This window comes from Streptomyces sp. NPDC000404 (assembly GCF_040300365.1).
Taxonomy (GTDB): domain Bacteria; phylum Actinomycetota; class Actinomycetes; order Streptomycetales; family Streptomycetaceae; genus Streptomyces; species Streptomyces ramulosus.
Genome location: NZ_JBEPDN010000003.1, coordinates 224,964 through 282,634, shown reverse-complemented (window position 1 = coordinate 282,634; position 57,671 = coordinate 224,964). Strand labels below are relative to the sequence as shown.

General features: G+C 74.3%; 48 protein-coding genes (1 of these 48 only partly in view). 18 read left to right on the top strand and 30 right to left on the bottom strand.

Annotated elements, in window-relative coordinates:
• Positions 1-146 precede the first annotated feature (146 nt).
• The 7 genes from ABT345_RS07170 to ABT345_RS07140 all read right to left on the bottom strand — a co-directional run bounded on the left by ABT345_RS07170 (position 147) and on the right by ABT345_RS07140 (position 9,272).
• Positions 147-1,724 (bottom strand): APC family permease, encoded by a 1,578-nt coding sequence (locus ABT345_RS07170; protein WP_345090161.1) that lies wholly within the window; start codon positions 1,722-1,724, stop codon positions 147-149.
• Between the two features lie 359 nt (positions 1,725-2,083).
• Positions 2,084-3,589, bottom strand: coding sequence for an aldehyde dehydrogenase family protein (locus ABT345_RS07165; RefSeq protein ID WP_345090158.1), 1,506 nt, complete (start codon positions 3,587-3,589; stop codon positions 2,084-2,086).
• The gene (locus tag ABT345_RS07160) at positions 3,586-5,325 is read right to left on the bottom strand and encodes an N-acyl-D-amino-acid deacylase family protein (protein WP_345090155.1); all 1,740 of its coding nucleotides are present in this window, start codon (positions 5,323-5,325) and stop codon (positions 3,586-3,588) included. Before ABT345_RS07160 ends, ABT345_RS07165 begins: the two co-directional genes overlap by 4 nt.
• A 137-nt stretch (positions 5,326-5,462) precedes the next feature.
• Complete coding sequence (locus ABT345_RS07155) at positions 5,463-6,590, bottom strand: LLM class flavin-dependent oxidoreductase (RefSeq protein ID WP_345090152.1); 1,128 nt, start codon at positions 6,588-6,590, stop codon at positions 5,463-5,465.
• A 227-nt stretch (positions 6,591-6,817) separates the two neighbouring features.
• On the bottom strand, positions 6,818-7,603 hold the full coding sequence (locus ABT345_RS07150; RefSeq protein WP_345090149.1) for an SDR family NAD(P)-dependent oxidoreductase: 786 nt from the start codon (positions 7,601-7,603) through the stop codon (positions 6,818-6,820).
• Positions 7,604-7,894: 291 nt separating this feature from the next.
• Positions 7,895-8,845, bottom strand: a complete 951-nt coding sequence (locus ABT345_RS07145) for a TIGR03619 family F420-dependent LLM class oxidoreductase (RefSeq protein ID WP_345090146.1) — start codon at positions 8,843-8,845, stop codon at positions 7,895-7,897.
• 100 nt (positions 8,846-8,945) lie between these two features.
• Positions 8,946-9,272, bottom strand: coding sequence for a hypothetical protein (locus tag ABT345_RS07140; protein WP_345090143.1), 327 nt, complete (start codon positions 9,270-9,272; stop codon positions 8,946-8,948).
• A gap of 375 nt (positions 9,273-9,647) precedes the next feature.
• On the opposite strand from ABT345_RS07140, the gene ABT345_RS07135 reads away from it, so the two are divergent.
• Positions 9,648-10,190, top strand: a complete 543-nt coding sequence (locus tag ABT345_RS07135; protein WP_345090140.1) for a GntR family transcriptional regulator — start codon at positions 9,648-9,650, stop codon at positions 10,188-10,190.
• Positions 10,187-10,966, top strand: coding sequence for a GntR family transcriptional regulator (locus tag ABT345_RS07130; RefSeq protein ID WP_345090138.1), 780 nt, complete (start codon positions 10,187-10,189; stop codon positions 10,964-10,966). The genes ABT345_RS07135 and ABT345_RS07130 overlap by 4 nt, the downstream gene beginning before the upstream one ends.
• Before the next feature lie 24 nt (positions 10,967-10,990).
• Here ABT345_RS07130 and ABT345_RS07125 read toward each other — a convergent pair whose 3' ends face one another.
• Complete coding sequence (locus ABT345_RS07125) at positions 10,991-12,232, bottom strand: amidohydrolase family protein (protein WP_345090135.1); 1,242 nt, start codon at positions 12,230-12,232, stop codon at positions 10,991-10,993.
• 444 nt (positions 12,233-12,676) lie between these two features.
• On the opposite strand from ABT345_RS07125, the gene afsR reads away from it, so the two are divergent.
• The 5 genes from afsR to ABT345_RS07100 all read left to right on the top strand — a co-directional run bounded on the left by afsR (position 12,677) and on the right by ABT345_RS07100 (position 20,559).
• On the top strand, positions 12,677-15,685 hold the full coding sequence (afsR, locus tag ABT345_RS07120; protein WP_465270458.1) for an SARP-family global regulator AfsR: 3,009 nt from the start codon (positions 12,677-12,679) through the stop codon (positions 15,683-15,685).
• A 214-nt stretch (positions 15,686-15,899) separates the two neighbouring features.
• Positions 15,900-16,208 carry a laminin G gene (locus ABT345_RS07115; RefSeq protein ID WP_345090129.1) on the top strand — a complete coding sequence of 103 codons (309 nt, stop codon included), beginning with the start codon at positions 15,900-15,902 and terminating at the stop codon, positions 16,206-16,208.
• 1,109 nt (positions 16,209-17,317) lie between these two features.
• Positions 17,318-17,581 (top strand): hypothetical protein, encoded by a 264-nt coding sequence (locus tag ABT345_RS07110; protein WP_345090126.1) that lies wholly within the window; start codon positions 17,318-17,320, stop codon positions 17,579-17,581.
• Positions 17,582-17,755: 174 nt separating this feature from the next.
• Positions 17,756-19,408 (top strand): class I adenylate-forming enzyme family protein, encoded by a 1,653-nt coding sequence (locus ABT345_RS07105; RefSeq protein WP_345090123.1) that lies wholly within the window; start codon positions 17,756-17,758, stop codon positions 19,406-19,408.
• Between the two features lie 560 nt (positions 19,409-19,968).
• Positions 19,969-20,559, top strand: coding sequence for a TIGR03086 family metal-binding protein (locus tag ABT345_RS07100; protein WP_345090120.1), 591 nt, complete (start codon positions 19,969-19,971; stop codon positions 20,557-20,559).
• Between the two features lie 240 nt (positions 20,560-20,799).
• Here ABT345_RS07100 and ABT345_RS07095 read toward each other — a convergent pair whose 3' ends face one another.
• Positions 20,800-22,428 (bottom strand): FadD3 family acyl-CoA ligase, encoded by a 1,629-nt coding sequence (locus tag ABT345_RS07095; protein WP_345090117.1) that lies wholly within the window; start codon positions 22,426-22,428, stop codon positions 20,800-20,802.
• Positions 22,429-22,521: 93 nt separating this feature from the next.
• Between ABT345_RS07095 and ABT345_RS07090 the strand changes: the two genes are divergently transcribed.
• The 3 genes from ABT345_RS07090 to ABT345_RS07080 are packed head-to-tail and all read left to right on the top strand — an operon-like array spanning position 22,522 to position 24,981.
• Positions 22,522-23,673 carry a lipid-transfer protein gene (locus ABT345_RS07090; protein ID WP_345090114.1) on the top strand — a complete coding sequence of 384 codons (1,152 nt, stop codon included), beginning with the start codon at positions 22,522-22,524 and terminating at the stop codon, positions 23,671-23,673.
• 25 nt (positions 23,674-23,698) lie between these two features.
• On the top strand, positions 23,699-24,181 hold the full coding sequence (locus ABT345_RS07085) for a Zn-ribbon domain-containing OB-fold protein (protein WP_345090771.1): 483 nt from the start codon (positions 23,699-23,701) through the stop codon (positions 24,179-24,181).
• Positions 24,178-24,981: an enoyl-CoA hydratase/isomerase family protein gene (locus ABT345_RS07080; RefSeq protein ID WP_345090112.1), complete on the top strand. Its 804-nt coding sequence runs from the start codon at positions 24,178-24,180 to the stop codon at positions 24,979-24,981. Before ABT345_RS07085 ends, ABT345_RS07080 begins: the two co-directional genes overlap by 4 nt.
• Here the strand turns inward: ABT345_RS07080 and ABT345_RS07075 are convergent.
• Positions 24,941-25,471: a hypothetical protein gene (locus ABT345_RS07075; RefSeq protein ID WP_345090109.1), complete on the bottom strand. Its 531-nt coding sequence runs from the start codon at positions 25,469-25,471 to the stop codon at positions 24,941-24,943. The genes ABT345_RS07080 and ABT345_RS07075 overlap by 41 nt on opposite strands.
• A gap of 232 nt (positions 25,472-25,703) precedes the next feature.
• Here ABT345_RS07075 and ABT345_RS07070 point away from each other — a divergent pair, with 232 nt between their 5' ends.
• Complete coding sequence (locus tag ABT345_RS07070) at positions 25,704-26,765, top strand: hypothetical protein (protein ID WP_345090106.1); 1,062 nt, start codon at positions 25,704-25,706, stop codon at positions 26,763-26,765.
• Between the two features lie 88 nt (positions 26,766-26,853).
• Here ABT345_RS07070 and afsK read toward each other — a convergent pair whose 3' ends face one another.
• Positions 26,854-29,397 (bottom strand): protein serine/threonine kinase AfsK, encoded by a 2,544-nt coding sequence (gene afsK, locus ABT345_RS07065; protein ID WP_351321130.1) that lies wholly within the window; start codon positions 29,395-29,397, stop codon positions 26,854-26,856.
• Between the two features lie 726 nt (positions 29,398-30,123).
• Positions 30,124-30,924 (bottom strand): VOC family protein, encoded by an 801-nt coding sequence (locus ABT345_RS07060; protein ID WP_345088180.1) that lies wholly within the window; start codon positions 30,922-30,924, stop codon positions 30,124-30,126.
• Positions 30,925-31,289: 365 nt separating this feature from the next.
• Here ABT345_RS07060 and ABT345_RS07055 point away from each other — a divergent pair, with 365 nt between their 5' ends.
• Positions 31,290-31,937 (top strand): TetR family transcriptional regulator, encoded by a 648-nt coding sequence (locus ABT345_RS07055; RefSeq protein ID WP_345088182.1) that lies wholly within the window; start codon positions 31,290-31,292, stop codon positions 31,935-31,937.
• Positions 31,938-32,181: 244 nt separating this feature from the next.
• Here the strand turns inward: ABT345_RS07055 and ABT345_RS07050 are convergent, their stop codons facing one another.
• Together ABT345_RS07050 and ABT345_RS07045 are read right to left on the bottom strand one after the other, a co-directional pair.
• Entirely contained in the window at positions 32,182-32,634 is a 453-nt protein-coding gene (locus ABT345_RS07050; protein WP_351321320.1) for a nitroreductase/quinone reductase family protein, read from the bottom strand.
• 20 nt (positions 32,635-32,654) lie between these two features.
• A complete protein-coding gene (locus ABT345_RS07045; protein WP_345088186.1) occupies positions 32,655-33,863 on the bottom strand; it encodes an acyl-CoA dehydrogenase family protein in 1,209 nt (402 codons plus the stop codon).
• A 270-nt stretch (positions 33,864-34,133) separates the two neighbouring features.
• Between ABT345_RS07045 and ABT345_RS07040 the strand changes: the two genes are divergently transcribed.
• Entirely contained in the window at positions 34,134-35,333 is a 1,200-nt protein-coding gene (locus ABT345_RS07040) for a thiolase C-terminal domain-containing protein (protein ID WP_345088188.1), read from the top strand.
• A 40-nt stretch (positions 35,334-35,373) separates the two neighbouring features.
• On the opposite strand, the gene ABT345_RS07035 is transcribed toward ABT345_RS07040, so the two are convergent.
• Positions 35,374-36,543: a macrolide family glycosyltransferase gene (locus ABT345_RS07035; RefSeq protein ID WP_345088615.1), complete on the bottom strand. Its 1,170-nt coding sequence runs from the start codon at positions 36,541-36,543 to the stop codon at positions 35,374-35,376.
• Positions 36,544-37,271: 728 nt separating this feature from the next.
• Between ABT345_RS07035 and ABT345_RS07030 the strand changes: the two genes are divergently transcribed.
• Positions 37,272-38,003 (top strand): pyridoxine/pyridoxamine 5'-phosphate oxidase, encoded by a 732-nt coding sequence (locus ABT345_RS07030; protein ID WP_345088191.1) that lies wholly within the window; start codon positions 37,272-37,274, stop codon positions 38,001-38,003.
• Positions 38,004-38,131: 128 nt separating this feature from the next.
• Here the strand turns inward: ABT345_RS07030 and ABT345_RS07025 are convergent, their stop codons facing one another.
• From ABT345_RS07025 to ABT345_RS07010, 4 genes are all read right to left on the bottom strand, one after another.
• Positions 38,132-39,013 carry an alpha/beta fold hydrolase gene (locus ABT345_RS07025; RefSeq protein WP_345088193.1) on the bottom strand — a complete coding sequence of 294 codons (882 nt, stop codon included), beginning with the start codon at positions 39,011-39,013 and terminating at the stop codon, positions 38,132-38,134.
• A 349-nt stretch (positions 39,014-39,362) separates the two neighbouring features.
• The gene (locus tag ABT345_RS07020) at positions 39,363-39,851 is read right to left on the bottom strand and encodes a GNAT family N-acetyltransferase (RefSeq protein WP_345088617.1); all 489 of its coding nucleotides are present in this window, start codon (positions 39,849-39,851) and stop codon (positions 39,363-39,365) included.
• A gap of 145 nt (positions 39,852-39,996) precedes the next feature.
• The gene (locus tag ABT345_RS07015) at positions 39,997-40,464 is read right to left on the bottom strand and encodes a Zn-ribbon domain-containing OB-fold protein (protein ID WP_345088196.1); all 468 of its coding nucleotides are present in this window, start codon (positions 40,462-40,464) and stop codon (positions 39,997-39,999) included.
• A complete protein-coding gene (locus ABT345_RS07010) occupies positions 40,461-40,913 on the bottom strand; it encodes a DoxX family protein (RefSeq protein WP_345088198.1) in 453 nt (150 codons plus the stop codon). Before ABT345_RS07010 ends, ABT345_RS07015 begins: the two co-directional genes overlap by 4 nt.
• A 478-nt stretch (positions 40,914-41,391) precedes the next feature.
• Here ABT345_RS07010 and ABT345_RS07005 point away from each other — a divergent pair, with 478 nt between their 5' ends.
• A complete protein-coding gene (locus ABT345_RS07005) occupies positions 41,392-43,638 on the top strand; it encodes an acetate--CoA ligase family protein (protein ID WP_345088200.1) in 2,247 nt (748 codons plus the stop codon).
• A 163-nt stretch (positions 43,639-43,801) separates the two neighbouring features.
• The gene (locus ABT345_RS07000) at positions 43,802-44,665 is read left to right on the top strand and encodes an enoyl-CoA hydratase/isomerase family protein (RefSeq protein ID WP_345088202.1); all 864 of its coding nucleotides are present in this window, start codon (positions 43,802-43,804) and stop codon (positions 44,663-44,665) included.
• 64 nt (positions 44,666-44,729) lie between these two features.
• Here the strand turns inward: ABT345_RS07000 and ABT345_RS06995 are convergent, their stop codons facing one another.
• The 3 genes from ABT345_RS06995 to ABT345_RS06985 form a co-directional block, all read right to left on the bottom strand.
• Positions 44,730-44,930: a hypothetical protein gene (locus tag ABT345_RS06995; protein ID WP_345088205.1), complete on the bottom strand. Its 201-nt coding sequence runs from the start codon at positions 44,928-44,930 to the stop codon at positions 44,730-44,732.
• A gap of 101 nt (positions 44,931-45,031) precedes the next feature.
• Entirely contained in the window at positions 45,032-45,712 is a 681-nt protein-coding gene (locus ABT345_RS06990) for a hypothetical protein (protein WP_345088208.1), read from the bottom strand.
• Positions 45,709-46,269, bottom strand: a complete 561-nt coding sequence (locus tag ABT345_RS06985) for an RNA polymerase sigma factor (RefSeq protein WP_345088210.1) — start codon at positions 46,267-46,269, stop codon at positions 45,709-45,711. The genes ABT345_RS06990 and ABT345_RS06985 overlap by 4 nt, the downstream gene beginning before the upstream one ends.
• Positions 46,270-46,493: 224 nt before the next feature.
• Here ABT345_RS06985 and ABT345_RS06980 point away from each other — a divergent pair, with 224 nt between their 5' ends.
• The gene (locus tag ABT345_RS06980) at positions 46,494-47,126 is read left to right on the top strand and encodes a flavin reductase family protein (protein WP_345088212.1); all 633 of its coding nucleotides are present in this window, start codon (positions 46,494-46,496) and stop codon (positions 47,124-47,126) included.
• A gap of 44 nt (positions 47,127-47,170) precedes the next feature.
• On the opposite strand, the gene ABT345_RS06975 is transcribed toward ABT345_RS06980, so the two are convergent.
• Positions 47,171-48,244, bottom strand: coding sequence for a Zn-dependent alcohol dehydrogenase (locus ABT345_RS06975; RefSeq protein WP_345088214.1), 1,074 nt, complete (start codon positions 48,242-48,244; stop codon positions 47,171-47,173).
• Positions 48,245-48,404: 160 nt separating this feature from the next.
• Entirely contained in the window at positions 48,405-49,316 is a 912-nt protein-coding gene (locus tag ABT345_RS06970) for an SDR family NAD(P)-dependent oxidoreductase (RefSeq protein WP_345088216.1), read from the bottom strand.
• A 98-nt stretch (positions 49,317-49,414) separates the two neighbouring features.
• Here ABT345_RS06970 and ABT345_RS06965 point away from each other — a divergent pair, with 98 nt between their 5' ends.
• Positions 49,415-50,341, top strand: a complete 927-nt coding sequence (locus ABT345_RS06965) for a cyclase family protein (RefSeq protein ID WP_345088217.1) — start codon at positions 49,415-49,417, stop codon at positions 50,339-50,341.
• 68 nt (positions 50,342-50,409) lie between these two features.
• On the opposite strand, the gene ABT345_RS06960 is transcribed toward ABT345_RS06965, so the two are convergent.
• The 6 genes from ABT345_RS06960 to ABT345_RS06935 form a co-directional block, all read right to left on the bottom strand.
• A complete protein-coding gene (locus ABT345_RS06960; protein WP_345088219.1) occupies positions 50,410-50,904 on the bottom strand; it encodes an ATP-binding protein in 495 nt (164 codons plus the stop codon).
• A 449-nt stretch (positions 50,905-51,353) separates the two neighbouring features.
• The gene (locus ABT345_RS06955; protein WP_345088619.1) at positions 51,354-52,313 is read right to left on the bottom strand and encodes an acyl-CoA dehydrogenase family protein; all 960 of its coding nucleotides are present in this window, start codon (positions 52,311-52,313) and stop codon (positions 51,354-51,356) included.
• An 8-nt stretch (positions 52,314-52,321) separates the two neighbouring features.
• On the bottom strand, positions 52,322-53,476 hold the full coding sequence (locus ABT345_RS06950) for an acyl-CoA dehydrogenase family protein (protein WP_345088221.1): 1,155 nt from the start codon (positions 53,474-53,476) through the stop codon (positions 52,322-52,324).
• An 8-nt stretch (positions 53,477-53,484) separates the two neighbouring features.
• The gene (locus ABT345_RS06945) at positions 53,485-54,675 is read right to left on the bottom strand and encodes an amidohydrolase family protein (protein ID WP_345088223.1); all 1,191 of its coding nucleotides are present in this window, start codon (positions 54,673-54,675) and stop codon (positions 53,485-53,487) included.
• 182 nt (positions 54,676-54,857) lie between these two features.
• On the bottom strand, positions 54,858-57,038 hold the full coding sequence (locus ABT345_RS06940; protein WP_345088225.1) for a serine/threonine kinase C-terminal domain-containing protein: 2,181 nt from the start codon (positions 57,036-57,038) through the stop codon (positions 54,858-54,860).
• A gap of 201 nt (positions 57,039-57,239) precedes the next feature.
• Positions 57,240-57,671, bottom strand: partial view of a serine/threonine-protein kinase gene (locus ABT345_RS06935; protein WP_345088227.1) — the end only. 1,614 nt of this gene lie beyond the right edge of the window; only the last 432 of its 2,046 coding nucleotides appear in the window; the start codon falls outside the window, past its right edge — the gene reads right to left on this strand; the stop codon is at positions 57,240-57,242.

Sequence of the window (57,671 nt, the reverse complement as noted above, 5' to 3'; positions counted from 1 at the left end):
TGCGTGACAAGCCTTGCCGGGCGGCCCGGCAGGGCGGCGGTGCGAGGGCGCGGGCAGGCGGGTGGGCGGCAGCCGATGCTGTCCGGGGGCGGGTGGTGGGGCGGGGTGGGTGGGGCGGGAGGGGAGGGGGAGGGGCCCCCGCCCCCCTACTCCCCCACCACCAACGCCGGCGTCCCCCGAGTGAGCACGTCCCCCCGGAAGAACGCCGGGCTGCGCCGCTGCATGACGAGCATCAGCACGAAGCCGAGGACCAGCAGCCCCACTCCGATGACGAACACCGATCCCACGCCGAACACCGCGCTGCCCGATCCGTAGGCCGGGTTCCACATGTCGACGAGGGTCTTGGTGAAGACGGCGGTCAGCAGGATGCCGCCGAGGACGGGGAAGACGCCCTTGAAGAACAGGTCGCGGGCGCCGGTGCGCAGGTCGCGGCGGAAGTACCAGGCGCAGGCGAAGGCCGTGATCGCGTAGTAGAAGCAGATCATGAGGCCGAGGGCGTAGATGGTGTCGATGAGGACGTTCTCGCTGAGGAGGCTCATCACGGCGTAGAAGAGGCCGGTGGCGATGCCCGCGGCGACGGTGGCGCGGCCCGGTGACCGAAAGCGCGGGTGGATGCGGGCGAAGGACGGCGGCAGCGCCTCGTACGCGCTCATCGCGAGGACGGTGCGGGCCACGGGGATGAACGTGGTCTGGAGGCTGGCGGCGGCCGAGGCCAGGACCGCGACGAACAGCAGCACGCCGAGGGCGGTGCCCATGACGGGGTCGGCGAGGGCGGCGAAGACGTTGTCGGCGGTGTGCGGGTTGCCGAGGCCGGGGCCCTTGTCGCCGACGCCGGAGTACATCTGCGCGGCGATGGCGGTCAGCAGGTACGAGCCGATGAGGACGAGCATCGCGAGGAGGGCGGCGCGGCCGGGGGTCTTGGCGCTGCCGGCGGTCTCCTCGTTGACGGTCAGGCAGGCGTCCCAGCCCCAGAACATGAAGATCGAGAGGGACAGTCCGGCGGTGAAGGCGGAGAAGGACTGGACAGCGAAGGGGTCGAGCCAGGTCCAGGAGAAGTGCAGGGATCCGGCGAATTCACCGGAGCGTGCCTTGACGACGGCCATGACGACGAAGACGGCGAGCACGGCGAGTTGCAGGCCGACGAGGGCGTACTGCACGCCTTTGGTGGCGGTCATGCCGCGGTAGCTGATCGCGGTGGCGACGGCGATGAAGGCGAGGCAGGTGAGGATGTGGGCGGCTTTGTTGCCGTCGAGATCGGCGACGGCCTGGCTGCCGGTGAGTTCGCCGAGGAGCAGGTAGAAGAACGAGGTGGCGACGCCGGCGAGGTTGGAGAGCACGATGATCGTCGCGATCACCAGGCCCCAGCCGCACATCCAGCCGATGCGGGGGCCGAAGGCCTTGACGGTCCAGGTGAAGGAGGTGCCGCAGTCGGGGACCGCCTTGTTCAGCTCCCGGTAGGCGAAGGCGACCAGCAGCATCGGCAGGAACCCGGCCAGGAAGATGGCCGGCATCTGCAGGCCGACCTCTCCGGCGGTGGGGCCGAGGGTGGAGGTGAGGCAGTAGACGGGGGCGACGGTGGAGACGCCGATGACCGCACTGCCGAGCAGGCCGACGGAGTTGCCGCTCAATCCCTTGCCGCGGGTGTCCTTGCGGGCTTCTCCGCCGGTGGCGGGGACGCTCGTTACCGTGTCTCCGGTCTGGGGCCGGGGGTCTACCTGAACCATGAACAGGACGTTAAGTGCTGCTGTTTCCGCATCCGGATGGCTGAAATCCGCTCATCGGAGACCCGGCGACACCTTCATTACGCAACTGCACCCCACGCTTCGCTCGCGCAATGAAATGACGAATCCCACTTGAACCTTCAAGTCAATGCCTTGTGGGTCGTCCGGGCCGCCGTGCGGTAACCGCAGCGGCGCCCGTTTTACCCCTTCCAAAAATTTCCCGTCCGACTTCCGGACGCCTCCCGGCCACCACCCGTACTCCGCCGGGCCACCGCCGCCCGGGCCGCCCGGAAAGCCCTCCGGCCAACTCGCCCCGGAGGCGCCACCCGGGGCGCCTCACCCCTACCGGTCACCCCGTCCCGTCACCCCGTCCAGACCACCGACTGCACCTCGCTGTAGGCGTGCAGCGCGTACGAGCCGACGTCGCGGCCCACGCCGCTCTGCTTGAAGCCGCCGAACGGCGCCTCCATGTTGCGGCCCACGGTGTTGACGCCGACGCCGCCGGCGCGCAGCCGTGCCGCCACCCGGAACGCCCGTGCCACATCGCCGGACCAGACGTAGTCCAGCAGCCCGTAGTCGCTGTCGTTGGCGAGCGCGACGGCCTCCTCCTCGTCGTCGAACGGCAGCACCACCACGACCGGCCCGAAGATCTCCTCCCGCACGATCCGCATCCCGGGCGTGCAGTCGGCGAACAGGGCGGGCGCGACGTAGAAACCGCGCGCCGTGTCCGGGCCGTCCGGGCGCTGACCGCCGATGACCGGACGGGCGCCCTCCGCGCGGCCCAGGGCGAGGTAGGACTCGACGCGGTCGCGGTGGGCGGCGGAGATGACCGGGCCGACCACGGTTCCGCGGGCCCGCGGGTCGCCGACGGGCAGCCGGCGCGCGTACCGGGCGAGGCGGTCCACCAGCCGGTCGTGGAGGGAGCGTTGGACGAGGACACGGGTCGGGGCGGTGCAGATCTGGCCGCTGTAGAAGGAGAAGGTGGTGCCGATGCCGGCGACCGCGGCGTCCAGCCCGGCGTCGTCGAGGTCGTCGAAGACCAGCGCCGCGCCCTTGCCGCCCAACTCCATGAGCTGGCGTTTCATGCCGCGGCCGCACTCCTCGGCGATGGCCCGGCCGACGGCGGTGGAGCCGGTGAAGCTGACCATGTCGGTCTCCGGCGCCGCCACGGCCGCGGCGCCCGTCTCCGCGGAGGTACCGGAGACGACGTTGACGACGCCGGGCGGCGCACCCGCCTCGTCCAGCGCCTCCTGAAGCGTCTCGGCCAGACGGTAGACGGAGAGCGGGTCCTGCGGGGCGGGTTTGACGACGACGGTGTTGCCCATGGCCAGTGCCGGGGCGATCTTGCCGGCGGGGTTGGCCCAGGGGTTGTTGTACGAGGTGATGCAGGCGACGACGCCGACCGGGCGGCGGGCCGCGTAAGCGCCGATGACGGCTGCCTTCCCCATCGGTCCGGCCGGGTTGACCTGCGGCGGCAGCGGCGTCTCGACCGGCTCCAGCGCCCCGCGGGCGTACCGCGCGAACCGTGCCGCGGCCACGCCGACCTGCATCGCGCGGGCGGTGGCGGTGGTGGCGCCGCTCTCGCGCTGGGCGAGTTCCGCGTACGGGGCGAGGCGTTCGCGCAGCAGCCGGGCGGTGTGGTCGAGGACGCGGGCGCGGAGTTCGGGGGTGGTGCGCGACCAGGGGCCGAAGGCGGCGCGGGCGGCCTCGGTGGCGGCGCGGACCTGCGCGGTGGACGCCTCGGGGGCCCGGCCGACGATCTCCTCGGTGGCCGGGTCGAGGACGTCGTGGTGTCCGCCGTCGGGCTCGGTCCACTCGCCGCCGATGAGGAGCCGTTCGGTGCGGTCCGCTCCCGGTGCGGCGCTCACCGGGTGCTCACGGTGGCGGTGTGGCGGCCGGAGCGCAGGACGGTGCCGGGGACCGCGCCGGTGACGGTGTCGTCGCGGATCGTCTCGGTGCCGTTGACGCGGACGCTGACGACGCCCTGGGCCTTCGAGTCGAGGCGGGGGCTGTCGCCGGGCAGGTCGTGGACGAGGGTGGCGGGCCCGGCGTCGATGGTTTCGGGGTCGAGGAGGACGAGGTCGGCGTGGTGGCCCTCGGCGATGCGGCCGCGTTCGCGCAGGCCGAAGAGGCGGGCCGGGTCGTCGGTGAGCATCCGGACGGCTTCCTCCAGGCCGACGAGTTTCCGGCCGCGCAGGCAGTCGCCGAGGAAGCGGGTGGTGTAGGGGGCGCCGCACATCCGGTCGAGGTGGGCGCCGGCGTCGGAGCCGCCGAGGAGGACGTCCTCGTGGCGCCAGGTCTCGCGGCGCAGCGCCCAGCTGGCGGGGTCGTTGTCGGTGGGCATCGGCCACAGCACGGTGCGCAGGTCGTCGTGGGCGCAGATCTCGACGAGGCAGTGGAAGGGGTCCTGGCCGCGTTCGGCGGCGATGTCGCGAACGACGCGGCCGCTGAGCCCTTCGTTGGCGGCGGAGTAGGTATCGCCGATGACGTAGCGGTCGAAGTCGGCGAGGCGGCGGAAGACACCGGCCTCCTCGCTGTGGGCGTGGCGCAACAGGGTGGCGCGGACGCCGGGGTCGCGGAGTTTCGCGATGCGTGCGGGGCGGGGCAAGCCGAGGACGTCGCCCCAGCCGGGGATGAGGTTGAGGGCGCAGAACGTGCCGAGGGACATGTTCATGGGCGTGAGGATCGGCATGGTGAGGGCGACGATGCGGCCGCCGGCCTCGCGGGCGCGGGCGCTGGGGACGAGCTGGCGGGGGACGCGGTCGGGGACGGCCGCGTCGATGGTGAGGACGTTCCAGTTGAGGGGGCGTCCGGCGGCGGCGGTCATGGCGACGAGGAGGTCGATCTCGTCGTCGCCGAAGCGGTCGAGGCAGCCGGAGACGATGGCTTCTATCTGGGTTCCTTCGTGTTCTCCGACGGCGCGGCAGAGGGCGAGGAGTTCGGCGCGGTCGGCGTGGCGGGAGGCGACGGGCGCGCCGTCGCCGTCGGAGTGGGTCGAGGACTGGGTGGTGGACAGGCCCCAGGCTCCGGCGTCCATGGCGTCGTGGAGGAGGGCGACCATGGCGTCGAGCTGCTCGGGGGCGGGTCGGCCGCCGATGGCGTCGGGTCCCATGACGTGGCGGCGCAGGGCGCAGTGGCCGACCATGAATCCGGCGTTGACGGCGATGCGGCCTTCGAGGGCGTCGAGGTAGTCGCCGAAGCCGTGCCAGTCCCAGGGGGCGCCTTCTTCGAGGGCGACCAGGGACATGCCCTCGACCTTGCTCATCATGCGGCGGGTGTAGTCGGCGTCGCCGGGCCGGTCGGGGTGGAGCGGTGCGAGGGTGAAGCCGCAGTTGCCGCCGGCGACGGTGGTGACGCCGTGGTTGAGCGACGGGGTCGCGTACGGGTCCCAGAAGAGCTGGGCGTCGTAATGGGTGTGCGGGTCGACGAAGCCGGGGGTGAGGACGAGTCCGGTGGCGTCCTCGGTGGTGCGGGCCGGTTCGGTGACGGTGCCCGGTGGGGCGACGGTGGCGATGCGGCCGTCCTTGATGCCGACGTCGGCGAGGTGGCGGGGCGCGCCGGTGCCGTCCACGACGGTGGCGCCCTGGATGAGGTGGTCGAGCATGGCGGGTTCCCTTCTCGTCCTGCGGGCGGGGTCTCGCGGGGCGCGACGACGCGGGGCGCGACGGCGCGCGGTGGCGGCGCGCCGCGGGGCCGGGCGCCGGGCCGGGATCCGTCCGGCGGCGGTCCGCGGCCGCCCCGTCAGGCGCCGCGCGTCTGCCGGAAGCGGGTCGTCCGGTGCACCGGGTCCGTGTCGATCTGCGGGATAACGTGCTCGCCGATGAGCTTTATGGAGGTGAGCGTGTCGTCGCGGCTGATGCCGATGGGCAGGCCGAAGGAGAGCTGGTCGGCGCCGGCCGCCTCCCAGCGGCGGCACTGAGCGAGGACCTCGTCCGGGTCGCCGCAGATCATCAGCTCCTCGGCGATCAGCAGCTCGATCAGCTCCTCGGTGTAGTCCGGGAGCAGTTCGGGCCAGGCGGGGATGCCGTCGGGCCGCGGGAAGGTGTCGTGGTAGCGGAAGAGCAGCGACTGGAGGTAGTTGAGCCCGCCGCCGACGGCGATCTGCACGGCCTTCTCATGCGTCTCGGCGCAGATGGCGGTCGAGGTCACCATCACGTTGTCGTTGACGAAGTCCCCGACGGGCTCGGCGTCCTTGACGGCGCTCTTGTACGAGTCGACGACCCACTCCATGTCGGCGACCTTCTGCACGCTGAACCCGAGGACGCCGAGCCCCTTGCGTCCGGCCATCGCGTACGAGGAGGGGGAGCCGGCGGCGTACCACATGGCCGGGTGGGAGGGGCCGTACGGCTTGGGGAGGACCTTGCGGGGCGGGAGTTGCCAGTGTTTGCCGTGGAAGCCCTCGTACTCGTCCTGGAGCCACATCTTGGGGAATTCCGCGATGGTCTCCTCCCACAGCTCCTTGGTGTGGTTCATGTCGGTGACGCCCGGCATGAATCCGAGGATCTCGTGGCTGCCGGCGCCGCGTCCGGAGCCGAATTCGAAGCGTCCGCCGGAGAGGTGGTCGAGCATGGCGACCTTCTCGGCGACCTTCACGGGGTGGTTCACCGGGGCGAGGGGGTTGAAGATCCCCGATCCGAGGTGGATCCGTTCCGTCGCGTGGGCGAGGTAGCCGAGGAACACGTCGTTGGCGGAGAGGTGGGAGTACTCCTCCAGGAAGTGGTGTTCGGAGGCCCAGGCGTATTTGAAGCCGGAGCGGTCCGCCTGGATGACGTACTCCGTCTCCTCGATCAGCGCGTGGTGCTCGGCCTCGGGGTCGGCCGCGGCGCGCGCGGCGGGGACGTAGCCCTGTACGAAGATCCCGAATTCCACGGGAGTTCACCGTCCTTACGTCTCTTCCGACTTACGTCTCTTCCGACGCCGCTTCGCGAGGACGCCGCCGGGTGACGGGGCGTGCGGGTGGGTGGTGCAATTTTTCTGACGCTGCGTCAGATAAGCGAGCCTGCGCAGACTGTTCCACCGGCACCGCCAGGCGTCAATAGCTGATGGAGCGTCAGATACAAGCCTGGGGCGCGACCCCGGCGCCTCCCCCGAACCGCTCAGCCGAGGCCGACGCCCGCCAGCCAGCCGCCGTCCACGACGAACGGCTGCCCGGTGATGTACGACGAGTCGTCGCAGGTCAAAAAGAGCGCCAGCCGGGCCACCTCCGCCGGCTGCCCGATCCGCCCCATCGGCACCAGCTTCCGGTAGAGCGCGTCCACCGCCCGCGCCGACGCCTCCGGGTCCGCCTCCGGGTCGAGCGCCGCCGGGTTCGTCATCGCCGTGTCCACCGCCCCCGGGCACACCGCGTTCACCCGTATCCCCTGGGCGGCCAGCTCCAGTGCGGCGACCCGGGTGAGCCCCAGCACGGCATGCTTGCTCGCCGCGTAGGCACCGACGTACGCCATGCCGGTCACGCCCGTGTACGAGGCGGTGTTGACGATGGTGCCGCCGCCCGCCGCGGCGATCTCCGGCGCGACGGTGCGGATCCCCAGGAAGCAGCCGACCTGGTTGACCTGCACCACCTGCAGGAACTCCGCCAGCGGCGTGGCGGTCAGCGCGTTGAACCGCAGGATCCCGGCGTTGGCGACCAGCCCGTCGATCTTCCCGAAGGCCTCCTTCGCCGCCGCCACGGCCGCCACCCAGTCGTCCTCCTGTGTCACGTCCAGGTGCACGTACCGCGCGGCGTCCGCCCCCAGCTCCGCGGCGAGCGCGGCACCCGGCTCGTCCAGCACGTCCCCGATCACCACCCGCGCCCCTTCGGCCACGAACAGCCGCGCCTCCTGCTCGCCCTGCCCGCGCGCCGCCCCGGTGATGACGACGACCCGCCCGTCCAGCTTGCCCATGCCCGGCCCCTCGTGTGGGTTCGTAGGTGGTTCTGCGGTCGATTCGATGGTTGGAGCTGTCTTTGGTGGTGTGTTTTGTGGTGTGTTTGGTGGTGTGTTTGGTGGTGCGCTCGGCGCTGTTCGGTGTCGGGGGCGGCCGCGCGCTTGGCGCTGGGCCGGGGCCCGCACCCGGCGTCGGATTCGGGCCCGCGCCCGGCACCGCGCTGCGGCCCGCGCCCGACGTCCGACGTCCCACGCCCAACACCCAACGCCCAAGGTCCAACAGCCAACGCCCAACAGCCAACCCCCGGCTCACTCCCCCAACAACGGCGCGACCCCCTCCCCGAACGCCGCCATCTGATCCGTCAGCTCCTCCCGCCCCCGGCAACGGAACCGCACCTGGATCTGGTCGACGCCCATCTCCCGGTACTCCCGCAGCGACGCGGCGATCCGCTCGGGCGCCCCGCTCAGCGTCCGACGTCCCACGTCCCACCTGGGATCGCCGACGTACAGCGGCTCGGCGATCGCCCCGATCTCCGCGGGCTCCACCACCCCGGCGGCCTCCCGCAGCCCCTTCAACACGCCGATTTTCTCCCGCAGTTGAGGCCGTCGGTCGCCCTGCGGCAGCCACCCGTCCCCCCGCTCCGCCGCCCGCCGTACCGCCGCGGGCGAGGAGCCGCCGACCCACACCGGTGGCCGCGGCGTCTGCACCGGGCGCGGCGCCTGCCCCAGCCCCGAGAACGCGAACCGCTCCCCCTCGAACGCCACGAACTCCTCGGGCCCCAGCGCCGCCTTCAGCGCGTCCACCGTCTCGTCCAGCACCGCCCCGCGCCGCGCGAAGTCCACCCCGAGCGCCTCGAACTCCTCCTGGACGTGCCCGGCGCCCACCCCGATGATCAGCCGCCCGCCCGACAGCCGGTCGAGCGTCGCGAACTGCTTGGCCGACAGCAGCGGATGCCGCAGCCCGACCACCGCGACATGACTCAGCAGCCGCACCCGCTCGGTGACCGCCGCCAGATGCGCCAGCGTGGCCACCGGGTCGTACCAGACCGTCCCCATGGCCCCGGCCAGCCGCCGCGGAATCGCCACATGCTCACAGCAGGCGACGTACGCGAACCCGTACGCATCCGCCGCCCGCGCCACCGCCACCAGATCCGCCGACCCCGCCCCGGCCTCCCACTCCTCCGCGAACACCCCGCTCTGCGCCTGCACCGGCAACTGCATCCCGTACGCCAACCGCCCCTCGGGCAGCACCCGCACCATCGCCCACCTCACATCTGACGAGTCGTCACATTGCTACGGTGCGCCAATGGTGAGCGCTCCACCACCACCGGGCAAGAGGCCGACGGACACGGACGAAGCCTCAGTCGTCCGCCCGGGCAGCGCCTCCCCTCGCCGCCCCCTCGCCAGGAGCTGGGCTTTCCCGCACCCGACCCTCCGCGATACGGCAGGCGCAGCGCAGCGCCTCGGCCAGTCGAGTCGCGAGAAAACGAAGTTCGACCCCGGTGACCCGGCGGTCATCGAGCAGCACATCCGCATGCCCGAGCAACTCCGCCGCCATCCCGAGCTGCACTTCCTCCACGCGGTCCGCCACTCGCGAGACGAGCCCCTTGCCGTCGCCGATCAACAGACAGGTCTTACCGTCCGGCGTTTCCCACGGCAGCACCCGCACGTCGCCCGCCCCACTCATCGAGCGATCACCTCCGCGACACGAAACCCCGGCGCGTGCACCTCGCGCGAAAGTCCGACCACAGGCGCGGCATGCGGCAGCGACAGCACCCAGCCACCCCTTCCGTCGCGGCGACCGGATTGCGGCGACGACCGACGCGGCCGCCCGAGAAGACAAGCAAGACGCGAGGCTGCGCCAGAGATCACGCCCATCGGGACGCGGGGAAACCACAAGGAGCAAAGCATGGCGAACTACCACCTTCGTCTCAAGATTTCTGGACGCGATGAACGTACCGCTATTCGCGAATAGCAGCAAGGTAGGTTGCGAGTGACGCTCAGAGAGAGTCGCTTACCGTGTACGCGGAGCCCAGAGACCGCCGACGCCCAGGAGGACGCCATGGAGAGCAGCGAGTGGGTCAGCACCTCGATGCCGTACCTCTCGCCCCGAGAGAAGGGGCAGCCCGACCCGTGGACCGCCGAGACCGCCGGCGCGGGGCGCCGCGGACGGCAGCGCATCGTCCATGCCGGGGAGGTCGCCGCCCCTCCGGAGGTCGCGGAGCTGCTGGGGCTCGCGGCAGGTGCGGACAGCGTCGTACGGCGCCGGATGATGTACCTCGACGACGTGCCCTGCGAACTCACCGACTCCTACTACCCCGCCGCCCTCGCCCGCGGCACCCGCCTCGCGGACACCGCCAAGATTCCCGGCGGCACGGTCACCCTCCTCGCCGAGCTGGGCCGCACCGGAGCCCGCGTCCGCGAGGACGTCACCGCCCGGATGCCCACCGCCGAGGAGCGCGACACCCTGGACATCGGGCCCGACGAACCCGTACTCCACGTGATCCGGGTGACCCTCGACGACCGAGACCAGCCGTTCCAGGTCGACAGCATGGTGATGCCCGCCGGGCGCCAGCGACTCCGTTACGAGAGGACGATCGGATGACCGGGCCCACGATCGAAGGCGAAGGCCGCGACCGGCGCTCCCTGCACGAGCGGATCGCCGCCGATCTGCGCGACGACATCATGAGCGGCAACCTCGCGCCAGGGACGAAGGTGCCCTCGACCACACAACTCAAGGCACGTTTCGACGCCTCCAGCGCCACAGTCCAGAAGGCCCTCGGGCTCCTCAAGGACGAACGCCTCGTCGTCGGACGGGCGGGATCGGCAGTGACCGTCCGCGAGCACCGGCAGCGGACGGTCCGGCCCGCCGCCTCCCTGAATCCTGCCAAGCCCGGAGAGCCGTACCGCTGGCTTGCCGAGGCGCGCAAAGGCGGCCCACCGGCACGCAGCAAGCTGCTGGAGGTCGCCGAAGCCGTCCCGCCCGGCGACGTCACGGAGGCGCTGGGGCTTCCCGACGGCGGTACGGCCCTGCTGCGTCGGCAGATACTCCGGCTCGATGACGAACCGGCCGAACTCGTCCTGTGCTTCTACCCGCTGGAACTCGCGCGGGGCACCGCACTGACCGAACGTCGCCGCATCAAGGGCGGGACCCCGACCCTCCTGTCCGAGCTGGGGTACCCGCCCGTCCTCAGCGTCGATCGCGTCTCCGCGCGCCTCCCCACCCGGGACCAGTACGAGGCACTCGAACTCCCGGGAAATCTTCCGGTGCTCCGGACGCTCCGCACCGTCTACAGCCACGACGAGCGTCCCGTTGAGGCGACCGTCATGATCAAGGCAGGCCACCTCTACGAGCTGCAGTACGAGTTCACGCCGGGCTGAGGCCGGCACCCAGCAGGCAGCAGCTCACCCCTCCGGCGCCGAAGCCCCCCAAAGCCCCTCCCCCGTCAGCCCCAGCAGTTCGATCGCGTTCCCCCGTACCAGCCGCTCCACGACGTCCGCCGGCAGGTGGCCCATCTGTTCCTCGGCCACCTGGCGGGAGCGGGGCCAGGTGGAGTCGGAGTGCGGGTAATCGGTCTCGTAGAGGACGTTGCCGACGCCGATCGCGTCGAGGTTCTTCAGACCGAAGGCGTCGTCGAAGAAGCAGCCGTAGACGTGGTCGGCGAAGAGTTCGGAGGGCGGGCGGAGAACCTTCTCGGCGACGCCGCCCCAGGCGCGGTTCTCCTGCCAGACGATGTCGGCGCGTTCGAGGATGTACGGGATCCAGCCGATCTGGCCCTCGGCGTACATGATCCTCAGGTTCGGGAAGCGGTCGAACTTGCCGCTCATCAGCCAGTCGACCATCGAGAAGCAGCAGTTGGCGAAGGTGATGGTGGAGCCGACGGCGGGCGGGGCGTCGGCGGAGGTGGACGGCATCCTCGAGGAGGAGCCGATGTGCATGGCGACGACCGTGCCGGTCTCGTCGCAGGCACGCAGGAACGGGTCCCAGTGGTCGGTGTGGATGCCGGGCAGCCCGAGGTGCGGGGGGATCTCGCTGAAGCAGACGGCGCGGACGCCGCGGGCGGCGTTGCGGCGGACCTCGGCGGCGGCGAGTTCGGGGTCCCAGAGGGGGATGAGGGTGAGCGGGATCAGCCGTCCGCGTGACTGCGGACCGCACCACTCCTCCACCATCCAGTCGTTGTAGGCGCGCACCCCCAGCAGGCCCAGTTCGCGGTCCTTGGCCTCGGTGAACGTCTGACCGCAAAAGCGCGGGAAGGTGGGGAAGCAGAGGGCGGACTGGACGTGGTTGACGTCCATGTCGGCCAGCCGCTCGGGGACGCTGAACGATCCCGGGCGCATCTGCTCGTAGGTGATGCCTTCGAGGCGTATCTCGTCGCGGGAGCAGCCGACGGCGGTGTCGAGGCGGGTCAGCGGGCGGTGCAGGTCCTCGTAGACCCACCAGTCGGCCAGCGGTCCGTCGTCGCCGGGGGCGCCCATCTCGGGGGCGAACTTCCCGCCGACGAAGGTCATCCGCTTGACGGGGGCGCGCACGATCCGCGGCCCGGTGTCGCGGTACTTCGCGGGGAGTCGGTCCTGCCACACCTCGGGCGGCTCCACCGTGTGGTCGTCCACCGAGATGATCTGGGGAAGGGTCTCGTGGGTGTCCATGAGGGGTACGGTAACGCCGATCTGACGGATCGTCAGTAATTGTGGAAGGGCGAACCGGGGCCACGCGCGGGTGCGCACACGACTCCCGACGGGTTACGTTGTGCAGTCGCGTGATCCGATCCCGTAAGGGTGACGAGTCCCGCACCTCAGCGGCATGGCGTACGACGTGCGAACAACCGGTGAAGAAGTGGCATGGGCATGCATAGATCGGGCGAGGCGGGGCGGAAGCGGAGAGAGGGTGGAAGGGGGCGGCGCACGGGGGCACGGAGCGCGCGTCCTCGCATGAGGGGCGCGTCCGGCGGAGCACGGCGTTCCGCGCAGGCGGCGCCCCTCCCGGCGCGGCTCCCGTTGGCCGAGGAGGGTTTGTGGACGGTCCGGCCCCCTACTGACGCGAACCGCCGGGACAAGGCAGACTGACCGTTGCGCACACTGCGGAACGACACCATCACCACACAGAGACGGCAGGAGCAGGGGGTCACCATGGACGACGGTCCGGGACAGAGGCGGGAGCGTCTGCGCTTCACCGTGCTCGGTCCCGTGCGGGCGTGGCGCGGTGAACACAAACTGGCGGTCGGCTCGCCGCAACAACGGGCACTGCTCGCCGCACTGCTGCTGCGCGGCGGGCGCACCGCCACCGCCGCCGAACTCGTCGACGCCCTCTGGGGCGAGGAACCCCCGCACGCCGCACTCGCCGCCCTGCGCACCTACGCCTCCCGCATCCGCAAGACCCTGGGGGACGACGCCGATCTGCTCGTCAGCGAGTCGGGCGGCTATGCGATCCGCACCGCCGACGGGCAGCCGCTCGACCTCGACCACGACCGCGCCGAGCAGTACGCCGCCGACGCGGAGAAGGCCAAGGCGGCGGGCGACCGGTGCCGCGCCCGGGAACTCCTCGACTCCGCCCTGGCGTTGTGGGACGGCGAACCGCTCGCCGGGCTGGCCGGCCCGTACGCCGAGAACCAGCGCACCCGCCTCGACGAATGGCGCCGCTCGCTGCTGGAGTCCCGGCTCGAACTGGAGCTGGAGCTGGGCCACCACGCCGAGGTGGTCTCCGAGCTGACCTCGCTGACCGCCGTGCACCCGCTCCGCGAGCGCCTGCGGGAGCTGCTGATGCTCGCGCTGTACCGCAGCGGACGGCAGGCCGAGGCCCTCGCCGTGTACGCCGACACCCGCCGCCTCCTCTCCGAGGAGCTGGGCGTCGACCCGCGCGCCTCCCTCTCCGAACTCCAGCAGCGCATCCTGCGCGCCGACCCGGACCTGGACGCGCCCGCGGCGACCGCCGCCGAGCACGGGCCGGGCGAGCCGGTCCTGCTGCGCCCGCAGCAACTCCCGGCCACCGTCCCGGACTTCACCGGGCGGGCCACCTTCGTCGCGGAGCTGAGCGAGCAGCTCGCCACCGCCGAGGGCCACATCATGGCGGTCTCCGCGGTCGCCGGCATCGGCGGCGTCGGCAAGACCACCCTCGCCGTGCACGTCGCCCACGCCGCCCACCACCGCTTCCCCGACGGCCAGCTCTACGTCGACCTCCAGGGCGCCGGCAGCACCCCCGCCGAACCGGAGGCCGTCCTCGGCGCCTTCCTGCGCGCCCTGGGCACCCCGGAGACGTCCATCCCGGACGGTCTCGACGAACGCGCCGCGCTCTACCGCTCCACGCTCGCCGGCCGCCGCATCCTCGCGCTGCTCGACAACGCCCGCGACGCCGCGCAGGTCCGCCCGCTGCTGCCCGGCACCGAGGGCTGCGCCGCGCTGATCACCAGCCGCACCCGCATGATCGACCTGGCCGGGGCGCAGCTCATCGACCTGGACGTGATGAGCCCGGAGGAGGCGTTCACCCTCTTCACCCGGATCGTCGGCGAGGAGCGGGTCAACGCCGAGCGCGAGGCGTCGATGGACGTCGTCGGCGCCTGCGGCTTCCTGCCGCTCGCCATCCGCGTCGCCGCCTCCCGGCTCGCCGCCCGCCGCACCTGGACGGTCTCCGTCCTCGCCCGCAAGCTCGCCGACGAGCGCCGCCGCCTGGACGAGCTGCGCGCCGGGGACCTCGCGGTCAAGGCCACCTTCGAGCTGGGCTACGGCCAGCTGGAGCCGCAGCAGGCCCGCGCCTTCCGGCTGCTGGGCCTCGCCGACGGCCCCGACCTGTCGCTCGCGGCCGCCGCCGCCCTGCTCGACATGGACACCGACACCGCCGAGGACCTGCTCGAATCCCTCGTCGACACCTCCCTGCTGGAATCCGCGGCACCGGGCCGGTACCGCTTCCACGACCTGGTCCGGCTCTACGCGCGTTCCTGCGCCGAGCGCGACGAGCAGCCGCCGGAGGAGCGGGACGCGGCCCTCTCCCGGCTGCTCGACTTCTATCTGGCGACCGCCGCCCGGATGTACGCCCTGGAGCGGCCCGGCGACGCGCTCGTCACGCAGATGGAGACGCCGCACTACCCGGGCCTCGAGTTCGCCGACCGCGCCGAGGCGCTGACCTGGCTGTTCAGCGAGACCCGCTGCATCATCGCCTGCGCCCTGCAGAACGCCGGCCCCGCCGGACTGCGCCGCGCCGTCGACCTGCTGCTCCTCACCCGCGACATGGCCGAGTCCGGTGCCAACAACCGCCAGTACGAGCACGCCAACCACGTCCTGCTGAAGGCCGCGCTGGAGGCCGACGACGCGCATGCCGCCGGACGGATCCACTGGTCGCTGCTGCCGATCTGCACGCACTTCGGACGGCTCTCCGAGGCCGACGAACACGCCAAGCTGGCCACGCTGTTCGGCCTGGCGGCGGGCGACCCCTTCACCTCGTCCAACGGGCCCAACGACCGCGGCATCATCGCCAGCATCCGCCATCAGCACGAGGAGGCCGAGGCCTACCTCAACCAGGCGCTCATCGCCTTCCGGGACAACAAGAGCAAGCAGTCCGAGGCCAGCGCGCTGTGCAACCTCTCCCGCGTCCATCTGGACATGGGGCGCACCGACAGCGCCATCCGCCTCGCCCAGCAGGGCACCGACTGCTACCGCGAGGCCGGGGCCTCCCGGCGCCTGGCCAACGGCCTGTACGCCCTCGGGATGGCGCTCACCATGGCGGGCCGGCTGGAGGAGGCGACCGATCAGCTCTTCGCCGCGCTGGCCATCTTCCGCGACAGCCACCAGCGGTTCTGGGAGGCGATGACGTATCTGCGGCTCGCCGAGGTCGATCTCGCAGCCCACCGCCCCACCAGCGCCGCCGACTACGCGGAGCAGGCGCTGAACACACTGCGCGGCATCGGCGGCGCCCGCTGGCGGGCCGATGCGCTCCAGACGCTGGGCGACGCGCTCAGCCAGATCGGGCACACCGGGCGCGCGAAGGTCTGCTGGCAGGAAGTCGTCGCCATCCAGCAGCAGCTGGGCCTGTCCACCGACAGTTCGGCGGGCACCGCGCTGGCGGGGAACACCGCGGGGCAGCCGTTGCTGTCTCCGGCCGCGGTCGCATAACCGCAGGTCAGCATGGGTGCGGTGGACGTTTATCGATCGTTCATCGCCACCGGGCACTCTCATGGTTACCGAACCGCCGCCTCGGGGGGCAAGCGGCTCGGCAACCACGGGCCCACCACCCGGTGACCGGCCCTGGTCCACTCGTCCGGCAACCCACGGGGGAGTTGCCGGACGAGTGGGTCCATCAGCGCCCATGCACAGGAGTTGAGCCACCATGACCACGCAGCATTCACCGCGCGGCGACGGAAGTGACACCGTGCGTCCGCTGGACAACAACCGCCCCATCCGTCCGATGGACAACAACCGTCCGATTCAACCCATGGACAACAACCGCCCCATCCGCCCGATGGACAACAACCGCCCGATTCAGCCGGCCGACGCCACCGGGACCGTCCACACCCGGGACAACAACCGTCCGGTCATCGGCTCCGGTCCGCTGGTCGACCACGCCGCGCCCGCGAGGGCCGACGGCGGCATCGAGACGAAGGACAACAACCGTCCGATCGCCGAGCCGAAGCACTGAGCCACGGTGAGGCGCCGTAGGTGTCGCGTCGTACCGTCCACCGGACGCGACACCCGCGGCGCATCCGCCGAGGGCCGGATCCCTTACGGCACGACCTGAGGGAACACGGCCCGCGGATGCCGGCACGGCGGCACGGCGTACCCCGACGGGGGAAGCCGGGCGTACGCGCCGCCGTACGGCATCAGGGGGGAAGGTCCGGACCGCGGGCCCCGGGGGGATCGGGGCGCCGGCGGAACGGACCGGGGGGGGCCGGGCCCGGGGGAGGGTCCGGAACGTCGGTGGCGGCCAGGCCGGGGGATGGTCCGGCTGCCGCTGACAGGGGGGAGCCGCACCGCTGCGGACCGGCGGCGCGGCAGTAAGGGGGGCGGGATCCGGGCCTGCGCGCCCGCATCCCGCAGGGCTCGCCCGTGGGGTACGGCCCGTACGGATCATCCGTACGGATCGCACCCCCGGGCCGAGGCCCGACCGGTCCGGGGCCTTCCGGGCCCGCGGTCCGTGAGGTCCGAGGGCCCGTGAGGTCCGAGGGCCCGTGAGGTCCGAGGGCCCGTGAGGTCCGAGGGCCCGTGAGGTCCGAGGGGGGAACGAGACGTCCGGACGGGCGGCACCTGGGGAGGGGCCGATCCGTTCCGGGCGCCCGGCGCCACCGCGTGCCGGGCACGATCGGGGGATCGTGGCGGCCGGTTTCGATGACGTAATCAGGGGAGCCATCGAAACCGGCCGCACCCGTACGGGGCCCGCGCGGGAACCGCAGCCGGGCGCACGTACCGGGCTCGGGAGTCCGTCCCGGTGCGTAGCCGCCGAACCGCCGGACCACTCCGCAGTCGCCTACGGCCCGACGGCTTCCGGCCACGCCGAAAAGCGCGGTGGAGCAGGTCGGTTCCGGCCGATCGGCGGGCACATCGGTGCGGGTGCAACGGCCCAGGCGGCGGCTGGAAAGGACTGGATGCGGAGCCTCCCGCTCCTCCCAAATCTCTTCAACTCGCGTGTTTTTTAGGCAACTTCCTGGGATTTTGTCGAACATCTGGCTGACAAGGGGCTACCGTCGTCTGGTCAGGCACGGTTCACACAAGGAAACGTTCCCCTACGGATCCCCCTATCTTGGAGCTGGCATGAACCGCATCACGCGCACCCTGGTCACGGCCGCCTTCGGCGCCACCGCGCTCGGCATCGCGGCCTCCCCCGCTCTGGCCGACAGCAACATCCCGGTGCCGCCCGCGACCCTGGACAGCAACATTCCGTTCGCCCCGGCGGACAGCAACATCCCCGTGGCGCCGAAGGACAGCAACATCCCGGTGGCCCCGGCGGACAGCAACATCCCGGTCGCACCCGGCGGTTTCACCGCGACCGACAGCAACATCCCCCTCGTCCCGTAGGACCTCACCCTGACGGCAACCACCCGACGGCCGGCCCCGCACCCGTAAGGGATCCGCGGGCGCCGGCCGCGGGCGTTTCCCGGCCGCCCGCCCGCGGACCGATCCGATCTGGACCTGACGATCCATCAGTTCTACTCTTGGCGCCCCGCACCGTCCCCGTGGCCAGGAGGCGCCGTGTTCGAGTCCGGTCGTGTGCAGACACTCTGGGAACTGGTCGAGTACCGCGCGGGAGCCTCCCCCGGCGCGCCCATGTTCTTCGACGCCGAGGGGCGGCGGATCACCTTCGGACAGGCGCGGGACGCGACACTGCGGGTAGCCGCCGGACTGTGGGAGCAGGGCGTCCGGGCCGGTACGCGGGTGGCCTGGCAGCTGCCGACGCGGATCGGCACGGTGCTCGCCTCCCTCGCGCTGGCCCGGCTCGGGGCGGTGCAGATACCGGTGCTCCATCTGCTGCGGGAGCGGGAGGTCGGCTTCATCCTCGCCGAATCGGCCGCCGAGTTCGTCCTCGTCCCGGGCGTGTGGCGGGGCACCGACTTCACGGCGATGGCGCGGGCGGTGGCCGGGGCGGGCGTGCGGGTGCTGACGGTGGGGGCGCGGGGCGAGACGGGGGGCGACGGCGGGCCGGTGGCCGGTGCGCCGATCGGTAACCCCGGCCGGGAGTTCGGGCTGCCGACCGGGGATCCCGGGGTGCTGCCCCCTCCCCCGGCGCCGCCGCTGCCGGGCGCCTCGGCGGCCACCGCCTGGATCTACTACACGTCCGGGACGACCGCCGCTCCCAAGGGCGTCGAGCACACCGACGCGACGCTGATCGCCGGGGGCTTCGGGCTGGCCACGGCGCTGGGGATGACGGCGGACGACATCGGCTCGATCGCGTTCCCGTACGCCCATATCGCCGGGCCCGACTACCTCGTCGCGATGCTGGCCGGCGGCTTCCCCGCGGTCGTCCTCGACGCCTTCCGGCCGGCTGCGGCGGCCGCCGTCTACCGGCGGTACGGCGTGACCATGGCGGGCGGCAGCACCGCGTTCTACCAGGCGTTTCTCGATGCGTCACGGCACCGTCGGCAGGAGCTGCCGCACGCCGGTCCGCTCCTGCCGTCGCTGCGGCTGCTCTCCGGCGGCGGGGCACCGCTGCCCCCGGAGCTGTACGCCGAGACCGTCGCGGAGCTGGGGTGCGCGGTGGTGCACGGCTACGGCATGACGGAGTGCCCGATGATCACGATGGGCACGCCGTACGACGGGGACGAGCAGCTGGCGCGGACGGTGGGACGGCCCGTCGCGGGCGCGCGGATCCGGATCGTCCGGCCGGACGGGTCCGCGGCCGCTACGGGGGAGAGCGGTGAGGTGACGGTCAAGGGGCCGATGGTCTTCCGGCGGTACACCGATCCGGAGCTGACCGCCGCGGCGTTCGACGCGGACGGGTACTTCCGCACCGGCGATCTCGGCCATCTCCGGCCCGACGGACACCTCGTTCTCACCGGGCGCCTCAAGGACATCATCATCCGCAAGGGCGAGAACATCTCGGCGCAGGAGGTCGAGGAGCTGGTACGGACGTATCCGGGCATCGCCGAGGCGGCGGTCATCGGGCTGCCGGACCGCTCCCGCGGCGAACGGGTCTGCGCCGTCGTCACCCTCACCCCCACGGCGACGCCCCCCACCCTGGCCGAGCTGACCGCGCACCTGCGGGCGGCGGGCCTGATGACGCAGAAGCTCCCGGAACAACTGGAGATCACGGACGCGCTGCCCCGGGGCGGGCCCCTGTCCAAGGTCCTCAAGACGGCGCTGCGGGAGCGGTACGGGGAGGTGGAGGGGGCGGGAGGTGGGGGGTAGGGGGTGCGCGGGGGTGGTGTGGGTGCCCAGGGGTGGTGCGGCGGGCCGGCGAGATCTGGGCGGGTCGGGGCGGGTCGGGGCCGGGTGCCCGTCTCCGGCCGGGCGGTGGCCGGGGTGTGGTGTCCGGTGGGCGGCCGGTAGAGGACGGGAAGCCGGCGCCCGGTGGAAGGCTCGCGCCCGACGGGAGGCCGGTGCCGGACGGGAGGCCCGTGCCTGGTGGGAGGCCGGCGCCCGGTGGAAGGCCCGCGCCCGACGGGAGGCCAGTGCCGGACCGGAGGCTCGCGCCCGGGGCGGCCGGCCCGGGGCCGGGCGCCCGTTCCGGCCGAGCGGTGGCCGGGGACGTGGTGCCCGGCGGGAGGCCGGTGCCCGATGGGAGGCCAATGCCGGACGGGGGCCCGACCGCCTCCGGGTCCGGTCGTCTCGTCCCGGTGGCCGGGCGGGTGGCGTCCCGCGGAGGCCGGACCGGTGTGGCGGCCGGGGTGCGGGGGCCGGGGCCGTTTCACTGAGGGCCGGGCCGGGGTACCGGCCGCAACCGGTGACGACGGAAGGAACGCCCGGGCATGACGGAGACCATCGACTTCGGCGCGCAGACCGCACTGATCGCCCACCTCGCCGCCCGCACCCGCGACGACCAGCTGACCGCGCCGACGCCGTGCGCGGAGTACGCGGTGCGGAATCTGCTGGGCCATCTCGTGGGCCTGACCTCGGCGTTCCGGGACGCGGCGGCCAAGGACCTGGGGCCCTCGACCGCGACATCACCGGGCAGCGCCCTCCCCGACGTCCCGCCCGGGTGGCGCGACGAGCTGGCCGCGAACCTCGACGCGCTGGCCGCGGCCTGGCACCGCCCGGACGCCTGGGAGGGCGAGACGCAGGCCGGCGGCGTCACCCTGCCCGCCGCCCTCGCCGGTCGGATCGCGCTCAACGAACTCGTCCTGCACGGCTGGGACCTGGCCCGCGCCACCGGCCAGCCCTACGCACCCGACACCGCGAGCCTCGGGGTGTCGTACGCGCTGCTCGCCCCCGCCGCCGGGGACCCGGCCCGCGGCGGCATGTTCGGCCCGGCCGTCCCCGTACCGGACGAGGCGACGCTGCTGGACCGCGTCGTGGCCCTGAGCGGCCGCCACCCGGACTGGACACCGACCGAGGGGTAGCGCGCGACGGGGTTCGGCGGCGTGCGGGTCGGTGCCGGGAGGGCGGTCGAGGTCTGACGGCGCGCGGGTCGGGGTCCGACGCACGGCCGGGGCCTGACGACCCCGTAAGGCCCGGAGCCCGGCGGTGTGCGGCTCGGTGCCGGACGGGCCCGGGCCACCGGCAGGTCCGGGTGACCGGCGGGCCCGCTGCCCGGCATCAGGCTCCGGCGCCTGCCCCGGCAGGCCACCGCACCCGCCCGGTCACGCCCCCTCCGCCCCCGCCCGAAGGCGCGTCTTCAGTACCTTTCCGCTCGCGTTGCGCGGCAGTTCCGTCACGAATTCGACCTGGCGGGGCACCTTGTAGTTGGCCATCTCGCGACGGGACCAGGCGATGAGGTCGTCGGCGGTCAGGCTCGCGCCGGAGCGGCGGACGGCGTACGCCTTGCCGACCTCGCCGAGCCGGGCGTCGGGTATCCCGACGACGGCTATCTCCGCGATGTCCGGGTGGCGGCCGAGGAGCTGCTCGATCTCGGCCGGGTAGGCGTTGAAGCCGCCGACGATGAACATGTCCTTGAGGCGGTCGGTGATGCGGAGGTTGCCCGCCGCGTCGAGGACGCCGATGTCGCCGGTGCGCAGCCAGCCGTCGGCGGTGACGGTGCGCGCGGTGGCCGCCGGGTCCTCGAAGTAGCCGGACATGACGTGGTACCCGCGGACCTGCACCTCGCCGGGGGTGCCGGGCGGCAGCGGGCGGCCGGTGGGGCCGGCGATGCGGACCTCGGTGCCGGGGACGGCCCGGCCGCTGGTCGCGGCGACGGTTTCGGGCGGATCGCCGCGGCGGCACATCGTGACGAGGCCGCCCGCCTCCGACAGGCCGTACGCCGTCAGGACGGTGGCGACGCCCAGCTCGCCGCGCAGGCGCTCGACCAGCTCCAGCGGGACGACGGCGGCGCCGGTGACCACCAGCCGCAGCGCGGACAGGTCGTGCCGGGCCCGGGCCGGGTGCTCCAGGATCTGCTGGTGGAGGGTGGGCGGGCCCGGCAGGACGGAGATCCGTTCGGCGGCGATGCGGGCGAGCGTGGCCTCGGGGTCGAAGACGGGCTGCGGCACCATCGTGGCGCCGTGCAGCAGGCAGGCGACGATGCCGGCCTTGTAGCCGAAGGTGTGGAAGAAGGGGTTGACGATGAGGTAGCGGTCGCCCTCGGTGAGACCGGCGAGGTCGCTCCAGGTGCCGTAGGCGCGGAGCGTCTGGGCGTGGGTGAGCACCGCGCCCTTGGGGAGGCCGGTGGTGCCGGAGGTGAAGAGGATGTCGGAGGGGTCGTCGGGGCGGACGGCGTCGGCGCGCTCGCGGACCGCGCCGGGCCGGATCGTGTCACCGGCGGCGAGGAAGGCCGGGCGGCTGTCGAAGTCGGCCGGGGCGTCGTCGGCGAGGACCACCACCCGCTCCAGGTCCGGCAGGCCGGGCAGCGGTCCGCTGCCCGGCCCCTCCCGGGTGGCGCGGCGCAGCGCGGCGACGTAGGAGGTGCCGAGGAAGGTGCCGGTGACGAAGAGGAGCCGGGCGCGGGTGCGGCGCAGGATGCCGGCGGCCTCGGCGCCCTTGAAACGGGTGTTGACCGGTACCAGGACGGCGCCGGCGGTGACGGCGCCGAGCGCGAAGACGATCCAGTCGGGGGTGTTGGGGGCCCAGACGGCGACGCGGTCGCCGGGGGCGACTCCGGCGGCGAGGCAGGCGGCGGCCGCGCGCTCGACGCGTTCGCCCAGCTCGGCGTAGGTGAGGCGGGTGCGGCCCCCGACCACGGCCTCGCGCGGGCCGTACCGTTCGGCGGCCTCGCGCACCAGGCGGGGCAGGGAGCCGTACCGCAGATCCGCTCGCGTTTCCAGGTCGTCGCGCATCGAGAACCGCCTCCCGCCAAAGAGCTGACTGTCCGTCAGATTAGCGGTAGCCTCCTCGGCTGTCAGCACGGACGACCGACCACGGAGGTGGCCATGGGGGCGACCCTCAAGGACGCTACGGCGATAGCCGGCATCGGGCAGACTCCGTTCGCCAAGAGGCTGGAGGAATCCGAGAAGACCCTGGCCTGCCGGGCGATCCTCGCCGCACTCGACGACGCCGGGATCGCCCCCGCGGAGGTGGACGCCTTCGCCTCGTACACGATGGAGGAGACCGACGAGGTCGAGATCGCGAAAGCCATCGGCGCCGGGGACGTCACCCACTTCTCCAAGGTCGGCTACGGCGGCGGTGGTTCCTGCGCGACCGTGGCCCATCTGGCCGCCGCCATCGCCACCGGGCAGGCGCACGTCGGCGTCGCCTGGCGGTCCCGCAAACGCGGCTCGGGGCCCCGCCCGTGGAAGAACACGCAGGTCCAGCTGGCCACGCCCGGGCAGTGGACCCGGCCCTTCGGGCTGCTGCGACCCGCCGACGAGATCGGCATGCTGGCCCGCCGCTACATGCACGAATACGGCGCCACCCGCGACCACTTCTTCAACGTCGCCCTCGCCTGCCGCAACCGCGCCAACCAGAACCCGGCCGCGATGATGTACGAGCGGCCGCTGACCCGCGAGATGTACATGACCGCCCGCTGGATCAGCGAACCCCTCTGCCTCTTCGACAACTGCCTGGAGACGGACGGCGCGCTGGCCTGCGTGGTCGTCTCCGCCGCCCGCGCCCGCGACTGCCGCCGGCGGCCCGTGTACGTCCACTCCGCGGCCCAGGGGCTGCCCGCCCAGCACCACGGGATGGTCAACTACTGGAACGACGACCCGCTCAGCGGCCCCGCTTGGACCGCCGCCCGCCAGCTGTGGAAGAACGCCGATCTCGGCCCGCAGGACGTCGACGTGGCGCAGATCTACGACGCCTTCACCCCGCTGATCCCGCTCTCCCTGGAGGGCTACGGCTTCTGCGGGCGCGGCGAGGGCGCGGCCTTCACCGAGGGCGGCGCCCTGGAGACCGGCGGGCGGCTGCCGCTCAACACCGCGGGCGGCGGCCTCTCGGAGGCGTACGTGCACGGCTTCAACCTCATCACCGAAGGCGTCAAGCAGCTGCGCGGCGCCAGCACCGCGCAGGTGCCCGGCGCCGCCACCTGTCTGGTCACCGCGGGCGAGGGCGTCCCCACCTCGGCCCTGCTGCTGAGGAGTTGATCGGGAGATGCGTTCGCGTAAGGTCATGTCACAGAGCGTGACACAGCCCACTGACAATCCGGCCGACACCATCGATGACCTGCTGGTTCCCGTTCCCGACGAGGACGGCGCGCCGTTCTGGGAGTACGCGGCCCGCGGCGAACTGCGCGTCCAGACGTGCGCGGAGTGCACCGCTCCGCGCTTCCCGCCGCGGCCCTGCTGCCCGCGCTGCCAGTCCTTCGGCAGCCACTGGCGCGCGACGTCCGGCCGCGGCCGCATCTGGTCGTTCGTCGTCCCGCACCCGCCGCTGCTGCCCGCCTACGCGGCGCAGGCGCCGTACAACGCCGTCGTCGTGGAGCTGGCCGACGCGCCCCGCATCCGGCTCGTCGGCAACGTCGTCGCGGACGCCGATGCCCGTCTGGACTCCGTCGATCCGGCGCGGCTGCGCATCGGCGCCCCCGTACGGGCCGTCTTCCACACCCCGCCCGGGGGCGTGACGGTGCCCCGCTGGGTCCTGGAGCGGCCGTGAGCGTCCGCGCCGAGATCAGCGACGGCGTCGCGCTGGTCACCCTCGACCGGCCCGGCCGGCTCAACGCACTGGATCTGGCCGCCGCCACCGAACTGGCCGACCTGTGGCGGGCGTTCCGCTTCGACGCCTCCGTGCGCGCCGCGGTCGTCACCGGGGCGGGCGGCCGGGCCTTCTGCACCGGCATCGACCGCGACGTCGCCGTCCCGCAGCCGCCGTCCCCGTACTCCCTCGACGACCCCCTGCTGTACATCGGGCCGAAGGCCAACGACCTGTGGAAACCGGTGATCGCCGCGGTCGACGGCATGGCCTGCGGCGGCGCCTGCTACCTCCTGGGCGAGGCGGAGTTCATCATCGCCTCGGAGAACTCCACCTTCTTCGACCCGCACACCACCTACGGGATGGTCAGCGCCTACGAGGCGATCCTCATGGCGCAGCGGATGCCCTACGGGGAAGCCGCCCGGATGTGCCTGATGGGCACCGCGGAACGGCTGGACGCCGCCCGCGCCCACCGCACCGGTCTGGTCTCGGAGCTGACCGCCCCGGGCGAGGCGGCCGCGACCGCGCTGCGCCGCGCCGCGGTGCTGGCCGCGCAGCCCACCGACGCCGTCCAGGGCACCGTACGGGCGCTGTGGGCCGCCCACGAGGCGACCCGGGAGCGGGCCCTGGCCCAGGCGCCGCACCTGATCGCGCTGGGCAATCTGCCCCCGGAGCGGCAGGCCGAGCTGTTCGCGGCCCGCCGGCGCACCCCGGGGCGCCCGGTCACATCCGGGACTTCTCCGCCCGCGTCACCTGGCAGGTGAACCAGAAGCGGCCGATCGAGGACTGGTTGACGGTGTAGCGGGCGGTGTACGTCTCGGTGGCGCCGGGCGCCACGGTGATGCTGCGGGTGTGCCGCCCGTAGCTCGTGCCGTCCGCCGGGCGCGCCTTCATCCAGTCGATCTCCATGTCGTACGAGAAGGTGTCCGACAGGGAGGTGTTGGTGACGCTGACCCGGTAGGTGAACTCGTGCAGCGAGTTGGAGAAGTCGCAGCCGCTGCCGTGCACGTCGGAGCGGCCGTCGGGGTCGTACGTCGCCATCGTCGGGGACGGGGAGTACTCGGGCGAGTAGGCGTCGGTGGGCTCCGCGCCGTACGACGTCTCCCCGGAACCCGGGGAGTAGGTGGCGGGGACCGTGGGGCGGGTGTAGCCGAACGGGCTGAGCTTTCCGCAGCCGCCGACCGTGGCGGCTGCGGACGCCACCAGTGCGGCCGCGACCACGGCCCGTGCGCGCGTACGTGTGCGCTGCTGCATAACGCTGTCCATCCCCCGTGACACACATGATCTCGCCGGAAAAGCAGGCCGCGCCGCCCGGTCGCCGCCGGGCTTTGACGCGTGCACGGCACCCTAGCAAGGGGCGGTGACGGGCGGGGGCGGGTCGCGGGTGCCCGTCCGCCGGCCACCGCAGCTGCCGCGCGGCCCCGGGCGGGCAGGCGTAGCGTCGGGACGGAGGACATCAGGACGACGCGGAAACGAGGCGACGCCGGTGGTGCGCAACGTATTCGGCTCCCTGATCGCCCTCATCGGAGCGACGGCCGCCGTATGGAGCCCCTTCCGTCCCTGGTACGACGGCCGTCCCGCCCGCGACGTCCGCATCGAGGACCTCTTCGGCGGCATCGGCCCCGCCTCCGCGGAACTGCTCGGCTCGATCTTCCTGCCGATGGCCGTCGCCGCCCTGCTCACGCTGGTCGGCGTCGTGCTGCGCAGCCGCGCGCTGGTGGCCCTGGCCGGTCTGGTGGTGCTCGGCTTCACCGTGCTGTGGATGGTCCGGCAGGGCCAGGCGGCGGGCAGCCTGACCGCCGGCCCCCGGGGCGGGCTGGGCGACGGGGTGGCGGTCGCGTTCGGCGGCGGCCTCCTGCTGCTCCTCGCCGCCCTGGTGATGCGCGGCCGCCACATCCCGCGCGGCCGCCACGTCCGGCGGCGGTACGACGAGCGGGAGGACCGCGACGCCCGCGACCGGCCCGCACGGTACGAGGCGCCCTACGGCGAGCAGGCGTACGGCAACGGACCGGGGGCGCACGGCGTACCGCCCGCGCCCGCGCCGTGGGACCCCGGGCGCCCGCCCGCTCAGGAGTGGCGGCCGCCTCCGCCACCGCCGCCGCCCGGCCCGCCTCCGGAGGAGGGCGGCCGGCCGCAGCCCCCCACGCCACCGGTGCGGTGGGCCGAGGAGCTGCGCCGGCATCCGGGCGGCACCCCGCAGGCGGGCGCCGAGGAGCCGCACGCCCCCATGGGCGCCCATGCCGCGGAGAGCGCCCCCGGGCACGACGCCGGTCCGGCCGAGGACACGCCCCCACGCGCCGTGGGTCCCGAGCCCGTCTGGGGCGGGTCCCCCGACGCGACCGTGCCGTTCCCGCAGGTACGGCCCGGCGACCGCGGCCCGGGGACGCCGGACGGCGCGGCCGGCCCCCTGGACGAGACGGTGCAGCAGCGCGCCGTCCGCCCCGATGAGCCCCGCGAGGACGAGATGCCGGACGACGGGCCCGAAGGGCCGCGCGCACCGCGGGACCGACCGCGCCGCCCCGGGGACGACGGGCACGACGCCCCCTAGGACACCCCCAGGAACCAGGGCACCCCCAGGAACGCACCGGCGCCCCGGAACCCTCCGGTCCCGGGGCGCCCGCCGCTTTCGGTCCGGCTCAGGCCCGCCGCGCCTGCCCCGTGCCGCGCGCCGCGTCCAGCGCGTACACGCAGCGGTCCTTGCTGCAGGCGTAGACCACGCCGCCGGATGCGACCGGCGTACCGGTGATCTCGCCGCCGGTCGCCAGCTTCCAGCGGAGCTGGCCGCCCATCGCGTCGAGCGTGTAGAGGCAGTGGTCGGCGGCGCCGAAGTGGACCCGGCCCTCGGCGACGACCGGGGCGCCGATCACCTCGCCGCCCGCCTGGAACCGCCAGCGCGGGGTGCCGGTGACGGCGTCGAGGGTGTAGAGCGCCTTGCCGCTGCCCAGATGGACGGCGCCGTGGGCGACCAGCACCGGCTCGGTGGACTGCCGGGGCTCGGTCGCGATCCGCCAGCGGTCCCGGCCGTCGGCCGCGTCCAGGGCGTAGACCGTGCCGAGGTAGTCGACGAGATAGACGCCGCCCCCGGTGACGGCCGGGCCCGGGGCGAAGGCCGGCGGGCTCACGAAGACCGCGGGCGCCTCGAAGTGCCAGCGCACCTCGCCGCGGGCGATGTCCACCGCGAGCGCCCGCGCGCCCGCGACGACGTACGCCATGCCGTCCGGGGCGGGCAGCAGCCGCACCGGGACGCCGCCGCACGCCGCGGCGTCCCCGACCGGGCAGGCCCAGCGTTCGGCGCCGGTGCGGGCGTCCAGCGCCTTGAGGCGGCCGTCGGCGCAGACGAAGACCGTGCCGTCGTGGAGCACCGGGGCCGCCTCGGCGGTCTCGAAGTCGGTCTGCGCGCCGCGGATCTCCCACCGCAGCTCACCGGTGGCCGCCTCCCACGCCTGGACGCCGCCGCCCCGGGTGCTGGTGACGACCGTGCCGCGCTCCGCGGACAGCGCGTACACCCAGCCCTCGGTGTTCAGCCGCCAGCGCTCGGTGCCGTCGACGGCGTCCAGCGCGTACAGCGTGGGGCCGTCGGAGGCGTGGATGCGGCCGTCGGCGACCGCCATCGCCCAGGCCACGTCGCGGGTCTTGAACTTCCGGCGCCCGCTGGCCACGTCCAGGGCGTGCACCTCGAACGAGGTGACGTAGAGCAGGTCGCCGGCGACGGCCGGGGTGCCCCAGACGTCGTTCGACATCCGGAAGCGCCAGGGGCGCCAGCGGTTCGGCTCCGCGCCGGGCGTCTCGGCGGGCGCCGGCGGCTGCTCGGGCCGCGCCGGGGCGCCGTCCGGGAGCGCCGGGTGGCCGGGCTGCGCCTGCGCGGGCACGCCGGTGGCGCCGCCCGGGGGCCGCACCCAGTCCGTCGCCATGGCGTGGCCGCGCGGCGTCTCCCGGGCGTCGGCCACGCGCGGGCCCGGCCCTATCGGGGCGGCCGACGCCCCCAGGCGTACGGGGCCGCCGTGGCCGTCGGCCTCGGGCGCGGCCGGGGCGTCCAGGGGCGGGGCGACGCGGGCCGGGGCGGGGTCGGGGCCCGGGGCGGGCGGCGGCAGCGGGCCGGCGCCGGTGCGCGGGTCGGCGCCGCGGTGGGCGCCCGGTCCGGCGCCGATCCGGCCCGGCCAACCGGTGGCCGGGGCGGCGGCCGGGGGCGCGCCGACGGGGCGCGGGGGCGCGTCCGGCGCGGGCCGCGGGGGCTCCGGCGGGCGGGCCGGGGCGCGGTCGGCGGACCGTCCGGAGCGGCCGCCGCGGCGCCCCTCGATGAGGGCGACCGCGCCGGGCGGCAGCCAGGCGGAGGCGGTGCCGCTGTCGTCCGTACCGGAGCCGAAGAGGTGCGGGGCGAGCTGGGACTGGAGGTCGGCGGGGGACGGCCGGTGGGCCGCCTCCATCTGCATACAGGACTCCATCAGGGGCCGCAGCTCGTCCGGCAGCCCGGCGAGGTCGGGGCCCTCGCGCAGCAGCATGAAGACCGTCTCGACGGGGTTGGCGCCGTGGAACGGCGCGTGCCCGGTGGCGGCGAAGACGAGGGTGGAGCCGAGGGAGAAGACGTCGCTGGCGCCGGTGACGCTGCGGGAGTCGCGGGCCTGCTCGGGCGACATGTAGGCGGGCGTGCCGACGGCGACGTTGGTCATGGTCAGGCGGGTGTTGGAGACGCCGGAGGCGATGCCGAAGTCGATGACCCGGGGGCCGTCCTCCACGACGAGGACGTTGGAGGGCTTCAGGTCGCGGTGGACGAGACCTGCGCCGTGGATGGACTGGAGCGCCTCGGCGATGCCCGCCGCCAGCCAGCGCACCGCCTGCGCGGGCAGCGGTCCGCACTCGTTGACGATCTCCTCCAGGGAGGGCGCCGGTACGTACGCGGTCGCCAGCCACGGCACCGCGGCGCGCGGGTCGGCGTCGACCACCGCCGCGGTGTAGAAGCCGGACACCGCGCGGGCCGCCTCGACCTCGCGTGTGAAGCGGACCCGGAACAGCTGGTCCTCGGCCAGCTCCGTGCGCACCGTCTTGATCGCCACGCGCCGGCCGGACGCCGAACGCGCCAGATAGACCAGTCCCATGCCGCCGGCCCCGAGACGGCCGAGCACCTCGAACGGGCCGATCCGCCGGGGATCGTGCTGCGTCAGCTGCGTCAGCTGCTCCACCACTTGCCTGCCACCTCCCCGTGGGGCGTAAAAGAGACTCTCCAAAGCACCGCGCCGCCGAGAGCCACTGCCCCGTGCAGCGTCTCACCGCTGGCCTGAACGGCCGTATGCGTGCTGATTCTTCCTGGCGAAGGCCACGGTGGCGAACCCGGGGCCCGCGCGCGGTCGCGCCGGGCCGCCCCCGCAGGACGCGGCGACAGCGTCACCCACCGTGATCAATCCTTGTCTGACGTGCGCCGATACGTCCACCCAAAGGTGTCACCCACCGGCCGTGTACCGCTCCCGCGCGGGCCGCCGGGCCGGTACGGGCCGCTGCGGGCCGGGCCGCGGCGCGCGGTGCGGCCGGGTCGGTGCCGTCCGCCGCGCCGGGTGCGGGGCCGGGGCACGGTGTCCGAAAACGGACGGTGCGTGCCGGTCGCCGCGCGCCGCCCGTCAGACGGGGGCGACGCTCCGTGACGGGTGGGCCGCCGGTCTCCGCGCGCCGGGGCGGCGGGCCCGGGGCAGCCCCCGGGCGGGGCGGCGGTCCCGGGGGCGCAGGGCGCCGCCCGCCGGCCGTGCCGTGCCCGGTGCCACTCGCCGCGCCGTCGGTCGTGGCGCCGTCCGCGCGGCGCCCTGGCGCCACCGATCCCTGCTGGTCATGCGTTCCCCGTCGTCGCCCGCCCCGGCCCGCCTGCGGTCCCGCCGGGCGGCCCTGCCGTTCCCTCTGCCGTGCTGTTCATGCCGTACCCGTCAATTCTGCGGTCTCGCGGGCTGTTTCGGGGCCATGACACCGAACGTGGCGCCCTGATTGTCGCGGAGGACCGCGAACGGGCCCCCGCAGGAGGAGTGCGGGCCGCCCACCACGGTTCCACCGAGGGCGGTGGCGGTGCGCACCGCCTCGTCCATCGCGTCCACGAGGAAGCAGACGGTGAAGTGGGCGGGGACGCCTTCGGTCTCCGGCAGGTCCGGGTCGATGGTGACGCGGCAGCCGATCTCGCGGTCCGTGCCGGGCAGCCGCCACGGCAGCACACCGGGCCCCGCCATCGGGCTGCCGGTGGCGCCGACGAAGCCGAAGACCTTGGCGTAGAAGGCGTCGGCGGTGTGCGGGAGGCGGGTGCCCAGGCCCGTCCAGACGTAGCCGCCGGGCTCGCCGGAGATCTCGAAGCCGCGGTGCGTCCCGGCCTGCCAGGCGTTGAACACCGCGCCGCCCGGGTCGGCGGCGACCAGCAGCGTCCCGAGGTCGCCGACGGGCATCGGAGGGCAGACGATGCGGCCGCCGGAACGGAGGATCGTCTGCTCGGTGCGGGCGGCATCGGGGGTGGCGAAGGAAATGCCCCAGGAAACAGGCATCGACGGATCCGGTTGCGGCATGAGTGCGGCGGCTTTCCGGCCGTCGCGGAACGCAACGGTATAGCCGCCGAATTCGGCGGCGCCTTCGTCGAAGGTCCAGCCGAACAGCTCCCCGTAGAAACGCTTTCCGGCGTCGAGATCGGGGAGCATCGCATCCACCCAGCAGGGTGTGCCCTCCGGGAATGCCGTCATCGCCGTCATAGGTGCACGCTAGCGGTGTTCGGTCGGTGTCGCCCGACAGGAATTCGAACGTATGCCTCACCTGTGCGGACGGGCACACTCAACCGTGCGCCGGGGAAGGGGACTTACCCTGCGGTTGTCCACCGAAGTTGTCCACAGGCTGTTGATAAGAGGATTCACCGGTTCGGGTCAATCGTCGCACCCGGGGGCCGCCGGGCCGGGCCCCGGGAAGCGCCCGCACCGCCCGCGCTCCGGGGCGGCGGCTTCCGCGCACTCGTGGCACCATGCCGCGGCGGAATCAACCGGGACCGAATATCCCGAACTCCCCCATCCCCATTTGCAGGCAGCCAAATCGCGCTCCGATCCCCCCTCGGTAAGCTGACGGCATGACAGGACAAGTGCGAACCGTCGACGGCAGAGTTGCCGGCCGCCGCGGGCAGGCGACGCGGCAGAAGCTTCTCGACTGCCTCAGTGAAATGCTCAGTTCATCCCCGTACCGGGATGTGAAGGTCATTGACGTGGCCCGAAAAGCGGGCACTTCTCCCGCTACGTTCTATCAGTACTTCCCCGACGTGGAGGGCGCCGTCCTCGAAATCGCCGACGGGATGGCGAAAGAGGGCGCGGAACTCACCGATCTCGTCGCCGGGCGTTCCTGGGTCGGAAAGTCCGGCTGGGCGGCGGCGGAGGAGCTGGTGGACGGCTTCCTGTCGTTCTGGCGCCGCAACGACGCGATTTTGCGCGTCGTCGATCTGGGCGCCGCCGAGGGCGACAAGCGGTTCTACAAGATCCGCATGAAGATCCTCAATGCCGTGACGAACTCGCTCACGGAATCCATCGAGGACCTGCAGAGCCGGAACAAGGTCGACAAGGAGGTCAGCGCGGCGGCGATGGCCGGTTCGATCGTGGCCATGCTGGCGGCGGTCGCCGGACACCAGAAGGGATTCCAGAGCTGGGGCGTCAAACAGGCCGAACTGAAGCCGAATCTCGCGCTGTTGGTGCATTTCGGCGTCACCGGAAAGAAGCCCACGAAGTAATCCGGGCAACCGCCCACCGGCCGGCCCCGCTCCCCGGGCCCGCCCGCGGACGCCCGTACGGACCACCCCCCGGCGCCGATGCAGCCGCCGGGAGTGCCGCACCGGCCCGCAGCGCCCCCACGGCGCACCACCCCCACCACGGACCCACCGGCCCCACCCCGGGTCCGCCGATCCCCCCACCCATGTCCCCGCCGCCGGGCCCCCGCCCGGCGCCGTTCCCCCCCTTGCCCCGCGCCGCCGGCGATCAGCGCCGCTCCAGCCGGAAGAGCCTGATCTGCCGCTCGATCCGTGCCTGATAGGCGGCGTACGGCGGCCAGAACGCCAGGGCGTCCCGCCAGGCCCGCTCCCGCTCCGCGCCGGACAGCAGCCGGGCCCGCACCGGGATGTCCCGCCCCTGCCAGTTGACCTCCGCCTCCGGGTGCGCCAGCAGATTGCCGGTCCAGGAGGGGTGTCCCGGGCGGCCGAAGTTGCTGCCGATCAGCAGCCAGCCGCCGTCCTCCTGCTCCATGCAGGCCAGCGGCGTACGCCGGGGCAGCCCGCTGCGGGCGCCGGTCGCCGTGAGGACCACACCGGGCAGCATCCGCGCGCTCAGCAGCACCTTTCCGCCGGTCAGCCGGTGTACCGCACGGTCGAGGGCGGGGATGACGTACGGCGCGATGCGCGCGAACGTCCGGGTCGACGAGAGCCGCTGCACCAGGCTCCGGCCCCGCGCCCCGCTCACCGGGCGCCCGCCACGGCCGCCGCGCTGCCCTCGGGCGGCCCGGTCCGCCCGCGCTCCCCGGTGGCGAACAGCCCCGCCTCCTCGGCCGCCCGCTCCCGCAGCCGGTGCACGGGCCCCAGCAGCAGCTCGTCGCCGGCCGCCCGCCGCGCGTACACCGCCCCGTCGTCCCCGGGCGGCGCGACCTGGGCCGCCACCGCCCGCTGCGTCTGAAGGGCCTGGGCCAGCGCCAGCGCGCCGGCGCCCGGTTCGGCGGATCCGGCGGCGGCGTACGCGGCGGCGCGGACGGCCCGGACGGCGGCGTGCAGCTCAGCGACGCGCGCCCCGTCGCCCGCCGGGGCGCCCCCGTCGCGTACCCGGGCGGCGGCGCGGCACAGCACCGCATCGGCCGCACCTGCCGTCTCCGCCGCCAGCGCCGCGGCGGCGGCCGCCCCGACGGCGGCGAGGGCGGCCCGCTCCGGGCTCCGCCCGCCGACCGGCCCGGCCTCCTCCGCGCCGAGCAGTTCGCCCTCCACCTGACGGAGTTCGAGGCGGGCGCAGGGCCGTTCGCCGGGCGCCGTGGGCAGCGCGCTCCGCCGCAGCCCCGGCGCCTCGGCGCGGACCAGGAAGAGCCGGGTGCGGCTGCGGGCGAAGCCGCCGGTGTGCGCGGCGACCAGCAGGAGCCCGGCGGTGTGCCCGTCCGGGACCCGCGCCGCCTCGCCGTAGAGCAGCCACCGGCCGCCGTCGGCCGGGGACCGCCCGGGGCCGCCGGGTACCTTGCGCGCCTGGACGCCACCGGCGCGGCCGCCGCCCGCCCAGTCGCCGCCGTTCGGGCCGGTGAGCGCGAGCGCGGTGCCGAGCCGGCCCGCGGGGACGGCGGTGGCGCAGGTCAGCTCCCCGGCGGCGCAGCGCGGCAGCAGCGCCTCGCGCTGCGGCTCGGTGCCGAGGGCGAGCAGCAGCGGGGCGGTGAGCACGGCGGTGGCGAACAGCGGCGACGGCCGCAGCGTCCGGCCGCTCTCCTCGCAGGCGACGGCGAGCGCGACGGGCCCGCCGCCGCCTCCGCCGTACGCGGCCGGCAGGGCGGCCCCGGCCAGCCCCGCGCGCTCCGCGAGCCGCCGCCACTCGCTCCCGGGGTCGGCCCCGCCCTCCTCCGGACGGGGCCCGCCGCGCAGCTGGGCGCGCAGGGTGCGGCGGAACTCTTCCTGTTCCTCGGTGGTCGCGGCGTCCATCGGCGGGCTCCTCCCGGCCGTGCGGCAACGTCCCTCCGTACGGCGGCGGGCGCCCGGCCCTCGGGCCCGGCGCGGCCCCCGCGCACCGGCGGGCCGGCCCTCGCGGAATCTGACGGCTCGTCATGGTAAGGACGGGGTGCGGACTTTCCCAGCCCCTGTCACCAACTCCTGCGGCGACCCGAAGGGCCCGGGAGAGGGCCGGAGTTCAGCGGCACCCCCGAGCCGATCCGCCACTGCCCGGGGCGGCGTATCTGATGTACCGTCAGATTCATGACGCCGTCAGGGAACCCCTACGGGAAGCGCAAGGTCGCCGTCGCCGGAGTCGCCCTGTCCGACTGCGGGCGGGTGGACGACGCCACCGCGTACGCACTGCACGCCCAGGCCGCGCGCCGGGCGCTTGCGGACTCCGGACTCGCGCGGACGGACATCGACGGATTCGCCTCCGCCGGGCTCGGCACGCTGGCCCCGGTCGAGGTCGCGGAGTATCTGGGACTGCGTCCCACCTGGGTGGATTCGACGTCGGTGGGCGGCGCCACCTGGGAGGTGATGGCCGCCCACGCCGCCGACGCCATCGCCGCCGGCCACGCCCGCGCGGTCCTGCTGGTCTACGGCTCCACCGCCCGCGCCGATCTCAAGGCCCGGCGCCGCACCGCCAACCTCTCGTTCGGCGCCCGCGGCCCCCTCCAGTTCGAGGTCCCCTACGGGCACACCCTGATCTCCAAGTACGCCATGGCCGCCCGCCGCCACATGCACCGATACGGCACGACGCCGGAGCAGCTGGCCGAGGTCGCCGTCCAGGCGCGGGCCAACGCGGCCACCAACCCGGACGCCCTGTACCGGGACCCGATCACCGTCGACGAGGTCCTGTCCGGGCCGGTGATCGCCGACCCGTTCACCAAACTGCACTGCTGCATCCGCTCGGACGGCGGCTGCGCCGTCCTGCTGGTCGCCGAGGACCTCGCCGCGGACCTCGCCGCGCCCCCGGTGTGGGTGCTCGGCTCCGGTACCGCCGTCTCCCACTCCACGATGTCGGAGTGGGAGGACTTCACCGTCTCCCCCGCCGCGGTCTCCGGCCGCCTCGCCTTCGAGCGCGCCGGGATCCGCCCCGACGAGATCGAGATCGCCCAGCTCTACGACGCCTTCACCTATATGACCCTGGTGACGCTGGAGGACCTGGGCTTCTGCGCGAAGGGCGAGGGCGGCACGTTCGTCGGGGAGGGGCGGCTGCTGCGGGACGGTGCGCTGCCCGTCAACACCGACGGCGGCGGCCTGTCGGCCTGCCACCCCGGGATGCGCGGCCTGTTCCTGCTGGTCGAGGCCGTACGGCAACTGCGCGGCACGGCCGGGGAGGGCCGCCAGGTCCACCGGCCCGACGGCGCCGGAGGCGAGCGCCCGCCGCGGCTGGCGGCCGTCTCCGGCACCGGCGGGTGGTTCTGCTCGTCGGGGACGGTGGTGCTGGGGGCGGGCTAGCCGTGGCGGGCGCCGGGCCGGGGGCCCGGCGCCCCCGGCCTCAGCCCTTGGCGGCCGTGATCCGCTCCAGCCGTTCCTCGATCAGGTCGGCGGCGCGCGCGGCGCCGCCCTCCGCACGGGCGTCGGCGCGGAGCCCGGCCACGCGGGACGCCAGCCCCGGAGTGGCCAGCAGCTCCCGCAGCGCCGTCCGCAGCGCCCCGGCCGTCGCGTCGGCGGTGTCGAGGCGGCGGGCGACGCCCAGTTCGACGAGGCGGTCGGCGTTCGTGAACTGCTCGGCGCCCTGCGGCACCGCGATCATCGGCACCCCGCACGCCAGCGCCTCCGCGCAGCTGCCCATCCCGGCGTGCGTGACGAACGCGTCCGCCTGCTCCAGGATCGCCAACTGCGGGACCCACGAACGGACTTCGACGTTACCGGGCACCTCTCCCAGCTCCGCCGGATCGACGTACCGGCCGATCTGCAGCACCACGTGCCACCCGGGCAGCTCCCCGAACGCCGCGAGGCACTGCCGGTAGAACTCCGGCTGCCGCGTGTACGCGCTGCCCAGCGAGACCAGCAGCACCTTCTCGGCGCCGGCCGGCCGCTGCCAGCTCTCACGGTCCGCGCGCCCCCGCGAGCAGGGCCCGACGAACGTCACCCGGCCGGGGTCGACCAGATCGGCGTGCGGCTGCATGGCCCGCGGGATCAGCGCCAGCGCCTGCCGGGGCCGGCCGCTGAACTCCGCGACGTCCGTGGTGGTCGCACCGGACTCGGCCAGCCACGCCGCGAACCGCGCCGTGTACGCGTCGGCGCCCGGCAGCGCGGCGAACGCGGCGCCCATCACCTCCTCGGCGCCGTCCCAGCCGACGAAGGTCGGCGACAGCTGGAGGAGTTCCCGGCCCTGCGCCTCGGCCAGCACCCGGCCGGTGTACGCGCCGACGTCGTGGAGGTAGAGGTCCGCGGGGTCGGCGTCGTAGACGGGCCGCAGCTGCGGAAGGACCTCGATGGCCTCGTCGAGGAAGAGCGAGGCGGCGGCCACCGGGTCGTCCGGCCAGATGTTGGTGGCCACCGGCAGCACCGAGGTGTGGCGGACGAACTCGGCGCCGGTGGACCGGATCAGCTCGGCGGCGTGGTCGGAGTTGGCGTAGGTGACGCGGTGTCCGCGCGCCACCAGCTCACGGATGATCTCCAGACCGGGCAGCACATGGCTGACCATCGGCGTCCCCACCATGGCCACATGCGCCCGCCCCCGGAGCGGCGCGTCGGCCCCCGGCGGCACCAGCGCCGAGGTACGGGAAGGGGCGTGCGGGCGCGGGGTGTTGTTGTCAGGCATGACAGTCCTCTGCTTGATCTACGGGTAACGCATACGGGGTGCCGTGGACGCGATGGCGTGGACGCGATGGCGTGACGGCACGCGGACGAAGGCCCGCACCCCCGGGTACGGCGGAGCAGCCGCGGACCCGTACGCCGTCAGGCGTCCGCGGTTCCGGGCGCAACGAGACGGCCGCGGTCCCGGGCGCACGAAGGGCACGGGAGAGACGCGGCACGGACCGGCGCGAGGCCGGTGGGCCGGGGGCGGGGCGGGGGCGGGCGCAGGCGCCCGGCCGGATCAGCCGTAGATCTGGAAGAGATGCATACGAGGACGGTAAACGAACGGCGGGCGGCGGCGCCAAGGGTTTTTCCGGGGCGGGGGCGCGGGCGGTGTGCGAACGGCGGGGCCCGGGTGCGGTGTCACGGCCTGCGGTGCATCGGCCGGGTGCCGCGGCCGCCGGGGGCGATCCGCCATGCCGGCGGGATCGGCCCGCCATTGCTACCGGGGCCGGCCCGTCGCGGCCGGCGGGATCGGCCCGCCACTGCTACCGGGGCCGGCCCGCCACAACCACCGTGCCGCTCCCGTCGCTCCCGCCACGCCCTCCCGGCCGTCCCGCCGCCCGGCAGCGGCCCCGTACCCTGCCCGCCATGGCCGAAGACTCCACGCACCCGGGCCGGGACTCCGCCGCGGCCCCCGCCCCGTCGCCCGACGCCCCGCACGACGAGGCCCGCGCCTTCCGCGAGCTGCTGCGCGGGCTGCGGGTCTGGGACCATCCGCTGCCGTCGTTCGACCCGTCGCGGGCGCCGAACGCCCCGCTGCCGCTCTTCCGCCGCTGGCTGCGCGAGGCCGCCGAGGCCGGAGCGCCCGAGCCGCACACCATGACCCTGGCCACCGCCGACGCCGCCGGGAACCCCTCCGCACGCATCGTGATGCTGCACGACGCCGACGAACGGGGCTGGCACTTCGGCTCCCACCGTGGCAGCCGCAAGGGCCGCGAACTGGCGGCCCGGCCGCGCGCCGCGCTCCTCTTCTACTGGGCGGCGGTCGCCCGCCAGGTCCGGATCGAGGGGACGGTGGCCGAGGCCGGGGCCGAGGAGAGCGGCGCCGCGCTGCACCAGCGGTCCACCGGCTCCCTGGCCGCCGCGCTGGTCGGGCGGCAGAGCGAGGTGCTTCGCTCGGCCGCCGAACTGGACCGCGCCGCCGAAGCCGCCTGGGACCGCGCGGTCCGCGAACCGGACGCCCCGGTGCCCGACTGGACCCGCTACCTCCTGCGCGCCGACGCCGCCGAGTTCTTCCAGGGCGACGCCCGGCGCCGCCACGTACGCCTCACCTACCGCAAGGACGGCGACAGTTGGCGGCGGGAACTGCTCTGGCCGTAAGGACTGTCGTCACACCGCAGGGCCTGTCGTCCCGCTCCCGTCCGCCCCGTGACGCCCGGCGCGTACTCCACTCCCCCGGGCTCTCGGTCCCGCTCGGCAAGGAAGCGCTCCCCTGCCGCGGCCCGCGCTCAGGCCGTGTGACGGGCCATCGCGTCGACGAGGTCGGGCCAGAGCGGGCGCGGCCGGTCGTGGCCCATGTCGGGCACCAGCAGCAGTTCGGCGCCGGGCACCAGCTCCGCGGTGCGGCGGCCGCCGCTGGGGTCGACCAGCGTGTCGTCCAGACCGTGGATCACCAGCGTCGGCACCCGCAGGTCGCGGAGCGCGTCCGCGCGGGAGCCGTCGAGGACCATCGCGCCCATCTGCCGGCCGATCCCGCCGGGGTGGTGGCCGCGGTCGTAGCTCGCGGCGGCCAGCTGCCGCAGCTCCGCGGCGTCGCCGTACCGCTTCGAGGCCCACACCAGCTCGCGCTCGGCCGCCGCGATGTACCCCTCGCGGTCGGCGGGCCGCGGACCGAACAGCACCGCCCGGGCCTCGGGGGTGGAACGGCCGTACTCCGGCTCACCGGTCGTGGACATCATCGACGTCAGACTCAGCACCCGCTCCGGCCGGGTCAGCGCCATCCGCTGGGCGATCATGCCGCCCATGGAGGCGCCGACGACATGGGCGCGTTCGATGCCCAGCGCGGTGAGCAGCGCGAACCCGTCATCGGCCATGTCGGTGAGCCGATACGGCACCATCGCGAGAGCCGCGGTGAGGTCTCCCGCCTTGACGGTCTCGATGAACCGGGCGAGGTCGACGGGGTGGTCGTCGAACGTGGTCGACCGCCCGCAGTCGCGGTTGTCGAACCGGATCACATAGCGGCCGCGGTCCGCGAGCGCCCGGCAGAGGCCCTCGTCCCAGGAGATCATCTGCGAGGCGAGCCCCATCACGAGCAGTACCGGGGTGTCCTCGGGGTCGCCGAAGCACTCATGGGCGAGGGAGATTCCGGGCGCTACGTCGATGGTCGGCATACCGGCAGTCTGCCGGAAGGGGGGACGGGAGCGCCTCCCCCTTTCGACGTCCGATGTCTGTGCCCGATGCTCGATGCCCGATGCCCGAGACGTGAGGCCCGACGGCCGACATCCGATGTCCCACGTCCGAGACCCGATGCCCGACGTCCGACGCCCCACGTCCGAGACCCGATGCCCGACGTCCGAGACCCGAGGTCCAAGACCCGACGCCCAACACCCAACACCCGACGCCCGACGTCTCAGCCCGAGGGAGGGTCCTTCACGCCGCGAAGGTCCGGGGGCGCGCTCGTCGCCGTCCGCGGCCCGGGGCGCGTCCGCTCCCGGCGCGCCCCGCCCGCTCCCCTCCGCGTCACAGCTCCCGGAACATGATGTGCAGCCCCACGTATCCCTTGGTCGGGTGCCGGAAGCCCTCCGGGAGGGTGGTCAGGATCCGGAAGCCGAGCGAGCGCCACAGGGCCACGGCGCCGGTGTTGGTCTCCACCACCGCGTTGAACTGCATGGATCGGTACCCCTCGGCGCGCGCCCACGCGAGGACGTGCTCGCCCAGCGCCCGTCCGACGCCCCGGCCGCCGTGGGCCGGATCCACCATGAAGCTGGCGCCGGCGATGTGGTCGGCGGCGCCCATGTGGTTGGGGTTCATCTTCGCCGAGCCGAGGACCGTGCCCGCCTCGTCCACGGCGACGACGGTCCGGCCCGGCGGGCGCAGCAGCCACAGCTCCCGTGCGCTCGCCTCGTCGATGTCGCGCGGGTAGGTGTACGTCTCACCGGCGGCGACGATCGGGCGGAAGAACGCCCAGACGGCGGGCCAGTCGGCCGTGGTGGCTTCTCGGATCTGGATCTGCATCGCCACAGGATGCCCGCGCCCGCGGCCCCGCTCCACCGACTTTTCCCCCGCCGGGACTCACGGACCGGGCGACGGACCGGGCGGCAGGACGGGGCTCACGGACCGGGCGACGGACCGGGCGCTCCGCGACCCGGACACCTCAGGTCCCGGTGCCCTCCTCCGCCGGCCGGAACACCGGGATCATCACGTCCGCCCCGTCCCCGGGCCCGAGGTTCCGGAACGCGACCCGCAGCGCCATCCCGATGCGCAGCGCGGATGCCGGGCAGTCCACGATCCGGGTCATCATCCGGGGCCCCTCGGCGAGGTCCACCACGGCGGCGACGTACGGCACGCGCTCGCCGAACGGCGGCAGGTCGTTACGGTGCACCACCGACCAGGTGTAGAGCGTGGCGCGGCCGCCGGCCTGCTCCCACACCACGTCCTCGCTCCAGCAGTACGGGCAGAACTCGCGCGGATAGTGGTGCGCCGCGCCGCACCCCTCGGCCCGGCACCGGCGCACCAGCAACCGCCCGGCCGCGGCCGCCTCCCAGTACGGGCGGGTGAAAGCATCGGCCTCCGGCAGGTCGAAGCGGGCCGCGCCGCTCCCGCTCGCCGTCCCGCCCGTCACCGGAACAGCCCCAGCGCCGCGTCCAGCGACCAGGTCTGGCCGCACATCGCGAAGAGGCCGACCAGCGAGATCAGCGCCATCATGCCGTTCTGCCCCTGCTCCGCCCAGTCGTGGATCATCAGGACCAGGTAGAGGAGGTTGAGCAGCGCCCCGCAGGCCAGGGCGACCGGGGTGAGGAAGCCGAGCACCAGCCCGAGCCCGAGGGCCAGTTCCGCGTACACGACGACGTACGCCATCGTCTTCGGGTACGGCCGCACGACCACGTCGAACCCTCGTCGCACCGCGGGCCAGCGGTGCTTTTCCGCGACGTCCGCGGCCCAGGCGATGCCGGTGCCGCGCGTGAACCACGCCTTCCTGTCCTTGTGCCGCCAGCTCTCCAGCCACCACAGGCCGAGGCCGATACGGAGCACGGCGAGCCATTCGGCCCCGCCGAGCCAGATCGTCTGCATCGCGCGCATCCTCCTTCGAAGGGCCCCTTCGCCTGACGAGCGCCGCCGGGGCGCGAGCGGTGACCGGTGCCGGTTGCCGGTGAGCGGCGACCGATGACCGGTGGCCGGTGGCCAGCGCTCCGCCTCCGGCCCCGGCCACCGGTCTCCGGCCTCCGGCCTCCGCTCGCCGATCACCGGCCCCCGGCCACGGATCACCTTCGGCGGCCACCGACACCGCCCCCATCACTTCTGACGCTACGTCAGTTACGGGCCCGGCCAGTTCAGCCGATCCGGGTGCGGGCACGCAAGAGGCCGGAGCGAGGCAGGACGCCGTTCGGAACCTTTCCCGTGCAGCCCCATTCCTGACAGACCGTCAGTTCCAGTAATCTGACCGCGCGTCAGCAGGACGGCGGCGGCGAGGCGGTGCGCCCCGGCGCCGCGCCGCCGCGTCCGGCCGCGCCCCCGGAGAGCCGCCGTCACAGAGGAGCGGGCGACTGCGATGCTTGGATCGACTCACGGCACCCTCAGCACTCACTCCCGCCCGGCCCGCGTCGTGGCCTGCGGGGAGCAACCACCCCACACCGCACACGGCACGGTCGGCCCGGCCGGCGGGCACCCTGGGCCCGCGGCCGACCTCGACGTCAGCGGCCGCCCGCTGTCCGCCGCCGTACCCGACCTGGACCGCTTCTTCCGGCCCGCGTCGGTGGCGGTCGTCGGCGCGTCCGACAGCGAGGGCCGACCCAACGCCGGCATCACCCGGCAGCTGATCGCCTGGGCCGACCGCGTCGGCGCCCGGCTGCACCCGGTGAACCCCGGCCGGGCGACCGTCTTCGGCCGCCCCTGCCATCCGGCCGTCGCCGACCTCCCGGAACCGGTCGACCTGGCGGTGCTGCTCGTCGCCGACCCGGTGCCGGTCATCGAGCAACTGCCGGCGGCCGGGGTGCGGTTCGCGGTGGCGTTCGCCTCCGGCTTCGCCGAGACCGGCGCGGACGGCGCCGCCGCGCAGGACCGCCTCGCGGACGCCGTCCGGCGCTCCGGCGTACGGCTGCTCGGGCCGAACACCAACCTCAACGCCTTCGAGTCGTTCCGCGACGACCTCGACGGACCGGCCATCGCCCTGATCACCCAGTCAGGCCACCAGGGCCGTCCGGTCTTCGCCCTCCAGGAACTGGGCATCCGCCTGACGCACTGGGCCCCGACCGGCAACGAGGCCGATCTGGAGACCGCCGACTTCCTCTCCTATTTCGCCTCCCGTCCCGAGGTCGGCGCCATCGCCGCCTATGTGGAAGGGCTCAAGGACGGCCGCAGCTTCCTCCTCGCCGCCGACCACGCCGCCCGCGAGGGCGTGCCGGTCGTCGCCGTGAAGGTCGGCCGCACCGAGACCGGCGCCCGCACCGCCGCCTCCCACACCGGCAAGCTCACCGGGGCGGACGGCGTCATCGACGCGGCGATGCGGCAGTTCGGCGTCATCCGGGTGGACGGGCTGGACGAGCTGCAGGACACCGCGGCGCTGCTGGCCCGGGCCCGTAAGCCGCTCGCCGAGGGCGTCGCGGTCTATTCGATCTCCGGGGGCACCGGCGCCCACTTCGCGGACCTGGCGACCGCCGCGGGGCTGCGGCTGCCCGTCCTCTCCGACGCCAAACAGGCCGAACTGCACCAGTGGATACCCGACTACCTGAACGTCGCCAACCCGATCGACAACGGCGGCCACCCCGTCGGCGACCGGCGCGGCCCGAAGATCATCGACGCGATCCTGGACGACCCGTCCATCGGCGTGCTGATCTGCCCGATCACCGGCCCCTTCCCGCCGATGAGCGACAAGCTCGCCCGGGATCTGGTGGCCGCCGCCGAGCGCACCGACAAGCTGGTGTGCGTGGTGTGGGGTTCGCCCGTCGGCACCGAGGAGGCGTACCGCAGCACGCTGCTGGGCTCCTCGCGGGTGGCGACCTTCCGCACCTTCGGCAACTGCGTCACGGCCGTCGCCGCCTACCTCGGCCACCACCGCTTCACCGCCGGCTACCGCTCCCCCTTCGACGACGCCCCGCGCACCCTCTCGCCGTCCGCCCGCAAGGCCCGCGCCCTGCTGCGCCCGGGCAACCGGCTCAGCGAGCACGCGGCGAAGCAGCTGCTGCGGGCGTACGGCATCCGCGTACCGCGCGAGCAGCTGGTGACCAGCGCGGCGGCGGCGGTGCGGGCGGCGAGCCTGGTCGGCTACCCCGTCGTCATGAAGGCGTCCGGGCCGCAGCTGGCGCACAAGAGCGAACTCGGTCTGGTCAAGGTGGGGCTGACCTCCGCCAGCCAGGTCCGCGACGCCTATCGCGAGCTGACCGAGATCGCCCGCTGCGAGGGCGTGCCGCTGGACGGGGTGCTGGTCTGCCAGATGATCGAGCGGGGCGTCGAGATGGTCGTGGGCGTCACCCGCGACAGCCTCTTCGGGCCGACGGTGACCGTCGGGCTCGGCGGGGTGCTCGTGGAGGTGCTGCGGGACGTCGCGGTCGGCGTGCCGCCCTTCGGGGAGGAGCAGGCCCGCGCGATGCTCGGCGAACTGCGCGGCCACGCCCTGCTGTCGGGCGTCCGCGGCGCACCGCCGGCGGACGTGGACGCGCTGGTGGAGGTGGTGCTGCGGGTCCAGCGGATGGCGCTCGAACTCGACGGCGGCCTCGCCGAGCTGGACATCAACCCGCTCGTGGTGCTGCCCCGGGGCCAGGGCGCGGTGGCGCTGGACGCGCTCGCCGTCTGCCACTGACCGGCCCCGCACCGGCCCGCGCCCGGCGCCCGGCCGCGTACCGCCCGCCGGGCCCTGCGGCACCCCGCCCGCCGGCCCCGACCCAGCGCCACGGCCCGCGCCCGGGCGCCACCGGAGCAGCGCCCACACCCACCGAACCCACCCCACCAGGAGCCACGCCCCCATGACCTCCGCCCCCTTCTCCCCCGATTCCCCCGGAACCCGTGACGCGTCCGGCACGGCGGCCGGCGCCTCGGATTCCTTGATACTGCACACCACTGACAACGGCGTCGCCACGGTCACCCTCAACCGGCCCGACGCCCATAACGCCCTCACCCCTGACCAGCGCGAACGCCTCATCGACCGGCTCGCGCAGGCCTCCGCCGACCCGGCGGTGCGGGCCGTGCTGATCACCGCGCGGGGCAAGGGGTTCTGCGCCGGGGCGGACCTGCGCGCCACCCGCACGGCCGGGTCCGGGGAGCGGGTGGCCGGGGACGTGGCGCGGCTGATCCGGGGCGGTGCGCAGCGGCTCATCGGCGCGGTGCTGGACTGCGAGAAGCCGGTGCTCGCGGCCGTCAACGGCACCGCCGCCGGGCTCGGCGCGCATCTGGCGTTCGCCTGCGATCTGGTGCTCGCGGCCGAATCGGCGCGGTTCATCGAGGTGTTCGTCCGCCGCGGTCTGGTGCCGGACGGCGGCGGCGCCTATCTGCTGCCGCGGCTGATCGGACCGCAGCGGGCGAAGGAGCTGATGTTCTTCGGGGACGCGCTGCCCGCCGCGGACGCCGCGCGGCTGGGCCTGGTCAACCGGGTGGTCCCCGACGACGAACTGCCGCAGCGCGCCCGGGAGTGGGCCGACCGGCTGGCCGCCGCCCCCACCAGGGCGCTCGCCTTCACCAAACAGCTGGTCAACGCCTCCCTGGACGGCGACCGCGGCGCGGCGTTCGCGGCCGAGGCGACCGCCCAGGAGCTGATCATGACCACGGCGGACGCCCAGGAGGGCGTCGCCGCGTTCGTGGACCGCCGCACCCCCGTCTACCGGGGGCGCTGACGCACGGGGCGGGTCCGTGAAGTCCCGTCGTCGCGCAGGGCAGGCGGGACTTCGCGGACGCGCCCTACCGGGTGCGCTGGGCCGGGACCCGCGGCGCGGCGGGGCCCGGCGGCCCCTCCCCCGGCGGGCCCGGCTGAGCCGGTACCACCCGGTCGACCGCGGCCGGTGCCCCGTCGCCGTCCACCGACGACGACGCGGTGACGGCGCCCGCCGCGCCCAGCAGTCCGACGGTGAGGACCCCGGCGCCGACGGCTCCGTTGAACATGGCTCGTACCTTCATCGCTGCTCTCCCGTGCAGTGCGGACCCGGCATCCCTCATACGGCCGGGCCTCCCGATCCGTATGACACCGCCCTGGGTGAGGCGTGTCACAGCTTGCTCTCGCGCGCGGTGCACACCGGCACCTCGCGGGTGTTGCGGGTCCGCACCCCGGGCAGCCAGCCCGCCACGCCCCGCGCCGTGCTGACGCGGTACCAGCGGGTGGAGGTCAGCCCCTGTTCGTCGCGGACCATGACGCCGTCGGTGACCACGCAGCGGGCCGCCAGGACGTCGCCGTGCCAGACCCGCCCCGCGGCGTTGCCGCGGTCGGCGTAGCGCCGGTAGGGGTCCTTGGCCAGCCGCAGCGCGCACTCCAGCGTGTGGCTGCCGCGGCAGACCGGTTCGGTGTTGTAGACGGCCACCGGGACGGTCGGGGGCGCGGCCGGGCGCGGCGGCGCGGCGCCGGGGCGCACCGCCCACCACACGCCCAGCGTCACCGCCGCCACCGCCGCGGCGACCACGAACGCCGTGGCGTACGGCCGGCGGCGGCGCAGCGCGAGCGGGGCGGTGCGGCGCTCGGGCGGCGTCTCCCGGACGCGCGCCCACAGCCCCGGGGGCGTCTCGATCGCCTCGTCGGCGCGGCGCAACCGCTCCCGCAGCAGCCCCACCGCGTCCTCGCCGCCGCCGTCCGGCCCGCCCGTGCGGGCAGGCCCGCCGCCGCCCGGCCCGCCCCCGTGGGCGGCCGCGGCGGGGTCGTCGTGTCTGCGTCCCGTGCCCACCGTGCCGTTCACCTCCCCGACCGTCCCCGGTCCGATTCAACGAGGTGGGCGCGGAGCCTGTCCAGGGCGCGGGCCCGGTGCCGGGCGGCCGTTCCGCGGTGCACCTTCAAGATCTTGGCGGCCTGGTCGAGGGTGTAGCCGTCGAGGTCGACGAGGATGACGATGCCCGCCTGCCGGTGAGTGAGCAGGCCCAGCATGCGCACCGCCTCCAGCTCGGCGTGGCGGCGCTCCAGCCCGCCGTCCCACCCTCCGGGATCCGCCGGGGCGGTCTCCTCCCCGAAGCCCTCGACGGCGTCGACCAGCACCTGTCGGCCATTTTTCCGGTACGCGTCGCGGGCGATGTTGAGGGCGGTGGTGAACGCATAGGCGTACGGCTCCGGATGGGCGAGAAAGCGCTGTGGGCGTTGCACGAGCTTGAGGTAGGTCTCGTGCACCACGTCCTCCGCGGAGTGGCGCGAGCCCGCCAGCATCACCGCGCGCCGGTAGAGGCGCGGCAGCAGCCCGCAGAAGACTTCGTCGAAGGTCGGTGACGCGGCGGACGCGGATGATGACGGCATCACATCGGCCATGTACCGGAACCCTCCCCCGTTACTCGGTTACGGTCGCGGCCGGGGTGGACGCTACCCGCACGGTGGGCAGCAAATCAGGCCGTTGTCGGCCGTCGGCCGAAAATGTCCGTCGTTCGCCGTCCCGGATCCGCCAAACCACCCGTGAGGGTCAACTCCCTTTTCCGTAGCGCCTCATGACCCCCGCAACGCTTCACATCTGACGATGCGTCAGCTTCAATGAAGCCATGATGGGACATGCGGGAATGGCGGCGGCGGCCGTCCGCTATCTGCGTTCGACCGGCACCCCGGCCTCGGCCGGCGCCCCCGCCACGGCGCCCCGGCGGCCGCTGCGGGCGGTCCGTGACGGCGAGCGCGCGCCGTGCGATCCGGCCGCGTTCCGCGCCGCCCTGGGGCACTTCGCCAGCGGCGTCACGGTCGTCACCGCGCCCGCCCCGGCAAAGGGCGGCAGCGGACCGGCCGGTTTCGCCTGCCAGTCCTTCGCCTCGCTCTCCCTGGACCCGCCGCTGGTGACGTTCATGGTCGCCCGTACGTCGACGACCTGGCCGCGGATCGCCCGCGCCGGGGTCTTCTGCGTCAACGTGCTGGGCGCCGGGCAGGGCGCGCTGTGCCGGGCGTTCGCGGTCAGCGGGGCCGACAAGTTCGCCGGGGTGCGGCACACGCCCGCGCCGGCGACCGGGGCGCCCCGCCTCGACGGCGTACCGGCGTGGATCGACTGCACCGTCCACGCGGTGCACACCGGCGGCGACCATCTCCTCGTGGTCGGCCGGGTCGAGGCCCTGGGGACGGACGCGACGGCGGCGGCCGACGGGCCCCTCCTCTTCCACCGCGGGGCCTTCGGGACCTTCCGGGAGGCGTGAGCCGGAGGCGCGGGCCCGGGTGGTCCGCGCCCCCGGCGCGCCCGTCACCGCGGGAAGGTCAGCACCCCGCGCGCCACCCGCCCGTGGTGGGCGTCGTCCGCCGCCCGGGCGAAGTCCTCCACCGGGTAGGTCGCGCTGACCAGCTCGTCGAGGAGCAGCCGTCCCTCGCGGTAGAGGCGGGCGTAGAGGGCGATGTCGCGCTGCGGGCGGGCGGAGCCGTAGCGGCAGCCCAGGATCGCCTTGTCGAGATACATCGACGACACCAGGAACGACGCCTCGGCGGTGGCGGGCGGGACGCCCAGCAGGACCGCCTGGCCGTGCCGGTCGAGCAGGTCGACCGCCTGCCGGATGAGGCGGGTGGAGCCCACGCACTCGAAGGCGTGGTCGGTGCCGGTCGGCAGCAGCGCCTTCACCGCCTTGACGCTGTCGGGCACGGCGGAGGCGTCGATGAAGTGCGTGGCGCCGAACTGCCGGGCCATCGCCTCCTTCGCCGGGTTGGCGTCCACCGCGACGATCACCGAGGCGCCGGCGAGCCGGGCGCCCTGGAGGACGTTGAGGCCGACGCCGCCCGCGCCGATGACCACCACAGAGTCGCCGCGGTCCACCCTGGCGCGGTTGAGCACCGCGCCGACGCCGGTCAGCACCGAGCAGCCGATGAGCGCCGCGGACGCCGCCGGGATCTCGGGGGAGATCTTCACCGCCTGGACCGCCTTGACGACGGTGCGCTCCGCGAACGCCGAGTTCGACGCGAACTGGTACAGCGGCGCGCCCCGCCACCGGAACGGCGTGCCGGGCATCCCGATCGCCTTGCGGCACATCGTCGGCCGCCCCCGGTCGCACTCCGCGCAGGCACCGCAGTTGGCCAGCGTGGACAGCGCGACCTGGTCGCCCGGCTCGACATGGCAGACGCCCGGGCCGACCGCCTCGACCACTCCGGCGCCCTCGTGCCCGAGGACCAGCGGCGCCGGGAAGGGGATCGTGCCGTCGATGACCGAGAGGTCGCTGTGGCACAGCCCGGCCGCCCGGACGGCGACCAGCACCTCACCGGGCCCGGGGTCGCGCACCTCCAGGTCGTCGACGACCCGGGGCTTCTCACCGTCGAAGATGACGCCTCTCATCACAACCTCCGTGGATCGGCCGCCCGGACCGGGGCGGGAGACGGGCGGGACGCGCGGAACGGACGGGGCGGACGGGCACGGCCGCGGGCAGCGGGCACGGCCGTCGGCGGCGGGCGCGGCGTCCGCCGCCCGCGCGCGCCGCCCCGCCCCCGTACCGGCCTCAGCCGTTGGGCCGCTCCCCCTTGGCCGCCGCGGCCGCCATCGCCTCCAGTTGCGCCAGCATCGGCATCGGGTCCGTGCCGATGGTCGCCGGCAGGGACTCGGCCAGCTTCTCCGGGGTCCAGCCGTCGGCGCTGTAGGCGGCGCGCACCTCGCGGGGCTGGGCCCAGAGCGCGATCTTGGGCCCGGCGACGGTGTAGACCTGCCCGGTGATCTTCTGCTCCCGGGCCCGGTCGCTGAGCAGGTAGACGACGAACGCGGCGACGTCCTCGGGCTCGCCGATCTCCGTCAGCTCCATCGGCACGTTGGCCGACATCCGGGTGCGCGCGACGGGCGCCACCGCGTTGGCGGTCACCCCGTACTTGTGCAGCCCCAGCGCGGCGCTGCGCACCAGCGAGATGATGCCGCCCTTCGCCGAGGCGTAGTTGGCCTGCGCCACGCTGCCCTGGTGGTTGCCGCTGGTGAAGCCGATGAGCGTGCCGGAGCGCTGCTTGCGCATGACGGCACAGGCGGCGCGGAAGAGGGTGAAGGTGCCCTTGAGGTGGGTGGCGACCACCGGGTCCCACTCCTCCTCGGTCATGTTGAAGAGCATCCGCTCCCGCAGGATCCCGGCGACGCAGACCACGCCGTCGATCCGCCCGTAGCGCTCCAGCGCGGTGTCGACGATCCGCTGCCCGCCGGCCATCGTCGCGACGTCGTCGGCGACCGCGACCGCCTCGCCGCCCGCCGCGGTGATCTCCTTCACGACCGCCGCCGCGACCTCGCTGCTCGGCTCGCCGCCCTCGATGGAGACGCCGTAGTCGTTGACGACGACGCGGGCGCCGTGGGCGGCGCAGGCGAGGGCGACCGCCCGGCCGATGCCGCGCCCCGCCCCCGTGACGGCGATCACCTTGCCGGCCAAGAAGTTGCCCATGCCGCGACCCTCCCAAAGTTTCTGACGGATCGTTAGATTTTTGAGCAGTCCCGGGACGAACACAAGACCCCGGGCCGAACCCGCCCCGGGAGGGCCCGTTGCCGCTGCCGCAGGAATTCCACGACCTCGCCCGCCAGGTGAACAACTGGGGCCGCTGGGGCCCGGACGACGAGATCGGCACCCTCAACCTGATCACCGAGGAGACGGTCCGGGCCGCCGCCGCCTGCGTCCGCAGCGGCCACCGCGTCCCGCTCGCGCTGCCGCTGCGCCACGACGGCGTCCAGACCGGCGCGGTCCCCGGCCGGATCAACCCGCTGCACACCATGACCGCCGTCAACCACGAGCTGTTCGGCCCCGGCACCGTCGCCACCTCGGACGACGCGGTCACCATGGGGCTCCAGGCCGGCACCCACTGGGACGGGCTGACGCATGTCTCGCACTCCGGGCGGCTCTACAACGGGCGCCCCGCCGACGCCGTCACCGCCCACGCCGGGGCCACCGTCCTCGGCGTCGAGAAGCTGCCGCCCGTCGTCTCCCGCGGCGTCCTGCTGGACGTGGCCCGCGCGCACGGCACCGACCGACTGCCCGACGGCCACGCCGTGACGCCCGAAGATCTGGACGCGGCCGAGGAGTTGGCCGGCACCCGGGTGCGGGCGGGCGATGTGGTGCTGGTCCGCACCGGGCAGCTGCGGCGCTATCTGGCGGGCGAGCGGGCGGCGTACGCGTTCCCGTCGCCGGGCCTGTCGGTGCGCACGCCGCGGTGGTTCCACGAGCGGGACGTCGCGGCGGTCGCCAACGACACCCTGACGTTCGAGATCTTCCCGCCGGAGATCGAGGGGCTGTGGATGCCGGTGCATGCGCTGCACCTCGTGGAGATGGGCATGCTCCAGGGCCAGAACTGGAATCTGGAGGAGCTGTCGGAGACCTGCGCGGAGCTGGGCCGCCACGCCTTCCTGCTGTCCGCCGTCGCCGAACCCTTCACCGGCGGCGCGGGCGCCCCCGTGGCCCCCGTCGCACTGCTCTGACCGGCCCGGCACACGCCCGCACACGCACCCCCGCCCACCCGGGCCACGGCCCGTGGGCGGCCCGGCGCTCAGACGGCGTGGTGCGTGACGCGGCAGGCGGCGGACGCCGCGGAGCCCGGGCGGTACGAGGCGTCCCGGTCCTCCGGGGCGAACGGCAGCGGCTGGGCGCGGTCCACCTCGCACCAGATGCGCTTGCCGGCGCCCTCGGGCTGCCAGCCCCAGCGGTCGGCGAGCCCGTCGACCAGCTCCAGGCCGCGGCCGTGGGTGTCGTCGCCGTCGGCGTGCCGGGGGCGCGGCGGCCGGGCGCTGGCGTCGGCGACCTCCACCCGCACCGTCCCCACCACGGCGCCGGAACCGGAGAAGCACATCCGCAGCACGGCAGCGGTGCCCGTGTGGACCACGGCGTTGGTGACCAGCTCCGAGATCAGCAGGATCAGCGTCTCGGACAGCGGTTCGTCGACGCCTATACCCGACCCGGCCAGCCGCGACCTGGCCCACCGCCGGGCCCGCCCCACCTCAGCGGGGTCGGGGCGTACCTCCAACTGCACCTGAAGCACCTGCACCGCTCACACCATCCGAACCGGCGGAAACTTCGCCTTGCGCCTCCACGAGGTCACGGTGCGTGACCTCACCGACTCCCAGCATGGTTGACGTTCCGTCACGGCAACAAGCGCTTCGGGCATATTCCAGCGCAAGGGAGTATGCGTGTTGCATACTGTGCGACGCACTTTTTCGGGGAGTCGAACACGCGGAAACCGACCTCCGCGACCGGTGCGAGGGCGGCGCACTCCGTATCCCGGAGCCGTCTCACCGACGGCACCGTGATCGTTGCGCCACAGAACCACTCGCACCCGAGCGAGCGTACCCGAGCGGGCCGCCGACTCCCCCGTGTGACGAGTCACGCTCAGGACACAACCCGATATCGACGCTCCGTGACCGAATCTGCCTGCCGGAACCGACATTTCGCGCATCGGCTGCAAGAAGCTGACATCCCTTGCCCGCGCTCCGGACATCATCCGGTCAGCAGGCCGGCTGCCAGGCGTTCCTCCGTCTCCCGTGCGCCGCCCCAGCACTCCGCGCGCCACCATGCGCGCTTGAGATGGAGATGGATCTCCGCCTCCCAGGTGAACCCCATGCCGCCGTGCACTTGCAGACAGTCGCGGGCGTTACGCACCGCCGCGTCGTCGGCGAGCAGCTTCGCCGCGCAGACCTCGTCCTCGCTCTCGGTGACCGCCGCCGCGTACACCGCGGCGCGCGCCGTCTCGGCCCGTACCAGCATTCCGGCGCACAGATGCTTCACCGCCTGGAACGCGCCGATCGGCGCCCCGAACTGCTCCCGGACCCGGGCGTAGGCCACCGCCTTCTCCACCGTGCGCGCCGCGCTGCCGAGCTGCTGCGCGGCGGTGAGCAACGCCGCCTCCCGCCGCATCCGGCGCACGTCCGGTGCGGGCCCCGGCAGCGCCCGGCCGGCACCCGCGGACACCCGGGCCAGCGGCGTCAGCGGATCGACGGAGGAGGGCCGCGGGGTATCGGTCGTAGCGCCCGGGCGGAACACCCGTACGGGCCCGCCCTCGTCACCCGGAAGCACCACCAACTCCTCGCAAGTGTCCGGGTGTTCCCACAGTCCCGGACCGCCCGGCGCCTGGGTCAGGCCCACGAGGCGCTCCCCGGTGGCGACGCCGTCGAGGTGTCCGGCCAGCAGATGGCAGGCGACCAGCGGGCCGGGCAGCAGCGCCCGGCCGGTCTCCTCGAAGAGCAGCGCCGCCTCGGGCAGCCCGAGGCCGACGCCGCCGTCCGCCTCCGGCAGCCGCAGCGCGAAGAGCCCGGCGGCGCCCAGCTCCCGCCACAGCGCGCGGTCCGGGGCCGGCTTCGCGACGGCCGCGCGCAGCCGCTCCGGGCCGAACCGCCCGGCCAGCAGCGCCCGCATCCCGTCCCGCAACTCGCCCTGTTCCTTGGTGAGTTGGAAGTCCACGGCCGCGCTCACCGCCCCTTCGGCAGGCCGAGGATCCGCTCGGCGACGATGTTTTGCTGAATCTGCGAGGTCCCGGCCGCGATGGTGTACGAGAGGGACGAGAGGCGGGCGGCGACCCACTCGTGGTCCGCGTCGAGCGCCCCGGCGCCCAGCACCTCGGCCGCCGCGTCGTACAGCTCCTGACGGGCGTGGGAGTAGCGGAGCTTGAAGACGGAGGCGCCGGAGCCCGGCACCCCGCCGCCGCGCTGGGCCGCGCTGACGTTCCACTGGGTGAGCCGCCACAGCGCGGTGAACTCGGCGGCGAGCCGCCCCAGCCGGCGCCGCAGCACCGCGTCGTCCCAGCGGCCGTTCTCCCGCGCGGCGCGCGCCACCGCGCCCAGCACCCGGCGGCAGGCGACGACCTCGCCGACGAAGGCGGTGCCGCGCTCGAAGGAGAGCGTCACCATCGTCACCCGCCAGCCGTCGTTCTCCGCCCCGACCCGGTGCGCCGCCGGGATGCGGACCTCGTCCAGGAACACCTCGGCGAACTCGGTGGACCCGGCGAGGGTGCGCAGCGGCCGTACGGTCACGCCGGGCGCGTCCATCGGCATGGCGAGCCAGGTGATGCCGCGGTGGCGGGGCGCGCCCGGGTCGGTGCGGACCAGGAGTTCGCACCAGTCGGCGACCTCGGCGTGCGAGGTCCAGATCTTGCTGCCGGTCACCACGTAGTCGTCGCCGTCGCGGACCGCCCGGGTGCGCAGCGCCGCCAGGTCCGATCCGGCGTCCGGTTCGCTGAAGCCCTGGCACCAGATCTCCTCGCCGCGCAGGATCGGCGGCAGCCAGCGGGCGCGCTGCGCCGCGCTCCCCTCGGCGGCGAGCGTCGGCCCGGCGTGCAGCAGCCCGACGAAGTTCGCCCCGACGTACGGCGCCCCGGCCAGCTCGGTCTCCTCCAGGAAGATCAGGTGCTGGGTCGGGGTGGCGCCGCGCCCGCCCGCGTCGGCGGGCCAGTGCAGCCCCGCGTACCCGGCGTCGTACAGCATCCGCTGCCAGGCGGTGTCGTACGCGCGGCGGCCCGGCCAGTCGTGCGGGCCGGGGGGCGGCGGGAGCGCCGGGAGCGCCGTGGCAAGCCAGCGGCGCAGTCCGGCGCGGAACTCCTCCTCCTCGTCCGTGTAGGTGAGGTCCACGGGCGGGCCTACCGGTCCAGGTCCAGGCCGAGCATGCGGATGGCGTTGCCGCGCATCAGCTTGTACACGGTCGCGTCGTCGAGCCCCTTCACATGGTCGAGGGCGACCTCCTTGGTGTGCGGGAAGGTCGAGTCGACGTGCGGGTAGTCGGTCTCGAAGGTCGCGTTGTCGACGCCGACGGTGTCCAGCGAGGCGACGCCGTGTTTGTCGCGGAAGAAGCAGCAGAAGATCTGCCGGTAGTAGTACGTGGACGGCGGCTCGGGGATCAGATCGCGGACCCCGCCCCAGGCGCGGTGCTCCTCCCAGACGTCGTCGGCGCGCTCCAGGGCGTACGGGATCCATCCCATCTGGCCCTCGCTGTAGGCGAGTTTGAGCCGCGGGAAGCGCACCAGGACCCCGGAGAAGAGGAAGTCCATCATCGACGCCATGGCGTTGTTGAAGGAGAGCGAGGCCTGGACCGCGGGCGGTGCGTCCGGGGAGGCGGCGGGCATCTGCGACGACGACCCGATGTGCATGTTGACGACCGTCCCGGTCTCCTCGCACACCGCGAAGAACGGGTCCCAGTAGCCGGAGTGGATCGACGGCAGCCCCAGGTGGGTGGGGATCTCGGAGAACGTCACGGCCCGCACGCCGCGCGCCGCGTTCCGGCGGATCTCGGCGACGGCGAGGCCGACGTCCCACAGCGGGATCAGGCAGAGCGGGATCAGCCGCCCGCCGCTGTCGCCGCACCACTCCTCGACCATCCAGTCGTTGTACGCGCGCACACAGGCGAGGGCGACCTCCTTGTCGTGCGCCTCGGCGAAGGTCTGGCCGCAAAAGCGCGGGAAGGTCGGGAAGCAGAGCGACGCCTCGACGTGGTTGAGGTCCATGTCCGCCAGCCGCGCCGCCGGATCCCAGCAGCCGCGGCGCATCTCCTCGCGGGTGATGCCCTCCAGCGTCATGTCGTCGCGGTCGAAGCCGACGGCGGCGATGTTCCGCTTGTACGGGAACTTCAGGTCCTCGTAGAGCCACCAGTCGGTCGGCGGTCCGTCGGGGTCCATGGTGATGACGTACTTGCCGCCGGTGTACGCCAGCTCGCCGATGCCGGCGGTGTGCGGCCGGGGGCCGCGCTCGCGGTAGCGGCGCGGCAGCCAGGTCTCGAAGAGGTGCGCGGGCTCGATCACATGGTCGTCGACGCTGATGATGCGCGGTAGTTCCACCTAAATCCCCTCACCCGGACCAGCCGGATCCGCTGCCCGATCCGCCGTATCTGATGCTCCGTCAGATATGACGGTAGCCCCGGGCGCACGAGGGCGACAAGGCTTGGGGTGCGGGCGCGCGGACGCACGGCGGGCCGGGCCCCTGGGGCGGGGTCCGGCCCGTAAGAGGGTGGTGCGGCGGGTCAGCCCGGGCGGTACGAGCCCGTGGCCTGGTCGTAGAGGCGGTCGACGGTGCGGCTGCCGGACTTGGGGCCGATGACCTGGACGAGGTGGTAGCGGCCCTGGTGGATCATCGCGAGATTGCGGACGTAGACCTCGCGGCCACTGGCGTCCTTCCAGCTGAAGCCGCCCTCGGCCATCGCCGTCCGCCCCACGTCCGTCCGCCGCAGCCCGGAGGCGGACGCCCAGGAGGCGGCGCGGTACGCCGCCAGCTCCGGCTCCTTGTCCTGCTGGTAGGCCATCGGGTCGGCGCCGAACGCGGCGACGGTGTCCCGGCCCGGCACCACGACCAGCTCGTAGTCGCCGCCGGTGTAGCGGATCCGGTCGTGTCCGTCCCGGCCCCGGCGCTGCCAGTCCGCGCGGACCGCGATCTGGAAACCGGCCGGGTCCTTGCGGACCGCGAAGCCGGTGGCGAGACCGGCCGGGGTGGTGGTCTGGGGGCTGCCCGCGGGGGGCGCGCCGCGGCCGTCGTCCGGGGCGGTGGCCGAGGGCGTGGCCGTGGGGGACGGCGCGTTCGTGGCGCCGCCGCCCGGACGGCGGCGGGCCTCCTCGTCGGCCGAGGGCAGGAACAGCACGACGCACGCCACGGCGCCCGCCATCAGCAGCAGGACCAGCGCCAGCAGCAACGCGCCCAGATGGCGCGGCCCGCGCGAGCGCGGCGGCTTCGGCGCGCGGCCCGGGGCGGGCGCGGCGAGGGCGGGCGGCTCGTGCCGGTCGGCCACCGCCGCGCGGGCCTTGCGGCCGGACGGCTTCGGCGCGGGCGCGGACGGCGCGCCGGAGCGCGCCCCGCGGCCCGGCCGCCCCTTGCGGACCACCTCGCCGCGGCGCCGGACCTCCGGCAGCCGCCGCGGGTCGCGGGCGGGGAGGGTGACGAGCCCGCTGTCCAGCTCCGGTTCGGTCGCGCCGCGGGTCACCGCGCGCAGCACGCCGAGGAGGGGGCTCACCGCGGGCCGGGCGAGCGGATCCGGGCCGAGCAGCGCCTCGACGGCGGGCCGCAGCACCCCGCAGGCCCCGGCGGGCGCCGGGCGGTGCGCGCACACCATCCGGGCCAGCTCCGCCGCGTCCTCCTCCGGGTACGGCGGATGGCCCTGCACGCAGCGGAAGAGCAGCGCGCCGAGCGCCCACAGGTCGGTGCCCGTGCCCACCGCGCCCCAGGACCCGGCCCCGGCCGGTGCCGCCTGCTCCGGCGCCCACCGCTCGACGACCGGCCCGACGAGCGCCAGCCGCATCTCCCGCACCCGCCCGGCGACCAGCCCGGCACCGCCGGTGCCCGTGGGGGGCGGGTCCGCAGGGGCCGCTCCCGCAGGGCCGGGGTCGCTCGGGGACGGCCCCGCGGGGGCGGGGATCGCCGGGACGGCCGCGGGCGCACCGGCGGGCTCCGCGGCGGCGCCGGCACCGGGCACGGCGTCCGGCGCCCCGCCCGCGGCCGCCTCACCGCCGGGCGCCTCGCTCCCGGACGTCTCGCGGCCGGATGCCTCCGCCACCTCCGGCCCCCGCGTCGGGGCCGGCACCGGGGCCGGCACCGGGGCCGGCACCGGGGCCGGCAGCGGCATCGCTTCCGTGCCGCACAGCGCCTCCTGGGCCGCGCCCGCCGCCAGGCCGCTCAGCACCGCGCGTCCGTCGTCGCAGATCAAGACCGTGCGATCGGTGATGTTGCGGTGCACCCAGCCCTGCGCGTGCAGGGCGCGCAGCGCGGTGAGGACGTCCGCGCCGATCTCGGCGGCCCGCTGCGGCACCAGCGGCCCCTCGGCGAGCAGCGCGGCGAGCGGGCGGGCGGCGATCAGCTCACCGGCGATCCACAGCGCGCCGTCCGCCACGAAGACGTCGAAGACCTGGTCGAGCAGCGGATGGTCCGGCAGCTCCGCGGCGCGGGTCGCCGCCAGGAACGCCCGGCGCACCACCGGGTCCCGCGGATCGCGCGCCGCCTCCCGCGCCGCACCGGCCCGCCCGCCGCCGTACCGGCCGCCCACCGCCGCATCGGCGAACTCCGCCTCCACCACCTCGGGCAGCGGCACCTGACGCAGCAGCACCTCCTGCGAGCTGTACGTGTCGAGGGCGCGCAGCACCGCGGCGGCGCCCTCGCCCTCGGGCCGCAGCGGCAGACGGTAACGCTCCGCGAGCATCCGCCCCGCGTACCGCTCCACGACGCCTCCCCTGCGTAAGTGCCGCGCCGCCACCGCACCGGCGCCGCATCCCCCGCGGGCGCCCGCCCGGGCCGCCCGCACCGGACCCGCACCCCGCGGGCCCGAACAGCCTTGTGAATCTCACGATACGTGCCCGGAGCGGCAACCGCGGTCCGCTCCGGGCCAACACGCGCGGCCCGTCACCTCGGGGCCGACGGTCCGTCAGTCCTTGACCGCGAACGTCGCGAACGCGGTGTCCCGCAGCTTCTTGCACTCATCGCCCGACCAGGCGTCCGCCTTGCAGGTGATCATGATCGCGTAGCCGTGGCCGTCGTCCACCCGGAAGCCGCGGTTGAGCACCCGCACCTTCTCGCCGTGCGAGGTGCGGGTGAACGACCAGTCGGCGACCGTCGGGTAGTCCCGCCACTCCACGGACTTGATGGCGATCCGGTGGTAGTCGGGCGTCGAGCTGCGCACCGCCGGCTCCAGCTGACGCCAGGAGGCCGCCGCGTCCTTGCCGGGCGAGGCGTTGAAGTCGATCTGGATGCGGGGGAAGCCGTCGTCCTTGCTGAAGATCGCGCCGGAGTTCTGGCCCGCGGTGCCCGTACGGTGCCAGCCCTTGGGCATCGCCACCCGGAAGTGGAAATCGCCGTT

Coding starts and splice junctions, on each gene's coding strand:
- ABT345_RS07170 (WP_345090161.1), bottom strand. CDS start 1,724: ATGGTTCAGGTAGACCCCCGGCCCCAGACCGGAGACACGGTAACGAGC.
- ABT345_RS07160 (WP_345090155.1), bottom strand. CDS start 5,325: ATGCTCGACCACCTCATCCAGGGCGCCACCGTCGTGGACGGCACCGGC.
- ABT345_RS07150 (WP_345090149.1), bottom strand. CDS start 7,603: ATGGGCAAGCTGGACGGGCGGGTCGTCGTCATCACCGGGGCGGCGCGC.
- ABT345_RS07145 (WP_345090146.1), bottom strand. CDS start 8,845: ATGGTGCGGGTGCTGCCCGAGGGGCGGTTGGCGTACGGGATGCAGTTG.
- ABT345_RS07140 (WP_345090143.1), bottom strand. CDS start 9,272: ATGAGTGGGGCGGGCGACGTGCGGGTGCTGCCGTGGGAAACGCCGGAC.
- ABT345_RS07135 (WP_345090140.1), top strand. CDS start 9,648: ATGGAGAGCAGCGAGTGGGTCAGCACCTCGATGCCGTACCTCTCGCCC.
- ABT345_RS07130 (WP_345090138.1), top strand. CDS start 10,187: ATGACCGGGCCCACGATCGAAGGCGAAGGCCGCGACCGGCGCTCCCTG.
- ABT345_RS07125 (WP_345090135.1), bottom strand. CDS start 12,232: ATGGACACCCACGAGACCCTTCCCCAGATCATCTCGGTGGACGACCAC.
- ABT345_RS07115 (WP_345090129.1), top strand. CDS start 15,900: ATGACCACGCAGCATTCACCGCGCGGCGACGGAAGTGACACCGTGCGT.
- ABT345_RS07110 (WP_345090126.1), top strand. CDS start 17,318: ATGAACCGCATCACGCGCACCCTGGTCACGGCCGCCTTCGGCGCCACC.
- ABT345_RS07100 (WP_345090120.1), top strand. CDS start 19,969: ATGACGGAGACCATCGACTTCGGCGCGCAGACCGCACTGATCGCCCAC.
- ABT345_RS07095 (WP_345090117.1), bottom strand. CDS start 22,428: ATGCGCGACGACCTGGAAACGCGAGCGGATCTGCGGTACGGCTCCCTG.
- ABT345_RS07090 (WP_345090114.1), top strand. CDS start 22,522: ATGGGGGCGACCCTCAAGGACGCTACGGCGATAGCCGGCATCGGGCAG.
- ABT345_RS07085 (WP_345090771.1), top strand. CDS start 23,699: ATGTCACAGAGCGTGACACAGCCCACTGACAATCCGGCCGACACCATC.
- ABT345_RS07075 (WP_345090109.1), bottom strand. CDS start 25,471: ATGCAGCAGCGCACACGTACGCGCGCACGGGCCGTGGTCGCGGCCGCA.
- ABT345_RS07060 (WP_345088180.1), bottom strand. CDS start 30,924: ATGACGGCGATGACGGCATTCCCGGAGGGCACACCCTGCTGGGTGGAT.
- ABT345_RS07055 (WP_345088182.1), top strand. CDS start 31,290: ATGACAGGACAAGTGCGAACCGTCGACGGCAGAGTTGCCGGCCGCCGC.
- ABT345_RS07045 (WP_345088186.1), bottom strand. CDS start 33,863: ATGGACGCCGCGACCACCGAGGAACAGGAAGAGTTCCGCCGCACCCTG.
- ABT345_RS07040 (WP_345088188.1), top strand. CDS start 34,134: ATGACGCCGTCAGGGAACCCCTACGGGAAGCGCAAGGTCGCCGTCGCC.
- ABT345_RS07035 (WP_345088615.1), bottom strand. CDS start 36,543: ATGGTGGGGACGCCGATGGTCAGCCATGTGCTGCCCGGTCTGGAGATC.
- ABT345_RS07030 (WP_345088191.1), top strand. CDS start 37,272: ATGGCCGAAGACTCCACGCACCCGGGCCGGGACTCCGCCGCGGCCCCC.
- ABT345_RS07025 (WP_345088193.1), bottom strand. CDS start 39,013: ATGCCGACCATCGACGTAGCGCCCGGAATCTCCCTCGCCCATGAGTGC.
- ABT345_RS07010 (WP_345088198.1), bottom strand. CDS start 40,913: ATGCAGACGATCTGGCTCGGCGGGGCCGAATGGCTCGCCGTGCTCCGT.
- ABT345_RS07005 (WP_345088200.1), top strand. CDS start 41,392: ATGCTTGGATCGACTCACGGCACCCTCAGCACTCACTCCCGCCCGGCC.
- ABT345_RS07000 (WP_345088202.1), top strand. CDS start 43,802: ATGACCTCCGCCCCCTTCTCCCCCGATTCCCCCGGAACCCGTGACGCG.
- ABT345_RS06995 (WP_345088205.1), bottom strand. CDS start 44,930: ATGTTCAACGGAGCCGTCGGCGCCGGGGTCCTCACCGTCGGACTGCTG.
- ABT345_RS06985 (WP_345088210.1), bottom strand. CDS start 46,269: ATGGCCGATGTGATGCCGTCATCATCCGCGTCCGCCGCGTCACCGACC.
- ABT345_RS06980 (WP_345088212.1), top strand. CDS start 46,494: ATGATGGGACATGCGGGAATGGCGGCGGCGGCCGTCCGCTATCTGCGT.
- ABT345_RS06975 (WP_345088214.1), bottom strand. CDS start 48,244: ATGAGAGGCGTCATCTTCGACGGTGAGAAGCCCCGGGTCGTCGACGAC.
- ABT345_RS06970 (WP_345088216.1), bottom strand. CDS start 49,316: ATGGGCAACTTCTTGGCCGGCAAGGTGATCGCCGTCACGGGGGCGGGG.